Annotated in this window: 47 protein-coding genes and 1 tRNA gene (2 of these 48 cut by a window edge); 29 read left to right on the top strand and 19 right to left on the bottom strand. The window is 36.4% G+C overall.

Features of this window, described 5'->3' with window-relative positions; genetic code table 11:
• Positions 1-410: the beginning of an FtsH protease activity modulator HflK gene (gene hflK / locus AACL20_RS06195; protein ID WP_339052053.1), read on the bottom strand. Its footprint begins 763 nt before the window's first position; only the first 410 of its 1,173 coding nucleotides appear in the window; its start codon is at positions 408-410; its stop codon lies beyond the left edge, outside the window.
• Between the two features lie 74 nt (positions 411-484).
• Here hflK and AACL20_RS06190 point away from each other — a divergent pair, with 74 nt between their 5' ends.
• The 27 genes from AACL20_RS06190 (at position 485) to AACL20_RS06060 (ending at position 35,505) form a co-directional block, all read left to right on the top strand.
• Positions 485-1,015, top strand: a complete 531-nt coding sequence (locus AACL20_RS06190) for a FixH family protein (RefSeq protein ID WP_339052052.1) — start codon at positions 485-487, stop codon at positions 1,013-1,015.
• Between the two features lie 42 nt (positions 1,016-1,057).
• Positions 1,058-2,089, top strand: a complete 1,032-nt coding sequence (gene pheS / locus AACL20_RS06185) for a phenylalanine--tRNA ligase subunit alpha (RefSeq protein ID WP_339041057.1) — start codon at positions 1,058-1,060, stop codon at positions 2,087-2,089.
• A 487-nt stretch (positions 2,090-2,576) separates the two neighbouring features.
• Entirely contained in the window at positions 2,577-3,845 is a 1,269-nt protein-coding gene (locus tag AACL20_RS06180; RefSeq protein WP_339052051.1) for a sigma-54 dependent transcriptional regulator, read from the top strand.
• Between the two features lie 1,068 nt (positions 3,846-4,913).
• Positions 4,914-5,357 carry a hypothetical protein gene (locus AACL20_RS06175; RefSeq protein WP_339052233.1) on the top strand — a complete coding sequence of 148 codons (444 nt, stop codon included), beginning with the start codon at positions 4,914-4,916 and terminating at the stop codon, positions 5,355-5,357.
• Complete coding sequence (locus tag AACL20_RS06170; RefSeq protein WP_339052667.1) at positions 5,261-5,632, top strand: IS1 family transposase; 372 nt, start codon at positions 5,261-5,263, stop codon at positions 5,630-5,632. The genes AACL20_RS06175 and AACL20_RS06170 overlap by 97 nt, the downstream gene beginning before the upstream one ends.
• Positions 5,633-6,152: 520 nt before the next feature.
• Positions 6,153-6,443: a VirB3 family type IV secretion system protein gene (locus AACL20_RS06165; protein WP_339042665.1), complete on the top strand. Its 291-nt coding sequence runs from the start codon at positions 6,153-6,155 to the stop codon at positions 6,441-6,443.
• A 174-nt stretch (positions 6,444-6,617) separates the two neighbouring features.
• Positions 6,618-9,041: a VirB4 family type IV secretion/conjugal transfer ATPase gene (locus AACL20_RS06160; RefSeq protein ID WP_339052050.1), complete on the top strand. Its 2,424-nt coding sequence runs from the start codon at positions 6,618-6,620 to the stop codon at positions 9,039-9,041.
• Between the two features lie 123 nt (positions 9,042-9,164).
• Complete coding sequence (locus AACL20_RS06155) at positions 9,165-11,810, top strand: type IV secretion system protein (RefSeq protein WP_339052049.1); 2,646 nt, start codon at positions 9,165-9,167, stop codon at positions 11,808-11,810.
• A 198-nt stretch (positions 11,811-12,008) separates the two neighbouring features.
• A complete protein-coding gene (locus tag AACL20_RS06150; RefSeq protein WP_339052048.1) occupies positions 12,009-15,383 on the top strand; it encodes a type IV secretion system protein in 3,375 nt (1,124 codons plus the stop codon).
• A 4-nt stretch (positions 15,384-15,387) separates the two neighbouring features.
• Positions 15,388-15,951: a glycerol-3-phosphate 1-O-acyltransferase PlsY gene (plsY, locus tag AACL20_RS06145; protein ID WP_339052047.1), complete on the top strand. Its 564-nt coding sequence runs from the start codon at positions 15,388-15,390 to the stop codon at positions 15,949-15,951.
• 6 nt (positions 15,952-15,957) lie between these two features.
• Entirely contained in the window at positions 15,958-16,641 is a 684-nt protein-coding gene (gene lipB / locus AACL20_RS06140) for a lipoyl(octanoyl) transferase LipB (protein ID WP_339052046.1), read from the top strand.
• Positions 16,622-17,152: a TlpA family protein disulfide reductase gene (locus tag AACL20_RS06135; protein ID WP_339052045.1), complete on the top strand. Its 531-nt coding sequence runs from the start codon at positions 16,622-16,624 to the stop codon at positions 17,150-17,152. Before lipB ends, AACL20_RS06135 begins: the two co-directional genes overlap by 20 nt.
• Entirely contained in the window at positions 17,103-18,158 is a 1,056-nt protein-coding gene (locus AACL20_RS06130) for an aminoglycoside phosphotransferase family protein (RefSeq protein ID WP_339052044.1), read from the top strand. Before AACL20_RS06135 ends, AACL20_RS06130 begins: the two co-directional genes overlap by 50 nt.
• Positions 18,159-18,220: 62 nt before the next feature.
• Entirely contained in the window at positions 18,221-19,327 is a 1,107-nt protein-coding gene (locus AACL20_RS06125; protein ID WP_339052043.1) for an 8-amino-7-oxononanoate synthase, read from the top strand.
• Positions 19,328-19,695: 368 nt separating this feature from the next.
• Positions 19,696-21,462: a heme lyase CcmF/NrfE family subunit gene (locus AACL20_RS06120; RefSeq protein ID WP_339052042.1), complete on the top strand. Its 1,767-nt coding sequence runs from the start codon at positions 19,696-19,698 to the stop codon at positions 21,460-21,462.
• Positions 21,404-24,784, top strand: coding sequence for a UvrD-helicase domain-containing protein (locus AACL20_RS06115; RefSeq protein ID WP_339052041.1), 3,381 nt, complete (start codon positions 21,404-21,406; stop codon positions 24,782-24,784). The genes AACL20_RS06120 and AACL20_RS06115 overlap by 59 nt, the downstream gene beginning before the upstream one ends.
• A gap of 91 nt (positions 24,785-24,875) precedes the next feature.
• The gene (locus AACL20_RS06110; protein WP_339041037.1) at positions 24,876-25,091 is read left to right on the top strand and encodes a hypothetical protein; all 216 of its coding nucleotides are present in this window, start codon (positions 24,876-24,878) and stop codon (positions 25,089-25,091) included.
• Positions 25,092-25,445: 354 nt separating this feature from the next.
• Positions 25,446-26,429 (top strand): peptidylprolyl isomerase, encoded by a 984-nt coding sequence (locus AACL20_RS06105; RefSeq protein ID WP_339052040.1) that lies wholly within the window; start codon positions 25,446-25,448, stop codon positions 26,427-26,429.
• Between the two features lie 678 nt (positions 26,430-27,107).
• The gene (gene rnhA, locus AACL20_RS06100; RefSeq protein ID WP_339052039.1) at positions 27,108-27,542 is read left to right on the top strand and encodes a ribonuclease HI; all 435 of its coding nucleotides are present in this window, start codon (positions 27,108-27,110) and stop codon (positions 27,540-27,542) included.
• A 356-nt stretch (positions 27,543-27,898) separates the two neighbouring features.
• Positions 27,899-27,973 (top strand) — tRNA-Asn (locus AACL20_RS06095).
• A 71-nt stretch (positions 27,974-28,044) separates the two neighbouring features.
• A complete protein-coding gene (gene rpmF, locus AACL20_RS06090) occupies positions 28,045-28,263 on the top strand; it encodes a 50S ribosomal protein L32 (RefSeq protein WP_339041030.1) in 219 nt (72 codons plus the stop codon).
• Between the two features lie 739 nt (positions 28,264-29,002).
• Complete coding sequence (gene plsX, locus AACL20_RS06085; protein WP_339052038.1) at positions 29,003-30,073, top strand: phosphate acyltransferase PlsX; 1,071 nt, start codon at positions 29,003-29,005, stop codon at positions 30,071-30,073.
• A 416-nt stretch (positions 30,074-30,489) separates the two neighbouring features.
• Positions 30,490-32,316: an LTA synthase family protein gene (locus AACL20_RS06080; RefSeq protein WP_339052037.1), complete on the top strand. Its 1,827-nt coding sequence runs from the start codon at positions 30,490-30,492 to the stop codon at positions 32,314-32,316.
• A 272-nt stretch (positions 32,317-32,588) separates the two neighbouring features.
• Positions 32,589-33,143, top strand: a complete 555-nt coding sequence (locus AACL20_RS06075) for a flagellar basal body-associated FliL family protein (protein ID WP_339052036.1) — start codon at positions 32,589-32,591, stop codon at positions 33,141-33,143.
• 59 nt (positions 33,144-33,202) lie between these two features.
• Positions 33,203-34,171 (top strand): FliM/FliN family flagellar motor switch protein, encoded by a 969-nt coding sequence (locus AACL20_RS06070; protein WP_339052035.1) that lies wholly within the window; start codon positions 33,203-33,205, stop codon positions 34,169-34,171.
• 50 nt (positions 34,172-34,221) lie between these two features.
• Entirely contained in the window at positions 34,222-34,716 is a 495-nt protein-coding gene (locus AACL20_RS06065; RefSeq protein ID WP_339052034.1) for a DUF6468 domain-containing protein, read from the top strand.
• Between the two features lie 6 nt (positions 34,717-34,722).
• On the top strand, positions 34,723-35,505 hold the full coding sequence (locus AACL20_RS06060) for a MotE family protein (protein WP_339052033.1): 783 nt from the start codon (positions 34,723-34,725) through the stop codon (positions 35,503-35,505).
• A gap of 400 nt (positions 35,506-35,905) precedes the next feature.
• Here AACL20_RS06060 and AACL20_RS06055 read toward each other — a convergent pair whose 3' ends face one another.
• The 10 genes from AACL20_RS06055 to AACL20_RS06010 all read right to left on the bottom strand — a co-directional run bounded on the left by AACL20_RS06055 (position 35,906) and on the right by AACL20_RS06010 (position 44,285).
• Positions 35,906-36,829, bottom strand: coding sequence for a class I fructose-bisphosphate aldolase (locus AACL20_RS06055; protein ID WP_339052032.1), 924 nt, complete (start codon positions 36,827-36,829; stop codon positions 35,906-35,908).
• A gap of 149 nt (positions 36,830-36,978) precedes the next feature.
• On the bottom strand, positions 36,979-37,842 hold the full coding sequence (locus tag AACL20_RS06050; RefSeq protein ID WP_339052031.1) for an ABC transporter permease subunit: 864 nt from the start codon (positions 37,840-37,842) through the stop codon (positions 36,979-36,981).
• Positions 37,839-38,780, bottom strand: coding sequence for a hypothetical protein (locus AACL20_RS06045; protein WP_339052030.1), 942 nt, complete (start codon positions 38,778-38,780; stop codon positions 37,839-37,841). The genes AACL20_RS06050 and AACL20_RS06045 overlap by 4 nt, the downstream gene beginning before the upstream one ends.
• Before the next feature lie 50 nt (positions 38,781-38,830).
• Positions 38,831-39,307 (bottom strand): biopolymer transporter ExbD, encoded by a 477-nt coding sequence (locus AACL20_RS06040; RefSeq protein WP_339052029.1) that lies wholly within the window; start codon positions 39,305-39,307, stop codon positions 38,831-38,833.
• Positions 39,307-40,029 (bottom strand): protein TolQ, encoded by a 723-nt coding sequence (gene tolQ, locus AACL20_RS06035; RefSeq protein WP_339052028.1) that lies wholly within the window; start codon positions 40,027-40,029, stop codon positions 39,307-39,309. Before tolQ ends, AACL20_RS06040 begins: the two co-directional genes overlap by 1 nt.
• Before the next feature lie 136 nt (positions 40,030-40,165).
• On the bottom strand, positions 40,166-40,513 hold the full coding sequence (locus AACL20_RS06030; protein WP_339052697.1) for an iron-sulfur cluster assembly accessory protein: 348 nt from the start codon (positions 40,511-40,513) through the stop codon (positions 40,166-40,168).
• Positions 40,514-40,529: 16 nt separating this feature from the next.
• Positions 40,530-40,925, bottom strand: coding sequence for a Fe-S cluster assembly scaffold IscU (gene iscU / locus AACL20_RS06025; protein ID WP_339052027.1), 396 nt, complete (start codon positions 40,923-40,925; stop codon positions 40,530-40,532).
• Positions 40,926-41,020: 95 nt separating this feature from the next.
• Positions 41,021-42,238 carry an IscS subfamily cysteine desulfurase gene (locus tag AACL20_RS06020; protein ID WP_339052026.1) on the bottom strand — a complete coding sequence of 406 codons (1,218 nt, stop codon included), beginning with the start codon at positions 42,236-42,238 and terminating at the stop codon, positions 41,021-41,023.
• A 9-nt stretch (positions 42,239-42,247) separates the two neighbouring features.
• On the bottom strand, positions 42,248-43,405 hold the full coding sequence (locus tag AACL20_RS06015; RefSeq protein WP_339052025.1) for a cysteine desulfurase family protein: 1,158 nt from the start codon (positions 43,403-43,405) through the stop codon (positions 42,248-42,250).
• A 469-nt stretch (positions 43,406-43,874) separates the two neighbouring features.
• Positions 43,875-44,285: an Rrf2 family transcriptional regulator gene (locus tag AACL20_RS06010; protein WP_339052696.1), complete on the bottom strand. Its 411-nt coding sequence runs from the start codon at positions 44,283-44,285 to the stop codon at positions 43,875-43,877.
• 299 nt (positions 44,286-44,584) lie between these two features.
• Here AACL20_RS06010 and AACL20_RS06005 point away from each other — a divergent pair, with 299 nt between their 5' ends.
• Together AACL20_RS06005 and murB are read left to right on the top strand one after the other, a co-directional pair.
• Positions 44,585-45,289 carry an alpha/beta hydrolase gene (locus AACL20_RS06005; RefSeq protein ID WP_410519940.1) on the top strand — a complete coding sequence of 235 codons (705 nt, stop codon included), beginning with the start codon at positions 44,585-44,587 and terminating at the stop codon, positions 45,287-45,289.
• Entirely contained in the window at positions 45,282-46,172 is an 891-nt protein-coding gene (murB, locus tag AACL20_RS06000) for a UDP-N-acetylmuramate dehydrogenase (RefSeq protein ID WP_339040997.1), read from the top strand. Before AACL20_RS06005 ends, murB begins: the two co-directional genes overlap by 8 nt.
• A 251-nt stretch (positions 46,173-46,423) precedes the next feature.
• On the opposite strand, the gene AACL20_RS05995 is transcribed toward murB, so the two are convergent.
• The 8 genes from AACL20_RS05995 to AACL20_RS05960 form a co-directional block, all read right to left on the bottom strand.
• Positions 46,424-47,374 (bottom strand): fructose-bisphosphatase class II family protein, encoded by a 951-nt coding sequence (locus AACL20_RS05995; protein ID WP_339052023.1) that lies wholly within the window; start codon positions 47,372-47,374, stop codon positions 46,424-46,426.
• Positions 47,361-48,635 (bottom strand): NADH-quinone oxidoreductase subunit NuoF, encoded by a 1,275-nt coding sequence (gene nuoF / locus AACL20_RS05990; protein WP_339052022.1) that lies wholly within the window; start codon positions 48,633-48,635, stop codon positions 47,361-47,363. Before nuoF ends, AACL20_RS05995 begins: the two co-directional genes overlap by 14 nt.
• Before the next feature lie 288 nt (positions 48,636-48,923).
• Complete coding sequence (locus AACL20_RS05985) at positions 48,924-50,285, bottom strand: DUF4153 domain-containing protein (RefSeq protein WP_339052021.1); 1,362 nt, start codon at positions 50,283-50,285, stop codon at positions 48,924-48,926.
• Positions 50,260-52,857: a DNA polymerase I gene (gene polA / locus AACL20_RS05980; protein WP_339052020.1), complete on the bottom strand. Its 2,598-nt coding sequence runs from the start codon at positions 52,855-52,857 to the stop codon at positions 50,260-50,262. The genes AACL20_RS05985 and polA overlap by 26 nt, the downstream gene beginning before the upstream one ends.
• Before the next feature lie 904 nt (positions 52,858-53,761).
• Positions 53,762-54,373, bottom strand: a complete 612-nt coding sequence (gene ruvA, locus AACL20_RS05975) for a Holliday junction branch migration protein RuvA (protein WP_339052019.1) — start codon at positions 54,371-54,373, stop codon at positions 53,762-53,764.
• A gap of 687 nt (positions 54,374-55,060) precedes the next feature.
• Complete coding sequence (locus AACL20_RS05970) at positions 55,061-56,017, bottom strand: outer membrane beta-barrel protein (RefSeq protein ID WP_339052018.1); 957 nt, start codon at positions 56,015-56,017, stop codon at positions 55,061-55,063.
• 72 nt (positions 56,018-56,089) lie between these two features.
• Complete coding sequence (locus AACL20_RS05965; RefSeq protein WP_339052017.1) at positions 56,090-56,770, bottom strand: hypothetical protein; 681 nt, start codon at positions 56,768-56,770, stop codon at positions 56,090-56,092.
• 643 nt (positions 56,771-57,413) lie between these two features.
• Positions 57,414-57,671: the 3' end of an IS256 family transposase gene (locus AACL20_RS05960; RefSeq protein ID WP_339052016.1), read on the bottom strand. The gene runs 957 nt beyond the window's last position; only the last 258 of its 1,215 coding nucleotides appear in the window; its start codon lies beyond the right edge, outside the window — the gene reads right to left on this strand; its stop codon occupies positions 57,414-57,416.

Genomic DNA, 57,671 nt, shown 5'->3' with positions numbered 1-57,671 from the left:
ATTCTGGTCACACTCACTTTCTCCACAGTTTCCACAGGAGAAGGAAGTTTCCAATTTAAACCAGGAGTGGAAATTCTGTTATATCTACCAAACCTCATTACCACACCTTGCTCATCGGTATCTATGGTATAAAACCCTGTAGAAAGCCATGCTAATAAAGCAAACAATATGATGATGAAGAAGAACCAGCCCCAACTTTTGCCTGCTGCTCCAGGTTTGCTGCCGTATTGAAACCCACAAGAGTCATTTTTTGAAGACAAAAAATCCATTATTTTTGTCCTGCCTTTTTTTAGCATCTCTTCTAGCTCTTTACTAGGATCTTCTTGAGATGCGCCCTTTTGTGGATTGGATTTCTTGGGACCACCTTCCCAAGGATTCTCAAATTGATATGCGGTAGTGAAGTTTTTCATAGCGTGTTTCATATTAAATGCTATAGTCATATATATATTTTTTATGTCGCCATGTCCAGGCCAATAATTGCGTTATGATCAAAAATCCAGCACAAATAGAGCAATTAGACAAAAAGCCGCATTTGTTGCAAGCAAAACACTACCTTCTTGCTGGATTCGTTTTCTTCTTTATAATTTTATCATTTATGGAATTTTTGCTTGTGTATACAGCTAAAGTTTCAGACACTGGTGTCGTCATAGAGGGCTCAAAACGTGAACAAATGCAGTATAACAGCAAGTTGATTGCAGCAAGAAAAAAACAAGAATTACTAGGATGGCAGGGTAATATAGATGTGCAACAGAATGCATCTTTCATCAGCGTCATTTTTACTCTAAAAGATAGCGAAGGAAAGGATGTTATATGTAATAATGCTAAAGCAATACTAATGAGACCTGTCACTGCTAAATATGATAAAACTATAGTACTTGATCTTAAGAATCAACAGTATGTAGGAGGTTTCAAGCTCCCTTTACCTGGACAATGGGATATCCATGTAGATGCTATTTGTAATTATGAGGTTGAATTTTCCTCTGATAAGCGTATTATCGCACAATTTAACAGATAAAATCTGTTTTCATAATTTCTAGTTATAATTTTTTATTAATATATGTTAAACATCGATATAATAGAGAGCACCTTTTTAGATAAATTGAAAAGCGCAACTACAGAGCAAGACATAATATCTTTAAAAGCCGAATTTCTAGGTAGAAGTGGTCTACTGACCACGGAAATGAAATCACTTTCTCTTATTACGCAGGAGGAACGAAAGAGCGTTGGGCAACGTATAAATAAGCTTAAAGATTTCATTTTAGATCAATTGCAACAAAAACACGCAGCAATTGAAGAAGCCGCACTCGATTTAGAGCTTTTTGCACAAAGTATAGATATTACACTACCGACACGTAATTTCAGCTATGGAACGGAGCATCCAATTAGTAAAGTAATTAGCGATATTACTGAGATATTGAGGCTTATGGGGTTCGTATGTATTTCAGGGCCAGAGATTGAAGACGATTGGCATAACTTTACTGCGCTGAATATCCCAGAATCCCACCCTGCTAGACAATCTCATGATACATTCTACATCAAGGATAGATCACTGCTTCTCAGAACACATACCTCCTCCGTTGAAATAAGGCATATGCAAAATAATAAACCGCCTATCAAAATATTATCAATTGGTAAGGTTTACAGAGCAGATTATGATGCAACACATACGCCAATGTTCCATCAAGCTGAGGGACTTTATATAGCAAAGGATGTAGAAATAGGACATCTCAAATGGTGTTTAACCAACTTACTCCAATCATTTTTCGGCTTCAGTGACGAAAATGCTATACGTTTTAGAAGTAGTTACTTTCCATTCACATCACCATCTTTTGAAGTAGATATCAGATGCGATAGAAGTGCAAGAGGTGCACTGAAGATAGGAAAAGGTGATGATTGGTTAGAGGTATTAGGATGCGGAATGACGCATCCTAAAGTATTACAAAACGTAGGTATTGATAGCAGAGAATATAGAGGATTTGCTTTTGGAGCAGGAATAGAAAGACTTGCAATGCTGAAATATCAGATTGCGGATTTAAGAAAATTTTTTGATTGCGATATGAGATGGTTGAGTTGTTTTAAAGCCCTTTAAACAGGTCTATTTACTATTTCTACAAGTCCGCAGCTTGAATTCTAAAAAGCCTAAGATTTGTCATATACTCTGTGGGTTTATAGCATGATCCACTTAGCATATATCTTTGATAAGATTTGGTACTTACTTATATACATGTGAAATTAGACTTCAAAAAGAGTTAGGAGGAATGAGTGCGCATGTGTATAAAAATACATAGAGAGTATTCTAAATGCCCCAATTTTGCAGTATAACGAGTGTATATATTTGCTTTTAGGTACTGCCGTCATAAGTTACGCGCGCTGGGATTTTAAGTGCATGATCTTTTAGAGTAGTAGTTAATTTCTGAATCAAATATATATTTGCGAAGAAATTAATGAGGTAATGCTTTAAAAATCAGGCCAAAGGAGTCTGCGAAAGTGACTTTTTTTGAGCAGTGTCGTAGCATTTATTTTATGAATCTTTGTTTTTAGAACTGTGCGGCAATAAATAAATCTTGGGTAAACAAATGCGTTTAATGATAATAGGAGGATTGGAAGGGCAACTTATAGAAGCGAGTAAAATTGCTTCTAAACAAGGAGCTAAAGTATTCCATACACCATCAATCGACGTTGCTCTTCATTCAATGAGATCAGGCAAAGGAGCAGATCTCATAATGGCAGATGTATCTATCGATATAGAGCTACTTTGCAAGAGTCTTGTAGCAGAGCGTATATGTACAGCAGTTGTAGCATGTGGAATAAACTGCAGCCCTGAAGTTGCGGCAAAAGCAATCAAATCTGGAGCAGTAGAATATATACCTCTTCCCCCGCAAGAGGAATTAATAGCAGCAGTTTTCGCTGCTGTTGCAACACCTAAGAATCATGAAATAGTTTATAAATCTGAAAGTTTTATGCATGTTATGGATGTTGTCTCAAGAATTGCAGATTCAAGCGCAACAGTTCTTATTACCGGAAATTCCGGCACTGGAAAAGAATTAATTGCAAGATTCATACATCAAAATAGCAATAGAAAAGAAAATAGTCTTATCGCATTGAATTGCGCAGCAATTCCTGAGCATTTACTGGAATCCGAATTATTTGGCCATGATAAAGGTGCATTTACTGGCGCGCTTGAGAAAAGAGTGGGCAAGTTTGAAGAAGCAAATCATAGTACCATCCTGTTAGATGAGATAAGTGAGATGGATCTTCGCCTGCAAGCAAAGCTTCTAAGAGTATTGCAAGAAAGAGAAATATCTCGCATCGGAAGCAATAAGGTTATGAAGCTAGATGTAAGAGTTATATCTACTTCAAATAGGAATCTGCTTGAAGAAGTGAAAGCTGGAAGATTTAGAGAAGATCTATTTTATAGATTGAACGTTATCAACGTGGTACTGCCAGATCTTCGAGATAGAATTGAAGATATTCCAATACTTGCAGATCACTTTATGGCTAAATATGCAAAGATAAATGGAATTACGCCTAAGAAATTTTCAAATAGTGCATATGATAAGTTATCCAACTACGAATGGCCTGGTAATATAAGAGAACTTGAGAATATAGTACACAGAGCCCTTCTTATAACAAGAGCAGATTTAATCGATGCAAGTGACATTGAGCTAACGCCTGTCAAACGAAAGAAACACACTACGCTTGATGGCACCCTTGAGGAAATAGAAAAGCGTGCTATATCAAATGCCCTCAAGTTTTACGAAAAAGATCATAATGCAGCAGCAAGCGTACTTGGAATTTCTATTGCTACACTACGCAAAAAAATCAAACAATATAGCAACCTGTAGTCCATGATTCGTACCGTAACAACGTTTCAATATACCTTCTTCTTAAAACTCGATTGCAGTTTAGGCAGTTTATCCGTCAAAAATTGATTTTGCCTCTTGCAAATAAATTTTTGCGGAAAGTTAAATTATAGTATTTTTCCTTATCGATGAATAGAGAATATAATGTGAAAAAAGTATATTATTCAGCACAAGACGTTGTTATTCTATAGATTATTTGTCAGATATTTGCCAATAGTATCTAATAAAATCCATAAGGTTTTTGGTAACTTTGCTACTTTTCTTGCTGGACTTTCGGTGCGCCATAATTACTTGTAACCAATATAAACCTTGCGTTTCAAGCGTTATGATGCAGGCGACTTCATAATACATACCCAGTTAGAATTTTCAAAATTGGAGCCTTACAGTTTGCTCATTATGTATTGATTTATACACACTGCTTAGCACTCTTCCTAGCTCTTTTTGAAGTATAACTTCGTATGCATGCAAGTTAAATACAAACTCTTTATCTGCCCGAGGTATATGTGGCTGAAAGTAAGTAAAGCTGGAAAGTAGTAAGTATTAGCTATGAAAACGGTGGCTAAAATTATAGATCCCAAGCATGCCATCCACATTCTAATTCGCATTCAATATATCTCTCCATGCAGAATTCACTATTGCCTAGTCTAGCTCTACAAAAATTCAAACTTGACTTACAATAGATGTCACATCCAGGGAGAATGGAGTTGTTTACCACAGGTAAAATAAATGGAGGTATTGATACGGCAGCATCCACATAAGAGAGAAAATGCTTAATATGATCGAAAGATTGTGATATAAATCCGCCACTTTCGTCGAAAGTTTTTGTATAGCTCATGGTATTTGACCGAAAAATTTATTGATTGCTAGTCTTGTAAAGCTTTTTTTGGCAAATCTCAAGATAATAAATTAAATCTAGGAAAAATTCATAAATTCTAAATAGGCGGGCTTGTTATATTCGAGAATATGCGCAAAGATTTAAAAAATTGAGAGTTTTCACAATTAGATAGAGATATGATATGATCACTGTTTTAAGAACTAAATGGTGGTTTTATGGTTTGTTGTAAGGGATGTGGTTCCGATAGCTTTATAAAAAACGGCATTGTGAGGGGTGTACAGCGTTATAAGTGCAGATCATGCCTTCTAAATTTTGTTGAGGGCGATCTGCGCAAAAAGCCTCAAACAGCCGTTAAGAAAGCACTATGTGTTATGCTATATAGCCTTGGCAAGGCCTCTTTTTCTATGTTAGGCAGGATATTAGGACACTCACCGTCCATAATTTATCGCTGGTTAGTAGAGGCGATGAACAAGACTCAGGAGCCAATCATCTCTTCGGATATTATGGAGATGGAATTTGACGAGATGTGGCATTTTATTGGTTCAAAAAAAACAAGCTTTGGATCATCAAGGCGGTTGATCGTAGCACAAGGAGAACTGTTGCATGGGTTACAGGCAATCGTGATACTGCAACATTCCAAAAGCTCTACGACAAAGTGAGTCATCTGAAAGAATGTCATTTTTATACGGATGATTGGAATGCTTTTTCTAAAGTTTTACCAAAAAAGCGTCATACGATTGGCAAGTCTGGCACAGTATCTATCGAGAGAGATAATAGTAACACGCGACATCATTTAGGCAGAATGACACGGCGTACTAAGATCGTTTCAAAGAAGGAGTCAATGGTCTACGGATCCATCAAGCTTTGGTGCGCTCTTACAACACCACAAATATTTACACAATATCAAGAACAAACCTTATCTATCTTTATGTGAAAACTCTCAAAAAATTTATGTGAATTCGCAAAATGTGATGATACATGGATATTTATGCGCATAGAAAGCGTTTTGATGAATGCGGGCGCTAAAATTCTTGCTTTGCATTATAATCAACACACTCTACCTTAATCGAGCTTGAATATAAATTTCATTAATATTACAGTCATACTGTGTGTGTCTTTATAGACCAGAAAGTTATCTATTAAATTTATACAATACAAATATAGAATTGATTGGTAGTTGTCGGAGCATTGTGACTGCTCGAATTTTTGCCATCTCAAGCTTGTGCTGTATATACCACAGGTAAATGAAGGTTGGTATTTTATAACTTGCACACATATGAAGTTAGACTTCAAAAAGAGCCAGGAAGAACTAAGGGATGCATGTCGTATAATCAATATATAACGAGCGGTCTTACAAGAGGCGCCAATTTTGAAAAGTATGACAAGTATATATAAACATGCACTAACTTTGAAATTGCTTTCTGTTTGTAAAACTTAATGTTGGAGTTTTGAAGATGCCTGGTACAGTAAAAGCTGATTTACTATTCTTAGGTCTTACAAGACCTCCTATGTTGTTTGGAGTAAGCTATACGTTTGCTATACTGAACTCTATGATATGTATGATCGCATATATTATATCTTCAGACTTTAGATTTTTAGCTTCTCTTTTTCCAATTCATGCAGTTGGTTACTATATATGTGCAAAAGAACCGCTATTTATAGAATTATTCAAAGTTAAAGGTGAGAAATGCTCAAGAAGGATGAACACTCACTACCATGGAGCAAACTCATACGATACTTACTAAGATGTATAAAAAATTGCGCGCTTATGACAACTTATAGCTTACTAAGTTGCCAAGCTAAGAGATTATTGTGTAGCCTGCAATGCAGGATACATTTTTTGCCAAAGCTCCAAATTTGTATAGGAGTATTGGCTTATGCTTGTTATCAAGTGTTTTTAATCGATTTACAGCAGTTCTATGCTTAAGATATTCAAGACATGTACACCAAAACAGCAAATAGCAGAGCGAGAATATTCTGTAAAAAATTTCATTCCATATCTATGTCACTGGAATAAGAACACGGTAATCACAAAGACTCAGCAATTAATACAGGTAGTAAAAATAGGTGGCTTTTCCTTCGAGACAGCAGATGATGAGGATTTGGATGTCAAAAAGAGCATTAGAAACCTGTTGTTTAAAGGAATGAGCAGCGGCAGCTTAGGACTTTATTTCCATATCATTAGACGAAAACAAGCACCATATGCTGAGCAACAGAAGAACGTTGATATCCCAGAAGGCTTTGCAAGCTTTCTTGATCATCAATGGACTCAAAAACATATTCACAGTAAAGCTTTCAGCAATGAACTATATATTTCAATAGTACAAGAAGCTAGAGGTGGTGCTGGTCTTGGCAGCATAAGCATAGTAGAAAATTTAGTTAAGAAATTGATGTATGGAGCAGATGAGGAGGCTTGGGGTAAATCACTATCTGAAGCTTATGAAAATCTAGAAGAGGCGACTGGGAGGGTTGTAAATACACTCAGAGAGTATAACCCTAAGCTTCTTGGCATTGAAACTATAGGATCTTCATCATATTCAGAAATCGCAGAATTCTTTAGTAAGATAGTAAATTGCGGAGATTCAGGTAAAATATTATGTTCACCGCAGAATTTAGACTCTTATATTAATAATCACCGTTTGTACTTCGGAAATAAGGCAATTGAGATCAAGGGACTGGATGGAAGAAGTAGATTTGCAGGGATAGTCAGTATTAAAGAATACGGCCCTAAAACTTGGCCTGGGATACTGGATTCGTTCTTGCGCATGCCGTTTGAGTTTGTCATATCACAATCCTTCCAATTTATTAATAGGCAGGTAGCTATTAATAAAATGCAATTGCAACAAAATAGGATGATACAATCTGGAGATAAAGCTGTATCTCAAGTAATAGAAATAAGCTCAGCACTTGATAGTGCTATGAGCGGAGAAATAGGCTTTGGGACACATCACCTGACAGTACTTTGCGTAGCAGATGACCTAAAGGAACTAGATTATATACTTTCGCTTTCTGCAGTAGAGCTAACTAATTCAGGTGGTATAGGTGTAAGAGAAAAAGTAAACATGGAGCCTGCATTTTGGGCTCAGCTACCTGGTAATTTTGATTATATAGTAAGAAAAGCGACAATTAACACACTGAACCTAGCCGCATTTAACTCTATGCATAACTATCCAATAGGGAAGGCAAAAAACAATCATTGGGGCAATGCCGTTACTATACTTGATACTACTTCAGGCACCCCTTATTTCTTCAACTTTCACTTGCGCGACGTTGGGCATACAACAATTATAGGACCAACTGGGTCGGGAAAGACGGTACTGATGAATTTTTTATGTGCAAAAGCACAAAAATTTAAATGTAGACTGTTTTTTTTCGACAAAGATAGAGGTGCCGAGATCTTTATAAGAGCAATGCAAGGGAAGTATTCAATAATAGATCCAAGTGCAGCCTGTGGCTTCAACCCATTGCAACTACCAGATAACTGGGAGAATAGAACATTTTTGATAGAATGGCTAAGACAACTAGCATCTACAAACAACGAGCAAATAACTGCTGAGGATATGGCGCTTATCACAGCTGCGGTAAATGGTAATTATAAGCTAAAGACAAAAGATAGAAAATTGCGCAATATAGCGCCATTTTTAGGACTAGAGGGTCCTGGTACTTTAGCTGGGAGAATCGCAATGTGGCATACAAACGGCTCTCACGCAAGAATATTTGATAATGATGAAGATGTAATAAATTTTGATAAAACTAATATATTTGGATTTGAAATGGCAGAGCTGCTTAAAGATAAAGTCAGCCTCGGCCCTGTACTTCTGTATTTATTCCATAGAATCAATATAGCTTTGGATGGCTCGCCAACCATGATAGTACTAGATGAAGCGTGGGCTTTAATAGATAACCCTGTGTTCGCTCCAAGAATTAAAGATTGGTTGAAAGTATTAAGAAAATTGAATGCATTTGTAGTATTTGCGACACAAAGCGTTGAGGATGCAAGCAATAGTGTCATAAGTGATACCTTGATACAACAAACCGCAACACAAATATTTCTACCAAATCTGAAAGCGACATCAGCTTATAGAACCACATTTATGCTAAGCGAAAGAGAATTTCAGCTAATTAAAACCACAGATCCAGGAAGTCGCTACTTCTTAATTAAGCAAGGAAGTGACGCTGTAGTTGCAAGAATTGATCTTTCTGGTATGTCAGATATTATAAATGTCTTGTCTGGAAGAGCTGATACTGTTTTAATCTTAGATGATGTGCGTAAAAAATTTGGTGAAGATCCTAAAGATTGGTTGCCAGAATTTACAAAACGCTTGAAGGAGATTAAGGACTAGGTATGCAACTTATACGTTATATATTCCAACAACTTCAGTGGGGCAACATTATTATGTTGTGTTCTCAGTGTATGGCACGATCTGTCAAACTTTTTATTCTGATATTTGATCATGGAGTGTGCCATGTTATATAATAAAGTTTATGTCCCACTAAGCTCGTTGTTTCACAATCTATGTAATCTAATTGCGACAAAGCTCTGTAAAGTAGTATGTCTTGCTGTGCTCTCGTTCTGCACATATTGCAACCACTCTTTCGGACATGACACAATGTTGGAATTTGAAAGCAGTGCAGTTAGTGGCGGTTGGTTCTCATATCTTGGCAGCTTGGATAACTGTTTTACTTCTGGCAAAGCGATTTATCCATGGGAATATGCTGCGTTTAATAATACATGCCTTCCTACTATACTTGGCAAAAATAATAATGAATGTAATAACACAAGTACAGGAACATGGTCCTTGCTTTCAACTATTGGACGCGGCGCTGTATATATCGGCATGCTTACACAATTTCCAATTGGTTCGATCATTGCATTGCTGGCACTTGGCGCAGAATATGTAATAATGGTGGATCTTTGTACCAATGCATACATAGTTGCACCGCACGAGCAAATAAACCTTGAGCTCGGATTAATGGATTGCCAACCACAGAATGGACAGATAGTGAATGTCGCAAAGGGCGCCTTAACTCCAACAGACGTTCCGTTTTACTATCACTGTGATCCAAACTATGACCCGGTTAGTGGACAAACTCTGCAGCCAGGCAATAATGATGATGCAAAATTAATAGGAAGAACTTGGGGATATATGGGCGCAGCATCGCCTTACTGCGTTGGAGACGCTGCCAATTACGCAAGAGGCAAGATGGTAGGCAAAGTTGTTGTGCATTACATATCTGGTTGGAGTCGTTTTTGGAGCGGGCTTGGAGATAGATGTCAAAAAGGAGGGTCAGGTTCCCCAACCAGAAATCAAGTTATACTTGATACAAAGGAAGATCAATACTTGTTCCCAGCTCATTACCATGCGTACTATAGGTTTAATGATGAAATTGGAAAATTGCAAATGTGTGTGGTTGCACCATGGACACTCCTTCCAATTAGAGTAGGGTGTTCTTACGTCCCACCACCAAACGATGAAAATGAGATTGATGAATTTATACAAGAATACTTGCGTGATACAAGATGTTATTATTTCTTAACAGGACGTCAAGATTTGAACTCACTTGGCAAGGCTCTTGCTAAGCTTGATGAGGGCGGACATTCTGGCACTCCAGTTAAGGGGTTCCTAAGTAGTGATCTTCATGTTGTAAGTACTGTAGTTGGGTGTATACAAGATCTTTTAATCAAGATATTTATAAATCCACAATCTTCTGCCATTGCAGGAGGAAAACCTTTCTTCCAGATGGTGCAAGATAATATGCGGCAAATAGTTTTTGCAGCGCTTGTGCTGTATGTTTCGTTAATAGGCATAAAGCTGATGACGTTGCCACAGGTTCCTCAGAGGTCTGAGATTATTATGTATGTAGTAAAATTTGGCCTAGTACTTTACTTTTCATTAGGAAGTGTTTGGTATAAACCTGTGACATCTGAAAATACTGCTACAGGATTATACCCAGCACTACTTAATTCCGCGACACAAATAGCCCAATTTTTCATGTCAGCACAGAATGACAATGATCCTATAGGTCTATGCAGATACAGAATTGATGGAGGTGAATTGTTAAGTGAGAGAAAAATCAATGTTGCTGCGCTTGGCGGCGCTGTCAAACCAACGATTGGAAAAGGCTCCGTAGTTCAAATGACGCTTTGGGATCTTGTAGATTGCAAAGTGGTGAACTACCTCAACTTTGGCTCATGTAAATATACTATATCTGGGATGGTAGGCGTTTGGATTATAGCAGCAGCTTTCTTTGTTGGACTGAAAGGATTCCTGCTTTCTATAGTCTCATTCCTGTACTGCTTCATGCTACTGATGATAATATTCAAATTTGTGCACATATTCATTTTGTCTATGTTCACAATTACAATATTAGTATTGCTCTCTCCAGTATTCGTTGCATTTGCACTGTTTGAATTTACAAGTTCGATGTTTCAAAAGTGGATGTCAATGTTACTAGGTTATGTAATATATCCAGGTTTATTCTTTGCTTTTATCGCACTGATGTTAATGACATTCGATTCAGTATTCTTTGGAGATCTTGATATCAAAGGTGGAGCGGTAACTGTTAAAGAAGCTTGTAGAAAAGTTACATCGCTTTATTGCTCTACATATTCTGCGGTCGATTCTGATCCTTGTGCTGCAAATGCTGGCACTATAGGTGGTAAATTAACAAAAAGGTTGGATTTAGGACCGTTAGGCAAATTCACAATACTTAATGACATATTCCTAGATATGTACCTAGAAGCCACTCTTAAGCTCATGTTGTTTGCCTTTTTGTTTTATATGTTTATGGGCTCCATATCTGAGTTTTTAGCAATGCTTACTGGAGTGCAGGATCTTGGCAGCCTCGCTAAAGGCAGTATTAATATAGCTAAGCTTGCAAAAGAGATAGGCACGGCTGTTGCAACAAAAGGCATGAGTCTTGCGCAGAAAGCAGCATCAAGCGCCAAAGATGCTGCTTCTGATGCTGGGAAGCCTCCAGAAGGAGACGGTAGCAGCGGTGGTGGTGGCGGTGGAAAATCTGCGCCGAGAGGTAATATTGGTGGAGGCAAGGACACAGCTGAGATTGCTAGCAAAATTGGCGGCGCTGGAGGTGCCGGAGGAGCTTCTTAAGCAAGTTAAATAAAAATATAGCTATAAAAAATTATGAGCAAACAGTTCAAATATAGATTAGGTGCAACGAAAGAACGCAGGCTAACATGCCTTGTGCGCAGCACAGTCTTTCTTTGCCTTAATGTGAAACGTTTGCTCAGCACGCTATACGTTTACGCTAAGTTTACTTTTAAGCGCTCTTCAACTCCTTCTAATGCAATGCTAAGTATTGCTCGCTCTACTTTATCGATTCGTGCAGCTCAGTTACTTAGCACAATTACTTATACTTTCTGTTTACTAACGCTATTAAACTGTACGCATGCTCAAGGTTCATCATTATATTATGATTGTGTACATGCTTGGGATTTTGGTGAAACTGATACTAGAATTATTTCGGTTAAACCAATCGGAGATATATGTTATAAACGCTGCCAAAACGAATGCAACGCTTTTGCTAGAAGCGTAAATAGCCCAGGACCAACCGAGGAAGATTTTAAACAAACCTCGGCAAATAATCTCTCTCAATTAGAATTAAATAGAGATATTATTGAGCAGTGCACGCTTGCTTGCCAAAAAGGAGAAATCTTTACTAGTAAATATAGAGAGGTAAATCCCGAAACTAAAAGTGCCGAGCGCTTTATTTGGAAAGATGCAGTTAGCACAAAGACATATTGCGGTGTCCAGAAATCTTCAATAGACTCAGCAGACTATGCATTCTTCCCATCAGGGCTTTCAATAGATGCGGGCGAAAAAATTAGAGTTATAATGGTCAACCCTGGATCTGCCGGTGTGAACACTGTTTATCTTTGTGGTTATAATTCAGTGAAATTATTTCCTTCTTTCAGGTCATATTCGAAGACAGATTGGGATAATAACAAAACTAAATGGATACCTGATTCTTCTGCATCGCGTTGGAACGCAAGAAACTATATCTGGACTGACACCAAGATTGATGTCAAAGATGGTGATTATCTGATGATTCGCTATAGCGGTAATTTCTTCACTGGCGCTAGTGTTTCTGGTAATGTATTGAACTTTCCTATTAATCATAAGCTGCAAATCAGAGGTCCTGGGCCTGGTGATTGGTTAACAGGCGGTGACACATTGGGACTTCCTGGAGATAAGCTGCAGACGCTTGGGATGTCTGTTCCGCCTGGTTGCTCAGACGAAAATTATGAAAAGTGTAATATAAAGTATGATGGAGATCCGCAAAGTATAAAACAAAATAACGATCAGCAAATATGGCGCGGACTGATGCCGCAGGTTACTGAGGAAACCAGGCCTATGCTTGCTGTGCCTAAGCAAGTCGATCCTAAAATTCTGCCTTTCATACGAGATAGTCAAAATAAAGATCTTGAAAGATACCGTGTGCATATCTTCGCTGGCAACCTTTCTGAATTTTCTAAGCAATATACAAGGCTTGGGGTAAGGCATTACATACTTGAGCCTCGCCTAAATCTAGAATATGGACTTGGTGGTTTTGATGTAGATATTGCATGGCGCGGCTGCCCATATTCAGATGGAGCGATGTTGCAATATGCTGTTATAGCTCCAGATACAAAGGGTGGAAACGACTATTTCCCTGAGGCAGACAGTGTAGAATGGTATGATGTTCCTGAAGATGCTATAAAAAATGGAACAGCATTCAAATCAGAAGGAAAGAATAACGGACAAATATTCTTTAGAATAAAAAAACTTAGCGACACATTTACAACTGATAATGGTCTCAGGCCAATCTGCTCGCCAACGGATCCTATATGTTTGGCAAGTCTAATGAATACAGGTAGTAATAAGTATAAGCGCGCAAATACAATGGGGCAATATTTTGTTTCTGTATCAAGGGCTGAGACTAAAGGAGTTGTAGAAGGTATCATTAGTCAGCTTGTCAAAACCATTGATGGTCAGCTATTTGGCACTGCAGACAAACCTGGAATGGTGCCGAAAATTTTCAAACAATTTGTTAGTGATTCAGGATTCGTCCGGGCAATTAGAGCGCTGATGGTTCTATACATAATGTATACAGGAATCAGCTTCATGATAGGAATTGCACAGATTAATCAAAAAGAAGCTATGATTAGAATTGCAAAACTTGCTGTAGTGACGCTGCTAATTTCACAAAATAGCTGGGATTTCTTTTCTACACATCTGTTCAATGTTTTCACGCACGGAGCAACTACTCTGATTGCGAAGATTGCAGCTCCAATGTATGGCAACTTAAATCAGGCGGCGTTAGATCAAGACCCTGTACTGGTCTTTTCTATATTTGACAGGCCATTTCAACAGCTTTTCAGTCCACAAGTATGGATGAAAATTGCAGCGATCTTATTCTCAAATTTTCTAGGACTTATTATAGCAATCGTTGTGATTTTTGCATGCATAGTCTATGTAATCTGCATAGCACGTGCAATGATGATATATCTAACGGCACTACTTGGAATCGCTATTTTATTGTTGCTAGCCCCAGTATTTATCTCTTTTATCTTATTCAAATATACGCGTAGTATGTTTGATACATGGGTTAAGACTCTGATTTCTTTTGTGATGCAACCTGTATTCGTTTTTACTTCCATTGCAATGTTTAATGTGCTGCTGTTAGCTTGCCTCTATACAACACTATCTTTTACAGCATGCAAATCTTGTTTCCTGGGTTTTCACCTTGAGCCTATTATAGATATATGTATAATACCAGGTTTTGTGACTTTAGCAGTGTCACATACTCCACCAAGTGATCCATTTGGCTCTCCAATTTGGACTGTGTCTGCTGCGCTTGCCTTCCTTGTGATCAGTCAAGGCATGTATGCGTTTTGTGCATTTTGTTCGAATCTTGCTAGAACTCTGGTAACTGGTAGCTTGGTTGGTATAGATCTAGTGTCTGTGGCAGATGCTGCAAATCCTATCAGAAATATTGCAAGTATAGTAGGCCATGCAACTGGTCTTGATAGCGAAGCAAGACAGAGTAGACAAGGAATTAAAGATAGTCTATCTTCGCTGAAAAATTTTGTTGGCGGCGGTAAAAAAACAGACGGCGGCAATATGTCAGGTGATAATAGTAAATCTGCTCAAGGTTCTGGAGGAGGAAGCGGCGGTAGTGGAGCTGGGTTACAAGGTGACAGCTCTATTAAGAACGCATCAGATGCCGTCAGTAGAGCTGATTCATCATGGATAAAGCCACCATCTGCACCACCGCCTTCACCGCCACCACCATATTCTTCAAGTCCGTCTGTTGAAACACAAGACTCGGGGCTATATGGAAGTGAGAATGCTGGATCTGGCTCAAAGCTCGACGCTGGAGCGCAAACTAGACAAGACACTGGTCCTTCCACTTCACCAGGATCTTTTGCGGATCCTGGGCAACAATCCGCAGGGCCTACTTATGGTCAGCAAGGAGAAACTTCAGGACTTGGCAGTCAGCCATCTCAAGCTCCAGAACATGGACAGCCTAGCACTATGTCTCATGAAGAAGTCCAACCAAAATCTCTTGACCAAAGCAAAAATCCATATGATAAACCTCCTATGGATACAGGCTCTTCCCCAGGACAGCCTGACGCCAGCACACCATCCAAAACAGATGCTGGAAATATAAAGAGAGAGTGATACTATGTCATTGTCAATAATGCTTGCGATTTTAATTACTTATTTAATTGCTGGAATTCCATTCGGCTTATTGTTTGCAAAGCTCTTAGGACATAAAGATCTAAGGGCACATGGCTCTGGTAATATAGGAGCAACCAATGCAATGAGAGTGGGAGGGAAGAAGCTTGGTATTCTTACCCTTATTGCAGATGCAACTAAAGGCGCTATTCCAGTCCTGATTGCAAAACAATATGACTATAATCTTGCAATCTGCGTCGGACTTTCTGCAATTTTAGGGCACATATTCTCCATATGGCTTAGATTTAAAGGCGGCAAGGGCATTGCTACAAGCATTGCAGTTATACTATCGCTGGATATATATGTTGGTGTTTTTACTTGTATTTTCTGGTTGATTACTTTTCTAATATTTCAGACATCCGCCATTGCATCTCTTATATCAATGATTGCAATGCTTTTGGGAACTATTTTTATCATACAAAGTAAGTATGATATTCTGTTTGGACTTATTGTATGTCTTTTAGTATTTTATAGACATAAGGAGAATATCAAAAATATACTGTGGAGCTAATAAATAGTGCAGTTCTTCAGGTTAAATCAAACAAAAGTCGCATGTATCACATCAAAAAGTTTAGTGCCATATCAGGAAGCACTAGATTTTATGAGTAAGCGTGTAGATATGATTATAAATGGAACAGCAAATCCTTTGATTTGGCTTTTGGAGCATGTCCCAATATATACAGCTGGTGCTATGACTCTTTCTGAAGATTTGATATCACCAAAGATACCGGTAATTAGTACTAATAGAGGAGGACGGTGCACGTATCACGGACCAGGCCAGCGTGTGCTTTACATAATGCTGGATTTAGGCGATATGTACCATGAAAAACCTGATATAAAAGACTTTATATTAAGAATCTCACAACTACTGATTAATATACTGAAAAATATAGGTGTAATTGCATTCTGCTCAGCACAAGGCACCGGGGTATGGATAAGAAATAAAAACGTTGAAGAAAAGATTTGTTCGATTGGAGTAAAGGTGAAAAAGTGGGTCACATCACATGGAGTCGCAGTGAATATCTCGCCAGACTTAACTAAGTTTGATGATATAATTCCATGCGGCATACAGAACTGCAGAATGACATCACTTGAAAAATTAGGCAAAAATATTACTATAAGCGAATTTGATTCTATAATAATCAAAGAATTTAAAAATCTGTTTAATTGTGAGTGCTATTATGAAGAAAGTTTTATCTAAAGCAGTTCCAATAGTATTGATATGTATATTTTTTGTAATGTTGATTATAGTATCAAACAAGAAAGGTGATAATCATATAATAGAAGAAGAAGAGTCATTTTATGTTCAGGTTCCAGAAGCTCAGCGATTCTTTTCTACTGATAGTAGTTTTTCTCTTTTGCCGTCTCATAATGAAAAATATAAGGTTATATACGTTTTTGCTTCGTGGTGTCCTTCTTGTTCAAAGCATATAGGATTAATACAGGAAGTGAAAGGAGAGTATGAGATGAGCGTGATAGGTCTCAGTTGGGATGAAAATCAAGAAAATTTAAAAGAATGGCTTGCTAAGAATAGTAATCCCTTCGAAGAGATAGGTGCACTTTCTTCAGATCTGGTGATGGAGCTTGGAGTATCTGTTCTCCCTGCTGTCTTTATCATAGATCAAACATCAAAAATCGTGTATCATGATGAAGGTGACATAGATGAAACACAATTTAAAAACGTACTGGATAAAATCGATGCCGTATATTAATCGATCTTACAGTGATTTTCTAAAACAAGCATGCGTTCTGCAGGATATATATAATCTGGATGAGATGCCAAGGGATTGTTCCACAAGGCAGTATACAAGAATAATAGAGCAACGCTCTGACAAAACGGATAGCAGTCTGGAGATTGATTCATGTGTGTCATTCTCTAAAGTAGGGCGATTTTTAATAGAAAACCAGTTTAAAGTTCCTAAGATATATCACGAATGTCATAATTCTGGATTGATGTTGCTTGAAGATTTTGGAAATTTAACAGTATCACAAGCTCTTGAACGTGATAATAGTATCGAAAGTTTGATCTATATCAATGCAACAAATAACCTGATTCAACTTGCTAAATCTGCTTGTAGCTTAGATTTGCCGCATTGTGATTCAAATATTCTAAATAAAGAGCTACAGGTTTTCTTGGATTGGACGCTAAAGTTTATCATCCCAGAAGAGGGTAAATTTAAATCTGCAAGTAATGATTTCCTTGGTATCTTTACATCGCTTTATAAGATTATTGAGGATATGCCACGCATCATGATGCTCAGAGATTATCATGCTGACAATTTGATGCTACTTCCCACACAAAAGCAGGCGGAATGTCAAATAGGAATTTTAGATTTTCAAGATGCGTTACTTGGCAGTCACTGTTATGACCTTGTCTCATTACTGGAAGATGCAAGAAGAGATGTAAGTCCAGAGGTAGTCAATGTCACAAAAGAACACTACTTTGATCACTTTAAAGATGAAGTTCCTAAAGAAAAGTTGGAGGCAGCATATACTATACTAGGCGCTCAACGGAATCTAAAGATTATAGGGATCTTTCGCAGACTATATATGAAATATGGGAAGGGGCATAGACTATCCTCACTACCACGAGTTACCCGCTATATATTTGATAGTTTGAATAGCCCGCAGCTGTTTGAGCTAAAGAATTGGTTTGAAGAATATATAACGCAAGGCAAAGATCAAGATTCACATATTTTCCTTAGAGATTGTGTTTGATGACTCATTCTGCATTATATAATGAGTTCTGCAGTTCGCTTAAATCTGAACAAATTTTTAGAATGCTGGGACAGGTCGCAAGTCACAGTAAATCTTTGATAGATTTTACTAGTAATGATTATCTTTCTCTAAGTAGACATCCGGTTATTGTAGATGCATTTTGCAAGTATGCTAAGGAATTTGGTGTTGGAGCTACAGGCTCTAGACTGCTTTCTGGCAACTTACAAATTTTTCATGATCTTGAAAAACAAGTCGCTGCAATGAAGCATACTGAAGCTGCACTTATATTCAGCTCTGGCTACCAAGCAAATTCTACAGCACTAAGTAGCATACTCGACACTAAGGTTTTGCAAAATCAAGCACTAGTATTTTTTGACAAGTTAAATCATGCTAGTTTATACCATGGGTGCATGCTTGCCGGTGCTAAGATGGTTAGATACAAGCACTGTAATATTAAGCACCTGCGTATCCTCATAGAGCAATATAAAGATGATGTTCGTCCAAAATTTATCGTTTCGGAAACTCTGTTTGGAATGGATGGCGATATAGTAGATATTGCAGAGCTTATCACAATTTCAAGAGAATTTGGTGCATTTCTATATCTGGATGAAGCACATTCAACTGGTATGTTTGGACAACATGGCCACGGACTCTCATCAAATCATGATTTTGAAGGTATTGATTATGCAATTATGGGGACATTCAGCAAGGCAATAGGCGCAAGCGGAGGCTACATAGCATGCTCCAATATACTTAGGAACTATTTAATAAATAGATGTGGTGGCTTTATATATTCAACAGCAATGCCGCCGGCTTTAGCGGCAGCAATTCTAGCTGCAATAGCTCTTCTACCAAGCCTTGATGAGCAAAGAGACCATATTATGCGACTTGCAAATGCATTAAAACAACAACTTACTAGCAGAGGATATGATATAGGGACGAGCGCAGCACATAACTCACACATAGTGCCAATAATACTGGATTCTAGTAAAGATGTGGTTCTTTATAAAGACGCTTTAATGGAATCTAAAATTGCGGTATCTGCAATTCGTCCGCCGACATCTCCAACGCCAAGATTGAGAATAGCCTTAATGGCAAAACATAGTGAATCTGATATAGAGCGTCTCATTAGTAGTATAGTGAAGAATATACAGCCGAAATCTTCTTAAAAATACTAATTTCTAAGGCGACATAACATGACAGCTCTGATATCATCTTCGCTGTTAAAGCAATAAATCTTTGCATCTCAGCCTATATTTTCTATGAAATTAGGCAAAATACTACAAGGAATAATAAACTTATGATTCCAGATCTTGGCGTTTTACTACTTTACCTGGCGCTTATCGCATCTCTTGCTCCTATTACTTTATATGTCGTGCAAAGACTTTTTTGCTACTTCAGCGCAAAGCGTGCAAAACAAACATCATTGATTGAAGTACGGGCAAAATTGAAAAGCATCAACATATCAGTAGAAAAATATTTGAGGATCTTATCTATAGGCCAATTCTTACTTATCAGCGCTTCTTTTTTATGCTTATTGTTCTCCTATGTTAATTCTGATTTTTCTGTATTGAACGTATTATATCACTCGAATAAAATACAGCCATTCTTATATAAAATAGCTGCAAGTTGGTCCAATCACGAAGGATCTATGCTTCTCTGGACACTAGTATTTAGTTTTTTCAGCTGTGCATTTGGAGTCATTCATAGAGGAAAGCTAGTTATCTCATTTCACATAATCAATGGCATATTTAGCGCTGCATTTTTATCGTTTGTAATATTATTCTCAAATCCATTTGAGAGAATATTTGCGCCAATCACAAGTGTTTTTGGACTCAATCCATTATTGCAAGATGTTGGAGTAGTGATGCATCCTCCTGCACTATACCTTGGTTACATAGGATTTTCAGTTGCGTATTCTGCAACACTTGGAGCACTTCTCACAAATAATATAGGAAGGTCTTGGGCTGTAATGATCAGGCCATGGGTTGTGATTTCATGGTCTATACTTACCATTGGCATCGCACTTGGCAGCTGGTGGGCATATAGAGAGCTCGGATGGGGCGGTTTCTGGTTCTGGGATCCTGTAGAAAACGCATCAATAATTCCTTGGATTCTTGGCACAGCTCTTTTGCATAGCCTTTTGCTATATATAAAAACAGAAAATGGTCGCAGTGCCTGCGTTATCCTTTCTATCCTTACATTTACTTTCAGTATGTTTGGCACATTTTTAGTGCGTTCAGGGCTCATTACTTCAGTGCACTCATTTGCAAGTGATCCATATCGCGGAATAATAATATTGACCTTCGTTGCATTATCAACAATAGCATCTTTTACAATATATGTACTGAAGTCTCAGGAGGAAAATAAACTAAAATCTCAACCTGAACTATTATCTCTTAGCGCTACTTTTGCCGTGCAAACTATTTTGCTGAGTGTAGCTGCATTTACCGTTATCCTTGGCACTCTATATCCACCTATCCTTGAAGCGATCATTGGGCGGAAGATTTCAGTAGGCGCTCCATATTTTAATATCATTTTTAATCCTCTGATTATTGCACTTATATATCTATGCTGCTTTTCTGTTTATGTAGGATGGCAAAATAATTCGATACGACTTTTAATGCAAAAACATTGGCCTTGTGCAAGCATTGCCATAGTTCTCTGCGCCGTAATGATGCTTGCGTTTAAAATCTCAAGTCCTTTAGTAATTGCAGCAATACTGGGCGGACTTTGGTTGATATTGACCATGCTAAAATTAGTGCTCTCAAGTATTTTATATAATACCAGAGATTCTAAGAGGTATAGCTCACCTGCGATGATATTAGCACACCTTGGAGCTGGAATAGTAGTGCTCTCTATTGCTCTTAACTCTTGGCTTCAAGAGGAAAAACAGGTAATGCTCAAAATGTATGAGCACATAGAGGTGAAAGGTTTTAAGGTAGTATTGAATGAGTTATCTTATAAAGAGCATAAGAATTATATTTCGAAAGCGGCAAGCTTTAATGTTTATGATAAATGGGATCATTTTATAGGCCAAGCCAATCCTGAAGTACGTATTTTCCCGATAGAGAAACAGCAAACCACTGAAGCTTCTATCATACATGGAATTTTTGCAGATATATATGTTACGATAGGAGATTTTATAGAGTTAAAACAAGCGCTCATTGTACAAGTTTATTATAGACCTATGATGGGCTGGATATGGTTTGGTAGTTTTTTGATGTTTTTAGGTGGAATTTATAGTGTCATCTCACAAATTGGAAAACACAGAGTTAGAAGACAAAATACTGCTGGCAAGTAATCTGCAGCGGAAGGGCAGCGATCCAAACGTCTCAGTTTATATATCGGCATCTGCAGGTACCGGCAAAACAAAAGTTTTGGTAGATCGAATATTGCGATTGCTTATGAGCGGCACTCACCCAAATAATTTGCTTTGTCTAACATTTACAAATGCTGCAGCAGATGAGCTTATTTCGAGACTTAAAAATAAACTTGCTCTATGGATGTCTTTAAATGATCTAGCAATCAAAGCAGAGTTACAAAATCTTACAGGACTAAAAAATATTGAGAATACAGATATATCATTTGCAAGACAGCTTTATGGCATATTTTTGGATAATATAGAGAATATCAAAATACAAACACTACATGCATTTTGCAATAAAGTGCTAACACTATGCCAAGTGCTCACTGATAATACAAACATACGAACCAGCTTAATTGATTCATTTCGAAAAAAGCAGCTGATCGAACAAGCTTACTTGAATGTGCTACAAAATGCGACAGCAGATTTTGCGCTGCAAATCAAAAAACTAGCCAACATTAGGGATCATGAGACACTTCTAAACTATGCATTAGAAGCAATTAATAAAATGGAGGTAGAGCATAATTCAAATAATGCTGGGTTTGATATATTCACTTTTTTTCATGCAGATAAAAGCAAGACATATGATGCGCTGCTGAAAAGTGAGGTTATAAGGCTCGCAGAGACAGGAAATATTCCAGCTGTCACGTTAAACACTTTATGTCATGTCGTAAAAAATAAAACAGATAAAAATCTAGTTGAAACACTGGAAATATGGCAACAAAGCGATTTAAAAGATAAAATCTCTATCTTTGATCAGTATATAAATGCTTTTTTAACATCTGAGAGAGTTCCAAGAAAAAAATTACTATCAAAAGAAGTAGGTGATAAATACCCTGAGATATTAGATGCCTTAACAAACGAACAAAGTCTTTTGTATCAAGTTTCTCAAAAACTTGAAAATCAAAAAGCAGCAGAGATCTCGTATGCAATGCAGTGTTTTACCATGGCTTTGAAAACTGAGATAGAGAAGCTAAAGACAAAACACGGTTATGCGGAATATGATGACTTACTCATTCAGACTTTTAATATACTGAGCGATAGCCTAGATAAACAGCATCTTCTTTATAAACTTGATTCTATGATAGATCATGTGCTAGTTGATGAAGCGCAAGACTTAAGCCCATTACAGTGGGATCTTATTAAATTACTCACAGAAGACTTTTTCTCAGGAGATGGAGCAAAAAGTACGAATCGTACAGTATTCATAGTTGGCGACTTCAAACAATCTATATTTGGCTTTCAAGGTGCTTCTCCAGAGATCTTTTGTGATATCAAAAAATTCTATAGAAAAAGCGCGCGCTTTGCACAAAAAAAATGGCTAGAGCTTGATATGAATATATCATTCCGCTCATCTAAAAAAGTCTTAAATTTAGTTGATAATTTCTTTAACGATTCTGGGCATAAAACCTCACTGGGCGCAAGCCGTGAAGAAAACATTATGCACTTGCCAAGTAGAGACGAAATCGGTGCTGTATATATGCTTCCGCTTCTTGAAGCTGTAGAAACTACAAAAAACGATAATGAGCACGAATGGGAAATACCAGATATTGAGCAGGAAGGCTTACAAAACAAGGAGGCTGTAGCCGCAAGAGCGCTTGCATCGCATATAAAAAATATTCTTAGCTACGATTCAACAAACCTAAAAGCTTCAGATATAATGGTTTTAGTCAGAAAACGTAGCGCATTAGAAGATCATCTCATTGCAGAACTAAAACGCCTTGGCATTTCATGTATAAGCAAGAGCATAAGAGCAAGAAATAGTTTAATAATTCAGGATCTACTATCTCTAGCAAAATTTATTGCTATGCCACATGATGATTTAAATCTTGCTTGCTTGCTGAAGAGCCCATTCTTCAGCATCTCAGAAGAAGATTTATTCAGCATCGCATATGCAAGAGGTGACAATAGTCTGCTTGATTCTATACGCCTTAGAAAACAGAACTTAGAAAGTTTATTAGATTATTTTTTTGATTCAATAAAAGATCGCTCTTTTTATGAATTCTACTCTCATATTTTATATGGATATAAATACTTAGAAAAATTTGTCTCAAGGTTTGGAGATCATGCCGCATCACCTATAGAAAAATTTTTAGATAAGGTCATGGAATATGAAGTCAGTGCAAGTGGTATAGGTATTGAACACTTTGTAGACTGGATGGTTCATACTTTTCAAGATTCTACTATATCTAACGACTCAGCCTTTGATACAAACTCAATAAGAATAATGACAATCCACGGAGCAAAAGGATTGCAGGCAAAAATTGTAATTCTAGCGGATGCAGCGCACTCTGAAAATGCTCCAAATGACTCACTTGCTTTATATAAAAACCATGTAATATATGGTCTTGCAGAGACTCAAAGTACTATATCAGATGCGATAAAACTAAAAAACAGGCTACTTAGAAATGAAGAGAATATGAGACTACTTTACGTTGCTCTAACAAGAGCTGAAGATAAGCTTTATATATTCGGCTTTAATAACAAAAATATTCAAGCAAGTTGGTATTCGTTGCTACATAATTATGCTCCTGCCCTTGAGAATACTATCACTTGTTCTGATATGATAGATGTGCGAAAAAATCTCAACATAAATGATGTAAAACACAGGAAAGTTGACGCAAAATTATACAATCATCAAACTGTGTTGCATAAGTTAGAGTATGACAACGCTGCAATTGTTCAAAATACACAATCACAAGCTTATATTTGGCAAATGCCAAAGCGACAAGAATTGACAAACACAGCAATTGAGCATAACAATCAATATAATGACGAAGCGTTACGCGGTATTGTTATACACAAAATACTTCAAAACCTTGAAAAAATAGAATCTGATAAATGGCAAAAGTATACAGAGCAATATATTAAAGGTTGTTATCAAATACATCACTTCTCTGCTGAACAAAAAAATGCAACTATAGCAATCATACTCAAAACCATAAAAAATTTTCATGAAATTATATCGTCATCAAATACTTTTGCAGAAATTTCCATTCTTGACTCATTTTCCGCCTCCAAGAAACTTATAAGAATTGATAAAATTATCGCTAAAGATAACGTTATTGAGATAGTAGAATTCAAGACTAATAATGTCCAACCCATAGAAGAACTGGGCCTTAGGTATTACTCTCAACTAGAAGGATATAAATCAATGATTCAGAAATATTTTAAAGAATATAGTATAAAACTTAGCATTCTATCATTATATTCGCAACAAATGATCGAGATCAATATTTTTAACATGCCTAACAAATAGTACTATCATATTTAAAAATATAATGTTATATCCTAATATTATGGCCTTTCGGTCTTTGTGATAAATTTTATATTTTTTAGGTACAGAAAAAATGATGAAAAACGTTCTGAGCGCTTTGGTTGTTGGTGCAGTAGCTCTTTCCTCTACGGCTTTTGCTGCTGACGCGAATCCTGCTGTTAATAAGGATTCTGACATGATGGCAAAGTGCCAAAAAACTGAGTATAAGAATACTAAAGAGTGCCAAGACTTCATGCAACAGCAAGGCAAGCCAGCTGATAAAGAAACAACAGATGCTGTGAAAAACTAACACTAGGCACTTCAGTTAGTTTAAACCGTTACAATGAAGAGCCTAGGATTATTTGGTCTAGGCTCTTTTGCCGTCTCTGATTCAAATAAACTGTTGCCTTATGCAGCTATGTTCGATTTCTTGATCAATAAACGCAAATGATAAATAATTAATGCTTTAATCAATTCGCTCAGACGAAACATATAGCAAAAACGATCTGCCTTATAAATAGCATTATTATGATATGATCTTGAATTATTCGTTTAAATTTGCTATACAACGGCTTCTTGCTAACTTTGTCACATTTTAAATGTTCGTAACCCATGAGCATTGTACCATACCTATTTTATAAAGGACTTTTCAGCTTTTAAGGAAATGTTAATGCGTTGTTTAGGATTTCTTCTCTCTTTTTTACTTTTATTTCTTAATTGTTTTAGCCACGGATACTGCGCTAATAGGCAGCGCGTTGTAGCAATTGTCAACGACGAGATAATCACCAGCCTTGATCTAGAAAGACGAGTCTATGCTATTATAAAAGTTGGTAATTTGCCGAATGATGATGAGTTCATACGTAATCTGTCAAAACAGATATTGAATTCGATGATTGAAGAGAAGTTAATAGAAGAAGATGCAAAGCGACTTGGAATTACAATATCTCAATCTGATATCGACAAAGCTATAGACCGACTTGCCCTTCAAATGAATGTTCCAAGGCTAAAGTTGCCAGAAATATTTAAATCTGAAGGAATTAATTTTCAAGCATATAAAGATAATATTAAGATACAGCTAATCTGGCACAATATACAAAGTCAACTTGCGGCACATGTTAGTGTCTCGGAAGAGGAAGTGAAAGGCGCAAGGCTTGCTTATGAGCGTATTAAAGCGCAAGCTGCTTCCTTTGCAAATACAAAAGTAAAATTAGCTGAAATTGTCATATATGTGCATGATAATGAAAAAACAGCTGAAAACGCGTTCAATATACTTAGTGAAATATCACAACAGAAGGATTCATCTAAAAATTTTGCAAACCTAGCAAGGTCTATTTCTCAAAGCAGCAGTAGTAGAGAAGATGGAGTGATCGGCTGGATAAGGATTGGGGACCTTGCGCCTGAGATACGCTCTGCAATCCAATATATTGAGCCTGGACAAATATCCTCGCCAATTATCTTAGAGGAAAGTATCATGATATTAAAGGTAATAGACAAACAAGCACCTCGCAATGTCCCAGCATCACAGATAGATAATACAAAAATTGATTCTGAAATTCGGGACATGCTAATGAATCGTAAGGCAGAACTGTATACTAGGAATTATATAAGCAAATTAAAGCAAAAAGCATTAATAGAAATTAAACAATAGTGTTAAATCCACTTTGCTTAGCCTTAGAACTACAAAAGAAGCCATAGGTTTTACAAAGTCTATCTAGCAAAATTGATTTGCTGCGCAAATAAATTTTTGCGGAAAATAAGTGTATAAAAGTACAAAAATTAGCATAAAGACGCGGCCTTGCGCTAGTTTTCGGATATATAATTTGTCCTGTATCTATCAAATACTACTTAACAAAATCCATAAGATTTTTGGTAATTTTGCCATTTTTTTCTCCAGGACTTTAGGTGCATCATAATTGCTTGCAGGCCAAGATAAATCATATGTTCCTTAGAGTTATGACGCAGGCGGCTATAAAAAAAGCAGAACTTCAAGTTTGTTCTTATCATATTTGATATATACCACAGATAAATGAAGAGTTGGTATTTAACTTATAAACATTACGAAGTTAGACTGCAAAAGAGCTAGGGAGAGTGCTGGGTGCATGTGTCTAAATACATAACGAGCGCTCCTTCAGGCGCTAGTTTTGAAAAGTATGATGAGTATATCTCTGATAAATAAAGCGCAAGGTAAAGTGCATTGCTTAATGGACGCAAAGTTAAAACATTTGCTTGCACGCGCTTTTAAAACGAGATCTATAGGAATTCGTTTTGCTATAGTATGTAAGGTGAGCTCCTAAATAATTTACATTTAATAGTCAGCTGAAAACGTATGACACAAGATGATTTAGTGACAATATATTGCGATGGCGCATGTTCTGGGAATCCTGGTCCTGGAGGTTGGGGAGTTGTTCTTTTGTTTGGCAAGCATAAAAAAGAGCTGTATGGTTACGAACAAAGTTCAACAAACAACAGAATGGAATTAACGGCCGCAATTATGGGCATTGCAGCCGTAAAGAAGCCTATGAAAATTGCAGTATATACAGATAGCATGTACTTAAGGCGTGGCATTACTGAATGGATCAAAAAGTGGAAGCATAATAATTGGAATAACGGTAAAGTGAAGAACAAAGATTTATGGGAACGTCTCGATTCACTTTGCTTAATGCATAAAATTACATGGCACTGGGTAGCAGGACATAGCGGAGATTACTATAATGAACTAGCAGACAGCCTCGCAAGGAGAGCTATACTACTGCAAAAGTAATACTAGAAAAGCAAACTTATAAAGCAAACACCTTAAATGTAGGCTTATATTTTTATTGACATGTTGCAATAATTTTTATAGGTTCACCTTTGGTGGTTTGGAGTATACCTCTAATAAATGGAGAGTTAGTATTTAACTTGCAACACATTGCGAAGTTAGACTTTAAAAAGAGCTAGGAAGAGCGCGAGCATGTGTATAAGGATACATAACGAGCGATTTGACTACGCCAATTTTGAAAAGTATGGCTAAGTGTATACGCTGTTTGATCATATCTACTTCATATGTGAAGTGAGTGCGGTTTATATTAACCTTACTCTATGCGAATCTTTCGCAAGAGCTTTTCCTGTTCACCTTGTTCCTCGGTAGCTCAGTGGCAGAGCAAGCGACTGTTAATCGCTTGGTCGCTGGTTCGAATCCAGCCCGGGGAGCCACTTTTAATCCTTGAGAATGCTATAGTGCAATCTCAAGAAAAACTAATTGTCAGAAGATTTTTCATACTAATATGGCTGTACCAAAAAGAAAAACGTCAAAAGGCAAGAGAAACCAGAGAAGGTCTCACCATGCTCTAAAGAAGATGAACATAGCATTTGATGCTACAACCGGAGAACCAAAGCTTTCTCATCATATTTCGTTGAAGGATGGGTACTATAATGGCAAGGTAATGCTAAAAAAAGCTAGCAAGACTAACACTAGCGCCGATGAAACTGACGCTGCTGTATAAATAAAGCATGTCGGCTTGACGCCGGTAACTTTTGTATTTAGACGTTCTTAAGTTTTTAGTTTTGTTGATTTTACTTTTACTTGTTTAGTATATTGTTTAATGTGTATAGTTGTTCAACACATTTGTCGTGGTAGTAATCATGAAATTTGGCTATCCTTTAATACAATAAAAATTTTAAAGTGTTTTCATGCTACTTGCAAAATTTTATTCAAGTACTTTGCTTTTGTTCTGCGTGAATGTCACAAGTGTTGCTGTGGTGTTTAAAACCAAATAGACTAAGAGAAGGTTGTTAGTTTTTACAGAAAGTTTTGGTTATATGTTTTAGCAGCATTCAATAGTCTGTCCGTCAAAAATTGATTTGCTTGCGCCAATAAATTTTTGTGGAAAGTTAAAGTTAAATGTACAAAAATTAGCTTTTAGGGGCGTCCCTGTGCTAATTTTTGGATGTATAATTTGTACGGTACCTAGCAAATACTACTTTCACAAAATCCATAAGGTTTGTAGCAATTCTACTATTTTTGCTGCGGGGCTTTCGGTGCATCGTAATTACTTGTAGTCAAGATAAATCTTGCGCTTCAAAGGTTATGATGCAATAACTAAATAAGTAAGCTAAAATCTCAACACTAGGTTGAAAAGAAAAACGAAAGAGAGTGGCATTTTTTATAGCTACCTGATTAGTGTATTGAAGGTTTTTATAATTTAATGCATAGTGAATATCCCTCTTTACCATAATTATTAGATGGAAAAAAACATTACCATTAGCGTTGATTTAATGGGCGGCGCTGGCGCTCCTAGAGTTGTACTTGAAGCAATCGCACTTACCTATTTTAAGCGTAGTGACCTACGCTTTATGCTATTTGGAGATGAGGTTGTAGTAAAACCCTTAATCGATGAACTAGGACTCCCACAAGATATTTTTTCGTTACATCATACCAACGGAGTGGTTTTGGACAACGATAAGCCTATTTATGCTCTAAAATATGGAAAAAATTCCAGTATGAGGATGTCTATTGAGGCGGTCAAGAGTGGAGAAGCATCAGCTTGTGTGTCTTGTGGCAATACAGGAGCGCTTATGGTAATGGCTAAGTCTGTACTTGGCACTCTGCAAGGTGTAAGGAGACCAGCTATAGCAGGCCTTTTCCCTCATCTATATGGCCGCTCAGTTATGCTGGATATGGGAGCAAATAATGAGTGCAATGAAGTTGTGCTATTTCAATTTGCTGTAATGGGTCTATGTTTCGCCAAGGTTCTCTTAAATGACTCTCCTTCCATAGCAATTTTAAACATTGGAAAAGAAGAAGTGAAAGGACGCGATCTAGAACAAAAAACTTCCGAATTGCTCAGAGAATCTGGCTTGAATTTTATAGGTTATATCGAGGGTGATGATATAACAAAAGGCAAAGCAGATGTAATAGTTACAGATGGTTTTTCAGGGAATTTAGTTTTAAAAGCATCAGAAGGCGCAGCACATATATTTCTTAACCTCATAAAACAAGCTTGTCACTCTGGCCTAACAGCAAAGCTTGGCGCTCTACTGTTAAAGAAATCTCTGAAAAAAAGCCTATCTTACCTAGACCCTAATATGAATAACGGTGCTATGTTTATAGGATTAAATGGTATAGTAATAAAAAGTCATGGCTCTGCAAATATTGAAGGTGTTTTGAACGCCATACTTACAGCATCAGAACTTGCAAAACGAAACATAAACGAAGCAATCTCTGCAGAACTAAATATATTGGAAGAGAATGGAATAGGGTTGAATTTTGTAGATAAAATTAAACATACGTCAGCTAAGATTTTAGGTCTCTAGTTCAAGATGAACTAAATATGTTATTTTTTAAAATCTTAACTTTAGTCCCAATCTTTAGAGACGGTTTGGCATACATGTTGAAACACTACATAATATTTAAGTAGTAATATTTCTCTATATCTACGGTTTTTAGTCTGTCCGTCAAAAATTGATTTGCTGCGCTAATTTTCGGATATATAATTTGTCCTGTTCCTAGCAAATACTACTTTCACAAAATCCATAAGATTTTTGGTAATTTTGCCACTTTTGCTGCTGGACTTTAGGTACATCATAATTGCTTGCAAGCCAAGATAAATCCTACGCTTCTTAGAGTTATGACGCAGGCGACTACTTAACTTAGCTGAAATATAAGAATGACTGCTTACATACAAAGAATACCATATTTCAAGACCACTTTGCTTCTATTTTTATTGTTTATGATAGCTCAGAACATAGCGCGCGCTAGCATGCTGTTTCAGTCTATTCATGATATTAATATCGAATTTTCTACTCTTCCTCATCTACTTGCTGTAAGCTTCATTTACGACTTAATTGCATTTTCATTCCTGCTTCCTATTATAGTAATATTTTTCTTCCTAACAAAACTTGGTAGCTATTCTATATGTAGGATTTTATTTTTCTTTATATATATATATATATTGCTGTTTACTACCATTGCAGAGTATTTATTCTGGGAAGAATTTGGCACTCGATTTAATTTTATAGCTGTTGATTATCTTGTTTATACACATGAGGTTATAGGCAACATATTAGAGTCTTATCCAGTTACAATGATTTTATCTGTAATTGGAATAATATGTGCTCTATTTGCTCTCCTCATTGAAAAGATATTCAAAATTATTACTAGACAAGAAAGTCAGCAATTAACTCATAGGAGTTGGTATACTCGCTCATCTATTGTGTTTTTCAGCTTCGCTTTGCCTGTAATTTGTTTCTTATTATCAAACAATAAGCTTTCAGATATTACTCAAAATAGATATATTAATGAGCTCTCTAAAAACGGATACTTTGAGCTCTTTTCAGCATTTAGAAATAATGATCTTCCTTATGAAGAATTCTACTTAACTGAGCAAGACGAGTATTTATTTCCTATTTTAAAAAATGAATTAATCACTAAGAATTCTGAATTTGCAGGAGATGGAATAAAAAGGACTGTAAAATCTATAGATGATGCAAGACTCTATAATGTTATATTAATAACAGTTGAAAGTTTAAGTGCAGAGTTTCTTAGTGGTTTTGGTAACACTAAAAATCTCACACCGAATCTTGATCTACTTACACATAAGTCGCTGTTTTTTAGTAATTTACATGCAACAGGAACCAGAACTGTATATGGACTTTCAGCAATAACCCTATCTATTCCACCATCACCTGGCAATTCTATAATTAGAAGACCAGGAAACGAAAATTTGATATCACTTGGCTCAATTTTGAACAGCAATGGCTATGAAAGCAGTTTTATATATGGTGGTTATGGTTATTTTGATAACATGAACTATTTTTTTGGGACAAATGGCTATAAAGTGGTAGACAGAGCGAATCTTAGTAGTAGTGAAATCACCTTTGCTAATATATGGGGTGTTTGTGACGAAGACTTATTTAATAAAGTAATAAAGGAAAGCAATAATTCTTATGCACGCTCTAAGCCTTTCTTTAATATGGTCATGACGACCTCGAATCATAGACCATTTACCTATCCAGATGGTAAGATAGATATTCCATCTGGATTTGGTAGAGAAGGCGGAGTAAAATACACTGATTATGCTATTGGGAAATTTCTATTAGATGCAAAAAAAGAGCCTTGGTTCGATAATACAATATTTGTGATAGTCGCAGACCATACAGCAAGTAGTGCAGGAAAAATGGAGCTGCAAAAAGAAAAATATCATATTCCTATGTGGATCTTTGCTCCAAAGATAGTTATGCAAGGTGAAATTACACAATTAATGAGTCAAATAGACATAGCGCCAACTATACTTGGAATACTAAACATTAGCTATACAGCTCCGTTTTACGGAAAGAATGCAATGAATGATAAAATAGAGCGTGCATTTATATCAAATTACCAAAAGTTAGGATATCTAACTAATAACTCATTATTGATACTAAAACCAGTAAAAGACCTTTCATTTTATAATCTGACAGAGTCTCATCATGAACCCGTCACCCCAGATTCCTCCACTTTAGATCTAGCAATTTCTTACTTTCAGTTAGCATCTAAATGGCAATATTTGCAGCGGTAAAATTGCTTCGCTTTCTATATATGAACTTTTTTATAATCTTTTGTGAAAATTATGTAAACTGGGCGGTAATGCACTCTTTAAAGTAAGCATAACATGCTAATAATTTAAAAATAAAATCTATTATTGCTCTGTTTAATAAAAATACAGTTATAAAAGTTTGGGAAAAAAATACTCGACTAAATAATCGCAAATTTTTCTTAGATTTATAGTTGCAATCTAAAGTTTGCTATGAGAGTATCAAGGGTAGTGAAATTTATTAATATATCTACATTATGGCAATCAATGACGTCTCCAGCATAAAACCAAAAGGCGATAGGTCTGCAATGGATGGTATGGAAGAACAGCTCACTGACAGAGAACACTCAAAGATCTCTGTTAAATTGGATAAAATGAAGCTTTTTATAGCTCTTTGCGTTATTTTGTTGATATCTGCTATTGCGGCCTATTTTTTTTATCAAAAGCGAAAAGCTAAGCTCGAAGAAATTGCAAAACAACAAGAAGTTGAAGCTGCAGCTCAAAATACTCCTATTTTTACAGACCTTGATGAGATGATAGTGAATCTTGACACTAGAGGCAAGGGTATTAATTTCTTAAAGTTAAAAATAACTCTAGAAGTACAAGACCAGCAAAGTCTTGCTGTCTTGAATAAGCTAATGCCTAAAGTCAAGGATGCATTTCAACTCTACCTGCGAGAACTAAGACCAAACGATTTGTATGGCTCTATCAGTCTTTATAGGCTCAGGGATGAGCTTCTTATACGAATAAACAAAATTTTATATCCCGCAAAAATCAACGATATTCTGTTTAAAGACGTATTAGTTCAATAAAAAATAGCGCTGATTTACGAAAATTCCCCTAAGTTTGTGATTTCAAGGATTTTATCGATATGGAACAAGCAAAGCATGATACACAAGAATCTTACGTGAAGCAAAAATCTGCTAAGGAAGATTCAGGTTACAGAGGAATAAAAGCACTACTCGATAAAAATAACAGATCGCTTGTGCGTCTACCAATGCTTGAAGCTGTGTATGAAAAGTTTGTGAAACTTGCAACTGCTTCATTGCGTTCATATATAGCTGGTGACCTTCACATAGAACATGAGAAAATGCGTGCTGTGAAGTTCGCAGATTACATACAAGAGATACCAACTCAGTCTGTTTTTGCAATATTTAAAATGGTTGAATTTGGTGATTTCGGTTTGATTTCCATCCACGGCGGACTGCTTTATCACATATTTGATATGCTACTTGGAGGACGGAAGTTAGATCCCTCTCCACCTGCAGATGGCAGAAGGCTCACTGCTATTGAATGTGATATGTCTAAACAAGTGTTAGCGATTCTCTTGGATTCTTTGAGTCTATCGTTTGAAATCGTGGCACCTCTTAAGTTTCAGCTTGAGCAGGTAGAAACTGACGCTAAGTTTGCAAGAATCATCAAACCAAGTGATATGGGCATCACTTTTAGCTTGCATTTCTATATACCACCCAGAGACGGCAGACTTGATATCCTGTTACCATACTCTGCACTTGAGCCAATACATAAATTGCTGACGCAACCATTTATTCATGAAAGAGTCTGGCATGATCCAGTATGGTTTAAGCACTTAGAGAAAAGTATTTGCAACGTTACAACTACACTACGTGTTGAACTGAAAAACTCTGACTCTAAAATGCAAGATCTTCTTAATATGCAAGTTGGTCATACTTTAATATTAGATAAATTTGCAGATGAAGAAGTAGATATCACCATCAATGGAATAAAAGTTACTAATGGTAAAATTGGTAAAGTTGGTGATAAGATAGCAGTGCAACTTGTAGATGATTTTGACATAAATAAGTTTAACAATATTGTATAGATAAAAATAAATATATGTTGCTCGATATAGTTGTAATACTGATGCTTTCTATGACAGTCGTTTTCTGTTGGCGGCTTAATAGAAAAATTGTTGAATTGAAGGATAGCAGAAAAGATCTGAAAAATCTTGTTCAAGCGCTCGATAACTCGATCATACAAACACATAAAAGCCTCGCATCGCTTAAAGAAGCTTCTTCTACAGCAGCATCTCAACTGGATGCACATACAAAGCTTTCCAAAGAATTGCTTAATGATTTATCATTTATGAATGGATCAGCATCAAAATTAGCAGATAGGCTAGAAAGCGCGATTTCAAGAGCAAAGATTGTTATTCAAGAAGATATCTTAGCTGAGGAGGAGCAAGCAGGACAGAAAATATCATCTACTTCTGGGAAGGTTAGTAATAAGGTGAGTACTAAAGAAGCAAAGAATGCTGAGAAACCCAAAAAAGCTACAAGCACTTCAAGAACAAAACGTACTGGAATAGCAAAAAAGGTTGCAGTAACACCTGGAACTGTTGTCTTACAACAAGAATTTGGGGAATAAGGACTTATGTTGAGGTTATTACCATATGTGATAGTGTCGCTTGTGTTATTTCTAGGCTCTAAACTGCTAGATGCTTTTGAATATACAGATGCACATGCCAATATTGTCCTACCTGCAGCTGTAACAGATGAACAGTCTAATAAAAAAGATAATGCTGAATTTCTGGATAAGAGTAATGAAGTCTCTTTAGCAGCTATAGATAATAATTTTTCTGATGTGCAAAAAATTGTTGAGGATATTGCTGTATCCTCAGAAACAACAGATAAGTCATCTACTGGTGAAAAAGCAGACAGCGCAAAAGATATAGTACAATCTAATGATAGCACTGCTGTTCTAAATGCTTCACAGCAAAAAGAGATATGTACTAGATTTACTGACTTCTCTCCCATAACTCTGGATATATTACAGGAATTAAAACAAAGAAGAGAAGAGCTTGAAAGTAGAGAGCAAGAATTTTTGCTTAGGTTAAATGCTCTCAATGTACTGAAGCAGGAATTAGAAACTAAAATTGTCACATTGACAAAACTAAAAACAAATCTTGAATCATCTCTACAGCAGTATGCTAATCATGAGAGAGAAAAGAATGCTAAGCTGGTTAAGATATATGAAAATATGAAACCATCTGATGCTGCGAAAATCTTTGATGATATGCAAACTGCTGTGCTTCTTGATGTTGTAGAACAAATGAAGGAAACCAGAATTGCCCCAATATTGGCATCTATGGATCCAGAAAAAGCTAAAGAATTAACTATCGGTTTAATTAATCGTAAAAAAATAGCAGTTAATTAGTACGTGCGCCAAAAAGTCTCGGAACAGCCATGAAATGGGGCTTGGAGTGCAAAAATAGCGCTTTTAATCCGTAAGAAAATGTTATAATAAATGCAAAAACTTTACGGATTTTATGAAAGCGGTGTTTGCGCGCGGCACAGGACCAATTAATATATCCAAAAATTAGCGCAATGCCATTCCGACCAATTGTGTATCTTGAGTTTATCTGCCATTGAAATACCAGCTTTGTTAGTTTATTTAGCTGATCTATTTAGCAGATAAACTCAAGGATATGCACTACGCATTACGCATTATGCAACAATGCCGTGCCGAGGCTTTGAGGCTAATTTTTGACGGACAGACTTAAAATGTAAGCACTAATAAAAGGCCGTGCCTACACAAAAAGTGCAATATCAACTCTTCATTTCGCTGATGTATATAGATCTGTAATATGTGATAACATTTTCAGCGCTTCATTCCTTGGTCTTTGAAAAGTATTTCTTCCTATTATAGAGCCATGACCTCCGCCACTGCAAATAGCATTTATATCATTGTATAGATCTTCAAGGCTTTTATGTACTCCACCTGAAAACACAACTATTCTCTTTCCTTGAAATGCACATTGCATTACATGTGCTACTCTCGCGTTTAGTGAATCAATTGTAATGCCATAGTCTTTATACGGAGAACTTATATCCATGCTAGAAAGCGTCGCAGCTGGTAATTTCACTTTGATTATATGAGCTCCAATAAGAGCTGCTATATGAGCTGCATATGCAACAACATCAACTGCAGTTTCGGAATTTTTTGAGATATCTTCTCCTCTTGGATATGACCAAATGACGGTTGGCAGACCATAATCTTTTGCGTTTGCCACCACTTTTGCTGCATCCTCCATCATTTTGTCTGCGTTTGCAGATCCAGGATATATAGTGAGGCCAACTGCAGCACATCCAAGACGCAATGCATCATGCACAGATGCTGTATAAGCTTGATCTGGAGCTAGAGACTTTGGAGTTAAAAGATTAGAACTATTTAATTTTAGGATCAGAGGAATTTTGTGAGCATAATTACTTGCAATAATCTCCATCATCCCAATTGGCGCTGCAAATGCGTTCAAATTTGCTGCAACAGCGAGCTCTACATGATAATAAGGATCATATGCCGCAGGATTCACAGCAAAACTCTTCGCAGGACCATGTTCAAAACCTTGATCTACTGGCAAGATTACAAGCTTGCCGCTTCCTGCAAGCTTTCCAGAAAACATAATACGCGCTAGATTCGCTTTAGTTCCTGGATTATCAGAAGTATAATTAGATAATACTCTATCTGCTAATGCACTCATATAAATAACTACCAACCAAAAAATAACGCTAATTTCTTAAATACTTGAATTGCATAATATACATGTTTCGTCAATCGATTTTGATGTTTAGAACTTTTTTAAACAGACATACTTGTCATACTTTTCAAGATTAGCATCGTCAAAATGCTCTAATTCAATATTTTTCTTCTCATTTGAAGCATCAATATAACTATCAAGCCTGTAACAAACTTCAGGTCAGATGGTTCGAGCCCAAGGATCAAGACAATTACCTGAATTTGTTGGTATATTAAACCGCCAATGACTGGAGCAATTATTATACTTAACACTCCATTTTGCTTTATAATACTTTGCCCTATCATCATTGCAGCCAAGGCATTTATTATAATGCCAACCCCCATACCTATATCGGCATAGCCTTGTAGTTGCACAGCTAATGCGCCAGCAAGTGCAATAAGTAAATTGGCAATGAAGAAACAAAGTGCAATATAGCGCTCCATTATAATTCCTTGTAATGCAGCAAGAGTTTGATTTAAGCCCACTGCACGCATTCTGATACCATATTCTGTAAAGAGGAAGCGGTATAAGATAAGTGCAGCTGCAAAACAAATAACGAATATTATTGCGTTCTGACTCCATATGTTATGGAATGCACCATTGAACATATTACTAACATTAAACACTCCTATATTAGGTTTGCTCATTAGTCTTAAGTTGATGCTATATGTCATTGTACTTACTATAATGCCAGCTAGCAGACTATTTAGCTGTAGTCTAGAATATAGAAGCGAAGTACATATACCAAGGGTTCCACCAGCCATTGTTCCTAAGAGAGTTGCAGAGAAAAAATTAGCTCCATTAAGTAGCATGATTCCACATAAGACAGCACCAATGGTATATGAACCTTCTGCTGTAAGATCTGGCAAATTTAAAATTTTAAATGGCAGCATTACGCCAAGCGCAATTATCCCAAGCAGCATCCCTTGTTGAATGCCAACTGTAGCTAAATCTATAAAACCAGAAAAACTTATCATTGTACCATGCCACTAGAATCAAATGTAAATTCCATATCTTTCCATATATCATACTGATCTTTATATAGACCTGGGAAAGGAGAGGCGTCACGCACTGCACGCATTGCACTTTCTAAAAATGCTTGGTAATTCTTGTTTCTTGTTCCGGCATCTGCAAATGTCTTCACAGTAATTACCTCTCCTTTTGCATTCAGTGAAACGATGACTCTAACTCTCATAACATCATTTGCTCCAGCGCCGCCACTAAATGGTGCAACATACCAAAATTTTTGCACATGCGATCTGATTGCTGCTTCTTGACTTGCAGTCATAGGGCGTTGCTTGTCGTATTTCTTTTGTGAATATGACTTAATAGCTTGATTGACTTCTTCTATGTCATCATAGATATTTTTTGGTTTCTTTTTAGTAGTAGAAGATTTTAAAGACTTAAGAACACTATTAGACCATTCATCCTCAGATTTCTTTTTTTCGTTCTTTTTATCTACCTTTGATATAGGTTTTGTAGGGCTTTTTTGTTCTACAGGTTTTGGTTCTTTAGGTTTCTGTTCTGCGGGCGTTTGCTCTATAGGTTTTGGCTCAACTTTTTTTTCTGTGTTAGGCATGTTCTCCTTTGGCAAGTCTATTTCTTTAGGCGTTTGCTCAATATCTTTTGTTTTTTCTTGCTTAGTGGGATCAATATTTTTATCTTTGGTAGGTTGTTTTAGCTCTTCAATAGGTTCTTTTGAGTTGCTAGTAGTCCTATTCACAGTATCTTGCTTAGCTTCAATAGTCTCTGGTTGTTCGGGTTGCTCCTGCTCTTTGGGTTCTTTTGGTTGTTCTGTTTTTACCTGTTGAGGTTTATTTGGAAGATTTAAGTCTCGACTCGCATCTAGAATATCTAGTATAATCGCTTTCTCTTGTGGCAATTCCTCAGGAGAGCTTGGGAAATGCATCAACATAAAAAGCCCAAGACACAAGTGTAGTACGATTGAGTAAACAAAACTAGTGCTCATTTGTGTTGCTTGGAATTATTGCTATTTTTATTTTTTGAGTTATTTGTAGAAACCGTACTAACTAAAACAACATTCTGAATTCCTGCTGACCGCAAGTTGTGAAAAACCTCAACTATCTTGCCATAGGTTGCGTCACAATCGCCACGTATGAAAATCCTTATATCGTTTTTTTCTCCAGTTATAGCCTTAATTTTGACTGCCAAATCGGAAACAGACACGGCGCTCTCCTGTAGATATACTACTCCTTTCTTATCAACAGTAACGGCTAGCGGCTCATCTTGTCCTGAAACAGGATTTGCGCTATGTGAAGGTAAATTAACATCTACACCTGAAACCAACATGGGTGATGTTACCATAAACACTATAAGTAGAACTAACATTACATCAACAAACGGAGTGATATTTATCTCACTACTGAGCCCATATTTTCTACTAGAATTTCTTCTATTCAAGATGCGAGGAGTAATAGCCATCAGTGCTTATCTAGATCTCTAAATATTATATTACTTAACTCTATCATGAAATTCTCAGCTCTGCCGCTTAAACTTCCTATTTCTTGTGAAAACTTATTGTAAAAAATCGCAGCGGGTATTGCTACAATAAATCCGCAAGCTGTAGCAAGTAGTGCTTCTGCAATACCAGGTGCTACAACAGCAAGAGTAGTATTCTTAGAAGCAGCTATAGATTGGAAGCTATGCATAATACCCCAAACTGTTCCAAATAGTCCTATAAACGGGCTGCTACTAGCGGCAGTTGCTAAAAATCCTATATTAGATTCTCTCTCTGCAATTGCCTTATTACAAGCAACCTGCATTGCATTGTTTATTCTAATATAAATCGATTCCTTATTTTTTATGGGGAAGTTATTTATGCCCTCTGTTGCATTTAACTCCTGCATTGCAGCTATTAAAATGCGCGAAAATGGGTTAGAATCACGCTTTGAAATTAGATTTTTAAATAACATATCTAGAGATTTCCCGGACCAAAACTCCTTTTCAAACGCTTTCATTGCCACTTTCATCCTGAAAAATTCTACATTCTTGTCAATGATAATTGCCCAGCTACAAACGGACGCAATCAAAAGCAATATCATTACCGCCTTCACCACAATATCAGCTTGCATGAATAGCTCAAAGAATGAAACGGCATCATACTTTTCAACCAAAGGTGCAACATTCTGCACAATATCATTCATAGAGGAGGCTCCAAATACACCAAAAATTAATAGTATTAACAGAAAAATAACACAAATTATCAGCGTATTTTGCGTATGTTACAATTCAGTTATAAGCAAGATTTCTATCAGCATTTTTTAGAAGAAGCAATAATCTTTACGTATAGAAAGATTCCCCGCAGCCACAGCGTCCCTTTTCATTAGGATTAATAAAAACGAAACCAGATCTTGTTTTTTCGTCTTTGTAATCCAACTGTGTGCCAAGAAGATATAAAACAGCCTTTGGTTCTATAAAAACAGTCACGTCATTTTCTGTTACTTCTTCAGCAAGGGCCGGTTTAACGTCGGCATATTCGAAAGTATATGCAAGACCTGAGCAGCCACCTGATTTGACTCCTACTTTAATCCCAAGGGCAGGAGACTTTCGCTTTTCCATTAGGTACTTAATCCTAGAAACAGCAGCTTCAGTCAATGTTATTATCGCTTTTTTAGAATCAGTTCTCATATGATGTAAATCTAAACTATATGTTTGCAACATCTTTTTGTTTTTCATAATCTGCTATAGCAGACCTAATTGCTTCTTCTGCAAGTACAGAGCAGTGAATCTTCACAGGTGGAAGTGACAGCTCTTCAACAATTGCTGTATTCTTTATTTTTCTTGCTTCTTCAAGTGTTTTGCCTTTAATCCATTCAGTAGCTACCGAGCTAGACGCTATAGCAGAAACACACCCAAATGTCTTAAACACTGCATCCTCTATTATATTAGTCGTTGGATTGACTTTAATTTGTAGCTTCATCACATCTCCGCATGAAGGTGCGCCAACAAGACCAGTTCCCACATTTTTCTCCCCTTTTGGAAAAGAACCAACGTTTTTAGGATCTTCATATATGTCTATAACTTTTTTGCTGTAAGCCATTTGAAAATCTCCATTATTTCCTAAAATTTTTTCTATTCACTATTGTATCACTTTAAACTCAAATAGCACTATATGTATGTTTAATTATGCAAAAACTAATGAATCGCCCAATTAATTTGGTTTATATCTATTCCTTCTTGCAACATATCCCAAAGAGGGCTAAGTGCTCTTAAGCGCTCTACTGCTTTTGCGATTAATGAGATGGCATAATCCACTTCCTCTTCCTTTGTAAATCTTCCTATTCCAAATCTTAAGGAAGTGTGCGCGAGATCATCTCCCACTCCTAAAGAACGTAAAACATAAGACGGTTCAAGCGATGATGAAGTACAGGCAGAGCCTGAAGAAACTGCTATGTCTTTAATAGCTGCAATCATTGATTCTCCCTCTATGGCAGCAAAGCTAATATTGATGCAGCCTGGGTATCTATTTAATCTATCGCCATTCAAATAAGTCTCTGGGATTTTGAGTATTGCATCTATGAATTTATCGCTTAAACGTTTAATTCTTATACGCTCCTCTTCCATATCTGCCTTAGCGTACCTTGCCGCAGCGCCAAGTCCAACAACTAAGGGTGTAGGTAGGGTTCCTGATCGCATTCCTCTTTCTTGTCCACCGCCACTTATTAATGCAGATAGCCTAACTCTTGGTCTCCTGCTAACATAGAGCGCGCCAATACCTTTTGGACCATATATTTTGTGTCCAGATATACTAAGAAGATCTATCTTCATTTCTTGCACATCTATTGGGATTTTCCCAAATGCTTGTGCAGCATCTGTGTGAAAAAATATACCATGTTTCCTACAAATTTCCCCTATCTCTTTAAGGGGTTGAATTACACCAATCTCATTGTTGACAGACATGACGGAAACTAAAATTGTCTTATCTGTTATTGCATCTTCCAAGTTCTTAAGATCTAGTACGCCATTTCTTTTGACATGCAGATAAGTTACCCTAAAACCCTCTTGTTCTAGATAACGACACGTATCAAGTACGCATTTATGTTCTGTTACAACAGTAATTATATGATTTTTAGATTCTTTATAAAAATGTGCAACTCCTTTTAATGCAAGGTTATTTGCTTCAGTTGCTCCTGAGGTAAACACTATACTTTTTGAATCGGTTCCAATTAATTCAGCAACACTGTTTCTAGCCTCTTCAACAGCGGATTCTGCTTCCCATCCAAATTTGTGAGTCCTGGAATGTGGATTGCCAAATTTTTCACTAAAATAGGGCAGCATCTCATCCAGCACTCTCTTGTCAACAGGAGTAGTTGCTTGGTAATCCATGTAAACAGGCAATCTAACGCTATACATACCAATCTCTCAAAAATTATTTACTGATTTATATAAATCAGCCCAAATTTTAACAAATTTATCAATCTCTGCTTTGTTATTTCTATGACCTAGGCTAACCCGAATTGCACTATTTGCGATAGATTCGCTGTAGCCCATAGCAAGTAAAATCCTTGATAAATCCACTTTTCCGGAAGAGCATGCGGAGCCTGCGCTTACCATGATTCCGTTCGTGTCAAAATGAATAACCTGAGTTGCAGCAGGAACCCCAGGCATAGAAATCATGGATGTATTCGGCAGTCTTTTTACATTTTTTCCAAAAATAATAGCATCTGGAGCTAAGCGCAAGATCGAGTCCTCTAGGTAATTTCTCAAATCTTCAATTCTAGAATCAAAACCTCGTTGCCTCACTATGTCACATGCAATGCCAAGTCCATATATGGCAGGAACGTTATGAGTGCCGGGTCTTATTCTATACTCTTGCCCACCACCGAAATAGCTAGGCATAATCCCTACATCTTCTTTATAAATTAAAGCTCCAACGCCGATTGGAGCGCCAAATTTATGTCCAGATATAGTTGCAATATCAATATCCATATATGCGAAATCTAACGGAATTTTTCCTATAGCTTGTGTCGCATCAGTATGGAAAATACCGCCATGCTTATGTGCCAATGCTGCAATTTCGGCTATAGGCTGTACAACGCCTGTTTCATTATTTGCCATCATTACAGAAACCAAAAATTTAGCACCAGAACTTTTTAGTACAAAATCTTCGATAAGCTTTTCGGCACTAACTATATCTATAATACCATCTGAATTCACAGGTATTGATCCAACGCCAACATTATGCAGTACGGAATCATGCTCTATTGCAGAAGTAATTTTTGAGATATCTCGCATCCCTAAAATTGCTAAGCTATTCGCTTCAGTGGCAGAACTAGTAAAAACTATTCTGTATTCACGCCCTAAATTTAACAATGCTCTGAGTTTAGTGCGTGCATCTTCTACCAAGCACTTTGCGCGCCTACCTATGGTATGCGCAGAGGATGCATTCAGTGGAATCCGCATCACTTCAGATACAGCAAGCTCAACATCTTTTAACATAGGTGCAGTTGAGTTGTGATCAAAATACACTAGATCTACTAACATTTTAGATACTCTAGCATTATCGCTCCCTACTACCATATAACAACTTATAACAATGTATAAATAAACAACATCCGTTTCACTACAAGAAATAGAAAGTTAAGGAATCAAAAACATATGAGTTTTTCTATAGCCATGTTAACCAAGTTATTATGCAAGACTTTTTGACTAAATTTTCCATATTACTTAGTTAATTTCTTTGCAAATATGTAAAAATATTATGTGCAAGAAGTTCATTAGTACTCTAAAAAATCATGCCTTTACAATCCTCGCGCGTGCGCTTATATAGGCAGTGCAATATAACTCGTCATACTTTTTGAAATTGGCGCCATTAAAATACGTTTTATGACATATGTATGTTGCCTGTATTTCTCATGGCTTTTTTAAAGTATAATTTCTTATGTACGCAAGTTAAATACAAACTCTTTATTTATCTCAGAGTTATAACGCAACAACCAGACACGACATGGGATCATCCTCTACTCTTAAACTCATTTCGAAATCAAACTCATAAAGCAACGCCGCTACATGCATCAGCAAGAGTAATGCTTCTGAGATAAGTTCTGATATTCTTCTCAAATGCTACCCAAAGATTATGAGATGCGCATCGCATTCCGTCAGAGCGGCAAGCGCCACTACCATCACACTTTGTCATCTTTACACTTTCGCCAACTGCCTCTACTATTTCCTCAAGACATATAAGAGTACTTGGTTTATTTAACATATACCCGCCGCCAGGGCCTTTAATACTCACTACCAGTCCACCTTTTTTCAGCTTCACAAAAATCTGCTCAAGATATCCGAGATCTATTTGCTGTCTAGACGAGATGTCGCAAAGCCGAACAGGAGATGTATTACCATACATCACAATATCTAACATTGCAGTCACAGCATATCTCCCTTTTGTTGTCAAAAGCATAAGCAAATACAAAATCATATAAGATAGAATTGTCTCATATCAAACTCCTTTCTTGCTATGCACTTCAAAGCTAGAGCTTGAAATGTCTGGCAAAAGTAAGCTGCAAAAACTAGATAATAAAAACATAAAACAAGCATAATTAATAAATGTAATCAGCTTTCCATTTATATACAAAATACGTTATATTTAGCTTGATTCAAATGCTCCTGTTATTTAGTATCGTATACGCTCTTTGCGCAGCCATCTGCTTGGCAGTGTATAATAACCTAGTAAATAAATCAACTATAAAACAATCTAATATGCGAGAATTAATTTTAAATGGTGCGGCTGGAAAAATAGAAGCTAAATATTGTCATTCTTCACAGCAAAATGCGCCAGCTGCAATAGTTCTTCAGCCTCATCCACTTTACGGCGGAACAATGAATAATAAAGTTGTGTATAACACATTTCATACTTTTGCTAAGCGCAATTTTTCAGTTTTACGGTTTAATTTTCGCGGAGTTGGGAAATCTGATGGAACTTTTGATCATGGCGTTGGTGAACTTTTAGATGCTGCAATTGCTTTAGATTGGCTTGGAACACAAAATCCTTCTGCATCTAGTTATTGGATTGCTGGTTTCTCATTTGGAGCATGGATTGCTATGCAACTTTTGATGAGGCGTCCAGAGCTAAGTGGCTTTGTTGCTATCTCACCGCCAGCTCATTCCTATGATTTCTCGTTTTTATCACCATGTCCTGCGCCTGGAATTATCATCCAAGGAACATCAGACACAACAGTGCCTGAGTCTGCGGTATTTAGTCTATATGAAAAGTTGGAAAAGCAAAGAAATTCAGATGTGGAATATTTCCCTATCACAGGTGCAAATCACTTCTTTGACGATCATATTGACCAACTGATTAGCGCTATAGATTCATATCTAGAGCCAAGGGTTAATATGCAAACGGTTCCTAAAAAGGTGAAAAAAGACAGAAGAAGAAGACAACAAGGAATTATCAATGAATAACACAGCTTCTTTGCCAGAGGTTCGCGGTAGATATAGGTTTAATGCAGATCTTGACAAAATGTGTTGGTTTGGAGTTGGAGGACGTGCATTTGTTGTTTTTTTTCCAGCTGATATAGATGATTTAGTATGTTTTTTGCGCAGGAAAGATCCAGCATTGTATGTTTATGTAATGGGTGTTGGCTCTAATTTGCTGATTCCAGATGATGGATTTCAAGGGGTTGTAATCAGGTTAGGGCGAGGGTTTAATTATATTCATCACAGCGATCTTTTCGTTACTGCAGGGGCTGCAGCAATGGATCTCAACGTCGCGCTTTATGCAGCGCAGCACGCTATATCTGGACTTGAATTCCTCTCCGGAATTCCTGGCACTATTGGAGGAGCTCTTGCAATGAATGCAGGGGCATATGGGCATGATATAAAGTCTATACTTTTGGAAGCAACTGCTGTTGATCTACATGGTAATGTTAAGGTTTTTAGTGCAGATGAGATTGGCTATTCATACCGCTCTAAAACGCTAAATGATAATTGGATATTTACTGAAGCAAAGTTTCTTGGAAAACCAGGATGTGAAGAAGAAATATTCATTAATATAAAGAGAATACAAGAAGAGAGGCTAAAAACTCAACCTATTAAGTCAAAAACTTGCGGCTCTACTTTCAAAAATCCACAAGGATTTAAGGCGTGGGAATTAATTAAGAACTCGGGCTTATCTGGAGCTAGTGTAGGAGGTGCTTCAATCTCAACTATGCATTGCAACTTCATAATCAATACAGGCTGTGCAACAGCCAGTGATATAGAAAATTTGATAAAATATGTCAAAAAAACGGTGTATGAAAATACCGGAATTATGCTAGAAGAAGAAGTTAAGAGGATGAAAATATAATACCAACTTCCACAAATAACATAACACTTTAGCTTTGTCCTTTTAGAAAGTACACATGCCAAAAGTCTCGAAACAAGTATGAAATGCTGCCAGAAGCGTCAAAATAGCGCTTTAAATCCGCAGGAAAATGTTATAATAAACGCAAAAACCTTAAGGATTTTGTGAAAGCAGTGTTTGTGCTGTACAGGACCAATTAATGTATCCAAAAATTAGCACAGGGTTGAATCCTGGGCTAATTTTTGATGTATAAACTATATACCTTGCGGCATACATGAGGTGATTTTATTGTATGTACCAACGTTTGGGCCAAAAACCATTGTGTTAAATACAAGATATTGTGTTTCAAAATTTTTTACTAATTTTACACCTTTTAATATATTGCCGCTTGTCACACCTGTCATCGCTACTACTGCGCCAGACTTCACCATATCGCCAATCTCCAAGACATCACCTTTGTGGCTTTCTGCTTCATTATCCACAAGCAGCCTACCTTGCATTTTTCCACCAATACATCTCAAAGCCGCAGCTGCGATTACACCTTCTGGTGCGCCGCCGATTCCTATATACATATCTGGTGCGTTATTATCACTACTAAGCAGTCTGGTTGATATCACTGCCGCAACATCTCCATCAGATATGAGTAATACCTTTGCGCCTGCCAGACTTATATTCTCAATTAATTTAGTGTGTCTTGGTCTTTTTAGCACTGCAATAGAAATATCTGATACATGACAACCTTTAGCCTTTGCCAGTATCTTAATATTTTCCTCAACAGGATTCCTAAGATCGACTTGACACGGAATGCCAACGGCAATCTTTTCCATATAAACATCTGGAGCTTCGAGAAGACTTCCTACTTGCCCCATAACTATCACAGAAAGAGCACCGTTTCCTCCCTCAGCACAAATTGTTGTTCCCTCAAGTGGATCCACTGCGATATCAACTTCTATATTTCCAGTACCTAGAGCTTCACCACAATAAAGCATAGGCGCTTTATCCCTCTCACCTTCTCCTATAACAACTCTTCCAAGTATTGCAGAGTGATTCAAGTATCTTCTCATAGCATCTACAGCTGCTCTATCTGCAGCAGTCTCATCTAGCCTGCCAATGTGTTTAAAACAGGCTTCGGCAGCTCTCTGAGTTGATGCTACTGCAATATCCCTAATTAAAGATTCGTTTTCTAAAAAACTATTTAGTGCCATGAAACTGCTTCATCCTATCTTCAATTACGCCTCTAAAATTCTTGATGAGACCTTGAATTGGCCAAGCTGCAGCATCACCAAGTGCACATATAGTATGCCCTTCAATTTGCTTAGTAAGATCTAGCAGTTGATCTATTTCTGCGAACTCAGCATCGCCTTCAACAAATCTCGACATCATTCTATATAGCCATCCAGTGCCTTCACGGCAAGGTGTGCACTGACCACAAGATTCGTGCATATAAAATTTTGAGAGTCTTGCTATTGCTTCTATTATATCTGTAGATTTATTCATTACTATAACACCAGCTGTTCCAAGACCTGATCCAGCGGCCTTTAAGCTATCAAAATCCATTATAACTGTATCGCAAACATTTTTAGGTAAAAGCGGAACAGAGGATCCACCAGGGATGACCGCAAGCAAATTATCCCATCCGCCAATTACACCTCCTGCGTGTTCTTCTATTAACTCCTTCAGCGGGATGGACATGGCCTCTTCAACATTACATGGCTTATTTACATGTCCTGAAATGCAAAAAATCTTAGTACCTGAGTTATTTTTTGCTCCTATCGAAGCAAACCAGTCTGCTCCACGTCTCATTATTGTTGGAACGACTGCTATAGTCTCCACATTATTGACGGTAGTTGGAGCTCCATAAAGACCAACGGCAGCAGGGAAGGCTGGTGGTTTTAGCCTTGGCATGCCCTTTCTTCCCTCAAGGCTATTTAGGAGTGCAGTCTCTTCACCACATATATAAGCTCCTGCTCCTCTATGAAGATAGACATCGAAATTATATCCAGATCCACATGCATTATCTCCGATTAAGCCATTTTTATATGCTTCATCTATTGCTTTCTGTAGAATAACAGCTTCATTATAAAATTCACCACGTATGTATATGTAAGCTGCAACTGCACGCATTGCATATCCTGCTATCAGTGCACCCTCTATGATTTTATGCGGTTCAAATCGTATTATATCGCGATCTTTACAGGTTCCCGGTTCACTCTCGTCTGCATTAATTACAAGGTATGATGGTAATTTAGAGTCTTTAGGCATAAAAGACCATTTTGTACCTGTAGAAAATCCTGCTCCTCCTCTACCTCTAAGGCCTGATTTTTTCACTTCTTCTATAATTTCATCATGGGTACGCTTTAGTATGGAAGCGGTGCCAGCCCAATCACCCCGCTCTTTGGCTGCACTTAAATCAAATCCCAGATTTCCCGCAAGGTTGTGAAAGATTCTGTCGGTATTTTTTAGCATGGCTGCCTACTTCTTATGGATAGATGGACTTTATTTTTGTATCAACATAATGATAGCCCATTATAAAGACGCAAATCAAGTTTTTCAACTTTTTCAGCAGGTCTATATTATCTATAGTTCAGCTGCAGAAGTATAAAAAGGTAAAATGCAAATTTTATGAGCAGCAAAAATATTATAAATTCTAAACTTGTTATAGCACAATAATTATATACATATTTCATCGCTATTTATTCTACTTAAAGCTTCATATTATGTAACTTTGCAACAAAACTTAAAGGTATAGATTTGTCAAGTATTCTCAGAAGATAAACCCATTCTTTCTAATACACTATTTGCTGTGATCGAGTTAGTATTATTATGAATGCTTTTATCTTCATCAGATTGTAACCATATTTTTAGCTTATAAGTTTTTTCTGTCTCGACTAAGTATTTTATTATAGATTTGATGTCAGCAACCGTTTTACTATCTAATTTATTTATTGATTTATGCAGCTTACCATCTGAGAGCATACCGTTTTGCACAAGTATTTTTTCTAATCTATGGTTTTGACTCCATTCTGAAATGCTTACTGCTCCAAATGGTGCAAATGCAGCAATAATAAGTTGCACTACAATACTTATAAAAATAAGCTTTATAACCTTATTTTCTGCAGAAAAAAAGTGAAAGAAAGTGCATAAAATAAACCATATAAGAAGCAAAAAGATAAAATATCTACTCTCTGTGACTCCAAATTCATAAATGCGTGTACATATCGCGCTACCAAGCAATATAGTTATAACAGGAAGAACTCTAAAGAAATTGTCGCAAAAAAGCTTAAAAATGCCGGATATTTTGCGAAAAGAGTAACAGGCTACGTATGTCACAATTCCTGATACACCAAAAATAGAGAATAAATATGCTAAATTCCCAATTGGCAATTGCCACGATATCAAAATTTTTGCTGTGTATATATACAAAACCGTGCAGTAAACTAGTAATGCAGGAATAACCAGGTAACTCAGTGTTAAACGTATAAAATTTGGATAATCAGTGGAGGTGAATGTATAACTCGTAGGAATACCAGACATTGCGATAACTGGCGCAAGGAAGGTGGCTATTATAGGCAACATATAGCTAATTGTTAAATTATCTGGAAGTTTAAAGTCAAATAACAGCTCAAAACTATATATAACAAAGCAAACAAAAATGAATAAAAGTATCGATATCATTGTTGTAAAACAAATCTGTATGAAGAGACGATATTGAAACCACCATATTTCTGCACTCTTTACTGCTTTTCCAATAAATGGCGCAATAAACATAAGAATAAATAATCCAGCACCTAAGAATGGAAAAGCATATAAGGCTGTATTAAACGCATAGAAATACCACGCAATAAAAGCCGATATAGGAAGGCTCATCAGATAATATTCTCCAACAGACCAGCGCCTGCTCTCCGCGTATAACTGTACAGATATCAGCCAAAAACACTCACTGAATAGGATCACAAAGTGTGTTTTATCACAGCTAAAAAATGATGCATGTAGAATGATTAAGATGCAAAACAATAAGCTACAAATCACAGGGAGAGGAAACCTCTTTATAGTTTCTGCGATTTGTTTGACACTTTGATGCATAGCCATTTTATTTGATACCCCAAGTTTTGCCAAATTTACAATCTGCAACAAGCGGCACATTTAGCTTTGTTGCATTTTCCATTATATCTTTGATTATTGCTGAGTATTCTGTAGCTTCATTTTCTGGTACTTCAAATAATAGCTCATCATGCACTTGGAGTACCATATACTTATTTATATGACTTGGCAGCTCTACCATTGCTTTTTTTATTATGTCAGATGCTGTTCCTTGCAGTGGAGCATTGATAGCTGCTCTTTCAGAAAATTGCCTAATATTGTGATTTTTATCATTTATTCCATCTATATAACACCTCCTGCCGAATAGAGTTTCGACAAAACCGCTTCTTCTTGTAAAGTTGATGGTTTTCTCCATATACTGCTGAATTCCAGGATACTGCTTAAAATATTTTGTTATATATGTATCAGCTTCAGTTTTAGTTATATCTAAATTCCTTGCAAGGCCAAAGGCACTAATACCATAAATGATGCCAAAATTTACTGCTTTTGCTTTTCTTCTTAATCCTTGAGTGACATCTTCTAGCTGTACGCCAAAAATTTGGCTCGCAGTAATTGCATGCACGTCTTTACCATCTAAAAATGCCGATTTCAAAGCAGCGACATCTGCAATATGCGCAAGGAGTCTCAGCTCTATTTGTGAATAATCAGCGCAGAGTAAAACACATCCTTCTTTAGCTATGAATACTTCTCTGATGCTTGCGCCATCTTTAGTTTTTATTGGAATATTTTGTAGATTTGGGTTTTTGGAAGATAATCTCCCAGTTGCCGTTGCTGTAAGCTCAAACGTTGTATGTAATCTTTTAGTAATAGGGTTTATTGAATGTTGCAGGCCATCTGTATATGTAGTAACTAGCTTAAAAATTTGCCGCCACTTTAAAATTATTGGCGCAATCTTATTTCCCGAATCCGACAGTTCTTCAAGCGCATTGCTATCAACTACATAATTTCCGGTCTTTCTAGATTTTTTTGCTTTGCTTCGTTTGTTGTTTGCAAAACCTGGCAAACTCAGACTGCTACTATTTTCTGAATCAAATAAGACTTCCCCTACTTGCTTTGGCGAAGCTATATTAAAACTTCTCCCAGCAAGCTTATATATCTCCTCTTCAAGATCACTGAGTCTCGACTTAAAACCAAGTGAGAGACGTTTTAGAGATTCTTGATCTACTAGAATTCCTATCTTCTCCATGTGACAAACTAATTCCACAAGACACCTATCTATTGTTTCATATAGCCACAACTTTTTCTCATCAAAGAGTCTTTGTTTTAGTTTCTTGTATAATAAAAACAACACACCTGCATCAATATTACAATGATAATCTAAATATTCACTACAAAGACTTTCTATGTCATATTTGTATTTTCCCATTTTTACAGTATATGCTATGACGCTTAGGTCCTCTATATCAGATGATTTGATTGCAAGATCCATACATCTGTGTATGAGATCTTTTGCATTTGCTGCCACTTTTTGGACACAATCATCTTCTATTACCGATTTCATTGTGAGTAATATCGAATTAATTGAGTCTGAATCCTTAGAGTTTGTTACTTTATAAACTTTATTACATGAAAAAAATGTGAAGCTTTCTATTGATATAAAAAAGGTGATGAGGCCGTATTTCACTATTTCTGGTAGCAGCGCTGTGATATCACTAAATTCTATAAATTGGTTATCAAATAAAGTACTAAGCTTTGAGCCGTCTTCTTCTTCTCTAAAAAGAGTTGGCTCTGGTTGTGCAATGCCAAATTTATGAAAAAATGATTTGAATCCATATTTTGATAAAAATTCTGTTAGCATAGCTATGTCAAATTTTTTTACCGCAAGCTGGTCAATACCGCTCAACAAATGAACATTACAATCCAATGTCACCAATCGTTTTGATAAAAATGCGCTCTCTCTTCCCTCTATCAGTAGGTTTTGAATTCTACTTGGAGTGACAGAATCGATATGATCATATATTTCTTCTAGTGATCCAAATGTATTTAACAAGGTAGCAGCAGTTTTATTGCCTATGCCTTTAACACCTTTGATATTATCAGAAGCATCACCAATGAGAGAGAGCCCATCTACTATCTTCTCAGGGCCAACTCCGAACTTTTTTTCTACATCATCTTTGCTAATCACTCTGTTCTTTACCGGGTCATATAAGATAACACCGCTATCTGCCATTAAGCACATTAAGTCTTTATCAGCTGATATTACTGTGACTTTATAATTGTTACTCCTTGCATTTCTGGTGTAAGATGCAATTAAATCATCTGCTTCAAAGCCGTTTTGTTCTATAACGCTAATATTCAGCGCTTCTATTGCTTCTCTTATTATTGGAAATTGCACTTTTAAGTCTTCAGGCGCTTCTGGTCTATTAGCTTTATACTCCGGCGATATATCATGCCTGAAATTTTTCTTCCCACTATCTAATACAATTCCTATATGATCATATTGATGCTCTTTTAATATTTTTACGATCATGTTTAGGAATCCGTATACTGCAGACACTGGCAAATTATCAGGCGATAAAAGTGGCGGTAGTGAGTGATATGCACGGAATACAAACCCATATCCATCGATTAAGCAGAGATTTTTCATTAGCTTTTGTATATACTGATAGTGATGTTTTTAACTTGTGTATAGACATTCAAATTGTGATTGAATAGTGCGCGCGGAAGAACTTTGCCAAAATTTGATGTCTATTTGTATTATTCCAGTAGTGGTATCATATCACTTATAAAAAATAAAATCCCACATGGATATAGTATTTCAATTCATAAATGATTTTATGTTGTATTCATATATGATGCTGCCGGTAAAGTCACCTGTGTTGACATTTTTGGCCTGATTTTCAAGTATTACTTCGTTAATTCCTACGCAAAATATATAAGTATATAATTTAGAGATTATTATTTGTGCAGCAAATCGATTGTAGCGGGCAGACTTTATATAATGGGCCTGTTGAAATCGAATCATTTGACATGATTTTAGGTTTTAGATATTTTGCTTGTTACTTATACCATAAAATCTACAATACATATGATTCTTGGGAGCTAATTGCTCCAAACTATAGTAAGGGAAGTTAAAGATGTCATAAACTGATATATGGTTTTAAATATCTTAAAGCTAAAATTAGCTCTTTAATTCATCATTTCTATGCTCTCTAGTCCACTGTAGGTTTTACTTTTATATCTTCAACTTCCTTTGCTATATATAATTTGTACTGTAACTAGCAAATATTACTTAAAAAAGCCATAAGGTTTTTGGCAATTTTGCCACTTTTCCTGCTGGACTTTCAGCGCCTCATAATTGCTTGCAGGCCAACATAAATCCTCAGCTTCTTAGAGCTATGACGATATAGCTTTTATATGCTGCTACTAATAATCTATTTCTAACTTATTTGCAACAGATCCATAAGTTGATTAAGTTTGGATGAATTTTCATCAGATATACAGAGAAAGCTGCAAACTTAAATTCTGAGATTAGTATTTGCGCTTCAGTATCAATGAATATTGGATTTCAAGGCTTGCTTTATCAAAGATTCAAGCGTGAAGTCCTTGTTATTTGTGTCTATGCCAGCAATTCTCTTCATTGCGTCTGATTTACTGAAACCGAGTCCTACTAATGCTTCTATTGCATCATCTAGAGCTTGCTTTTGATGAATATCGCAATCAACTCTATTGAGTTGTGCATTCACGATATTGAGTTCTTTTATAGTTTTTATTTTATTTTTTAATTCATTGATTATTCTAGTTGCTATCTTCCCACCTACTCCGCTGATGGATTGAAATTTTAATTTATCTTCTGTAATTATTGCATTTTGTAAATCATTTGTCCTGAATGCACCAAGTATTGCAATAGCAAGTTTGGCTCCCACACCTTGGACCGATATTAGATTTTTAAACCATTCTTTTTCATCCTCTGTATTAAAACCAAATAGGCTGATATCTTGTTCTTTTACCAGAGTTTCTATATATAGAGAGGCCATGTCGCCTGTTGAAAACTGGTTTAAAACATAGTGGTGTGTATGAACTAAATAACCAACTCCACCAACGTCCAAAATAATACATTCTTGTTTGATTGAGTCCACAATTCCTGTAAGTTTGCCTATCATAGTATGTAAAAAGTTATTAACGTGAGTTGTCAATTATCAAATCGCTTGTGTCATAATGCCAAGTGCTAAATTTAATTTAGCTAATAGTTTATGTGATATATTTGCTTTAGTGTTTTTTATATCACAATTTCTAATAAGCTCGCATACTACCTTCTCCAATATATCCATTATTGTTATGGAAATAGCATACTATATATCGCAAAACTATGCTCTAAAATTTGTTAAGCTAATTTTAGTACTTGGTATAACTCTAAAAAGCGGGGGAATTATCTCGGCTTGCAAGCAATGATGATGCGCTTAAATTCTGCGCTTCGAGAATTTAAGTGTAAAGACTATAAATTCTAGCAATTCAATGAAATCTCAAATGAAATCTTTTTCTTCTGTTTCTATAATGACCGGCAATCAATTGCAAAAAAAGTGGAAGAAATTCTCAAATGGTTATGCAAGAAGTTTAATAGACCTCTTTCGAAACTAGCTTCTGGCAAAAAAGTGGTAGAAGATTTAGATACGGCAAGACAAGAGTATATTTGGTATACATGAGGAGCCGCAAGCACAAAATCGACGTACAAATTTTTGTCATAAATAGAGTTTCGAAAGAGGTCTAATGAATACAAACTATTCATTTATCATGAGGTATATCGAAAATAAACTAATGTGCAATATTCTTTGTCTTTAAAAACCTTCTTTTTAAAAAACGTATTTAAATCCTAAAGCTATTACATAGCTGCTAAGTCTCGTACTTGTTAGGAGATCATCATTAATTCTTCTATGTACCTCTCCCGATGCTGTAATTGTTCCTTTATCACTGGTTGATGCAACTCCAAGATCAACATATCTAAATGACAAGTCAATATTCAAGTTATTGTTGACCTTTGTAAGTAGTCCTACTCCTACATCCCATGCAAATGACTCTCGTGTCTTGCCAAAAGCAGTAATGTTGACATCTCTCGATTCTATTAGGTGGTTATAGCTTATAGAATTTCTTGCAATGCCAGCGCTAGCAGTTATATATGGCTTGAAATTGCTTGCAGCGCCACCATATTCATAGCATGTGCTTATTCCTGCGCTAATGCTCTTTGTTGGCATGTTGATAAATGTATAAGTTCCAGGAATGATCTCTCCGTCATTATTGACACCTTGTGGCATAGCATTAAACTCGCGTTTGCTATAACTAAGGTAAACACCAAACGATAAGTTTTTTGTTGTTTGTCCTCCAAGTTCAACCCTTGGCATAACTGTATTAGACGCTTTTGCGTTTTCTACATACATACTTCCTATTCCTGGCACTGCTTTAAAGTCGCTGTGAAATGCATATCCCATACTCATTTTAAAATATGGTCTGCTCATTGGTTCTGATCGCTTCATTACATATTTTTTTTGAGCGTTTACTGCATTTTTTCTTGCCGCAAGTCTAGCTTTTTCTATTCTAGCTTGTTCCATTCTGGCTTTTTCGAGACTCTCATCTTTATATTTGTCTTTTAATGCATCTAGTAGGTGATCATATTTTTGTAGCTTTATAGGACATCGTGCTGGCGCAACTTTTGTATTGCGTTGTTTGTCTTGTGTAGGAAGTTGACATTGAATATTCATTGATGTCACTTCCTGTTTTTGATTCTTATAGGTCTCAATTTTTTTGGCACGCACACTATATTAGTACAGTACGCCAATTGTGCTTCAGCAATAAAAAACAAAGTGCAGATTAATGCCAATTTTTGGCTATAACTCATCGTGTTGCGCATTATTATATAAACCTATGTCTTGAAACAATTGGTACGTAAAATCTATGTAATTTTGACTGCATATAAAATCAATGTCTGGGTAATATACAGCAAATTTCAATTTGCATTCCTCAGAAAAAGATTTTTTAAGCTCACCATTTTGCACTGTAACGAATTCTTTTGCATCAGGATTTTGTATGCTTGACGTGTAAGGTTTGATTCTTGCATTTGTTAATAAAGTCGTAGAAAAACTATTCAAGTCTATAAGACTTTGCGGCGGTTGGTTATTTGTGATTAAGCTGAGAAGTGCTTCTTCTTGTGTCCCGCTTGGATTTTGATTCAGCAGTGCTATTAGTGCAGAGAGTATTCCATTAGACAGGGATGAGGAAGCCTTTGCAACATCAATTCCTTGATTAGTTTGTAAAGATTTGAAGAGCGTTATAAGTTCACTATTATTCCTTATAGTTCCATATAACATAGAAAAACTGTATAGATAATCAAAAACAAATTCATTGGATTCTGTGTTATGCTTGGCTGTTTTGACGCAGTTCATTAACAAAGAATACATGGCCTTATAATGTTCAAGAGCATCCTTGAGCGACTCTTCTTTTGTTTTTTTTCCGTACTTCTTTTGAATATATTGCATTGTATAATTTGGCATAAATGAGACTGATTCCATTTTATAGTTTATAGTATGTGCGTCAGAAATTGATTTGCTGTGCTAATTTTTGGACATAAAATTTGTCCTGTATCTAGCAAATACCACTTAACAAAATCCATTTTTCTGCATGATTTTCTGCGGATCATCATTGCTTGCAGGCAAAGATAAATCCTTGGCTTTGAGAGTTATGAAGCAACAATTTTATAACTAAAGTTGTGGTTTATTTGTGTGGCATAAAATCATATCATGCTAATTGTTAAAGTCAGGCATTATAGCGCAGCATTTTATTTCTATCTTATTGTTTTATTTTATGTATAAAACATTTCAAAATAGGATGACTTTAAGTGCTGCTTAGTACTTATTTGCCAAATATTTGCATCATTCATACATTACTTTAATACGTTTTGTTTTCTCTCAAATGTTGAGCTTATCACGCTTAAAGATTGTGCACGAGCAAATTATTCAGGTATGCACTAGTCAGTCTATCTGCAAAGCATGTTTTGCTGCGCAAATAAATTGTTGCGCAGCAGTTAAATGTACAAAAATACTCACCAAACCATTTAATGCCAGTGCTTATGAATAAAGCCCTATGCTGTCAAAGAGATTGAAAACAGAAGAACATAGGGTTTATCCCATTGATTGTGTAAATTTTTTAGAGCCATTAAAATCTCCCATCAAATTTGATTATAAAATGAGCCATAGCTTCATTCCAGTTAGAGATAGGCATGGTCCATTTTTTGGTAATATAATCAATCGTTAGGTATAAAACCTTGAATACCGAATCATCATTTGGGAAAACACGCTTATTTCTTGTAACTTTTCTCAACTGACTATTCAGCGATTCTATAGCATTTGTAGTGTAAATTATCTTACGGATACTCTCTGGATATTGCAGAAATATTACAAGATTCTCCCAATT

Origin of the sequence: Candidatus Lariskella endosymbiont of Epinotia ramella (assembly GCF_964019805.1) — a bacterium.
In the GTDB taxonomy this organism is placed as follows: domain Bacteria; phylum Pseudomonadota; class Alphaproteobacteria; order Rickettsiales; family Midichloriaceae; genus Lariskella.
The sequence above is the reverse complement of the archived record's forward strand: the minus strand, read 5'-3'. Positions and strand labels throughout refer to the sequence as shown.

Coding starts and splice junctions, on each gene's coding strand:
- AACL20_RS06175 (WP_339052233.1), top strand. CDS start 4,914: ATGGTTTGTTGTAAGGGATGTGGTTCCGATAGCTTTATAAAAAACGGC.
- AACL20_RS06150 (WP_339052048.1), top strand. CDS start 12,009: ATGCTAAGTATTGCTCGCTCTACTTTATCGATTCGTGCAGCTCAGTTA.
- AACL20_RS05965 (WP_339052017.1), bottom strand. CDS start 56,770: ATGGAATCAGTCTCATTTATGCCAAATTATACAATGCAATATATTCAA.
- AACL20_RS06180 (WP_339052051.1), top strand. CDS start 2,577: ATGCGTTTAATGATAATAGGAGGATTGGAAGGGCAACTTATAGAAGCG.
- AACL20_RS06160 (WP_339052050.1), top strand. CDS start 6,618: ATGCTTAAGATATTCAAGACATGTACACCAAAACAGCAAATAGCAGAG.
- AACL20_RS06055 (WP_339052032.1), bottom strand. CDS start 36,829: ATGAGTGCATTAGCAGATAGAGTATTATCTAATTATACTTCTGATAAT.
- rpmF (WP_339041030.1), top strand. CDS start 28,045: ATGGCTGTACCAAAAAGAAAAACGTCAAAAGGCAAGAGAAACCAGAGA.
- AACL20_RS06060 (WP_339052033.1), top strand. CDS start 34,723: ATGTTGAGGTTATTACCATATGTGATAGTGTCGCTTGTGTTATTTCTA.
- AACL20_RS05995 (WP_339052023.1), bottom strand. CDS start 47,374: ATGGCACTAAATAGTTTTTTAGAAAACGAATCTTTAATTAGGGATATT.
- AACL20_RS06005 (WP_410519940.1), top strand. CDS start 44,585: ATGCGAGAATTAATTTTAAATGGTGCGGCTGGAAAAATAGAAGCTAAA.
- AACL20_RS06075 (WP_339052036.1), top strand. CDS start 32,589: ATGGCAATCAATGACGTCTCCAGCATAAAACCAAAAGGCGATAGGTCT.
- AACL20_RS06125 (WP_339052043.1), top strand. CDS start 18,221: ATGCTGGGACAGGTCGCAAGTCACAGTAAATCTTTGATAGATTTTACT.
- tolQ (WP_339052028.1), bottom strand. CDS start 40,029: ATGAATGATATTGTGCAGAATGTTGCACCTTTGGTTGAAAAGTATGAT.
- murB (WP_339040997.1), top strand. CDS start 45,282: ATGAATAACACAGCTTCTTTGCCAGAGGTTCGCGGTAGATATAGGTTT.
- AACL20_RS06030 (WP_339052697.1), bottom strand. CDS start 40,513: ATGAGAACTGATTCTAAAAAAGCGATAATAACATTGACTGAAGCTGCT.
- pheS (WP_339041057.1), top strand. CDS start 1,058: ATGTTAAACATCGATATAATAGAGAGCACCTTTTTAGATAAATTGAAA.
- AACL20_RS06020 (WP_339052026.1), bottom strand. CDS start 42,238: ATGTATAGCGTTAGATTGCCTGTTTACATGGATTACCAAGCAACTACT.
- AACL20_RS06050 (WP_339052031.1), bottom strand. CDS start 37,842: ATGATAAGTTTTTCTGGTTTTATAGATTTAGCTACAGTTGGCATTCAA.
- rnhA (WP_339052039.1), top strand. CDS start 27,108: ATGACACAAGATGATTTAGTGACAATATATTGCGATGGCGCATGTTCT.
- AACL20_RS06010 (WP_339052696.1), bottom strand. CDS start 44,285: ATGCTTTTGACAACAAAAGGGAGATATGCTGTGACTGCAATGTTAGAT.
- AACL20_RS06110 (WP_339041037.1), top strand. CDS start 24,876: ATGATGAAAAACGTTCTGAGCGCTTTGGTTGTTGGTGCAGTAGCTCTT.
- iscU (WP_339052027.1), bottom strand. CDS start 40,925: ATGGCTTACAGCAAAAAAGTTATAGACATATATGAAGATCCTAAAAAC.
- AACL20_RS06135 (WP_339052045.1), top strand. CDS start 16,622: ATGAAGAAAGTTTTATCTAAAGCAGTTCCAATAGTATTGATATGTATA.
- plsX (WP_339052038.1), top strand. CDS start 29,003: ATGGAAAAAAACATTACCATTAGCGTTGATTTAATGGGCGGCGCTGGC.
- AACL20_RS06015 (WP_339052025.1), bottom strand. CDS start 43,405: ATGGTAGTAGGGAGCGATAATGCTAGAGTATCTAAAATGTTAGTAGAT.
- AACL20_RS06045 (WP_339052030.1), bottom strand. CDS start 38,780: ATGTTGATGCATTTCCCAAGCTCTCCTGAGGAATTGCCACAAGAGAAA.
- AACL20_RS06155 (WP_339052049.1), top strand. CDS start 9,165: ATGTTATATAATAAAGTTTATGTCCCACTAAGCTCGTTGTTTCACAAT.
- AACL20_RS06165 (WP_339042665.1), top strand. CDS start 6,153: ATGCCTGGTACAGTAAAAGCTGATTTACTATTCTTAGGTCTTACAAGA.
- AACL20_RS06040 (WP_339052029.1), bottom strand. CDS start 39,307: ATGGCTATTACTCCTCGCATCTTGAATAGAAGAAATTCTAGTAGAAAA.
- AACL20_RS06105 (WP_339052040.1), top strand. CDS start 25,446: ATGTTAATGCGTTGTTTAGGATTTCTTCTCTCTTTTTTACTTTTATTT.
- AACL20_RS06065 (WP_339052034.1), top strand. CDS start 34,222: ATGACAGTCGTTTTCTGTTGGCGGCTTAATAGAAAAATTGTTGAATTG.
- AACL20_RS06080 (WP_339052037.1), top strand. CDS start 30,490: ATGATAGCTCAGAACATAGCGCGCGCTAGCATGCTGTTTCAGTCTATT.
- AACL20_RS06130 (WP_339052044.1), top strand. CDS start 17,103: ATGAAACACAATTTAAAAACGTACTGGATAAAATCGATGCCGTATATT.
- nuoF (WP_339052022.1), bottom strand. CDS start 48,635: ATGCTAAAAAATACCGACAGAATCTTTCACAACCTTGCGGGAAATCTG.
- AACL20_RS06190 (WP_339052052.1), top strand. CDS start 485: ATGATCAAAAATCCAGCACAAATAGAGCAATTAGACAAAAAGCCGCAT.
- polA (WP_339052020.1), bottom strand. CDS start 52,857: ATGAAAAATCTCTGCTTAATCGATGGATATGGGTTTGTATTCCGTGCA.
- AACL20_RS06070 (WP_339052035.1), top strand. CDS start 33,203: ATGGAACAAGCAAAGCATGATACACAAGAATCTTACGTGAAGCAAAAA.
- ruvA (WP_339052019.1), bottom strand. CDS start 54,373: ATGATAGGCAAACTTACAGGAATTGTGGACTCAATCAAACAAGAATGT.
- plsY (WP_339052047.1), top strand. CDS start 15,388: ATGTCATTGTCAATAATGCTTGCGATTTTAATTACTTATTTAATTGCT.